Genomic DNA, 48,579 nt, shown 5'->3' on the forward strand with positions numbered 1-48,579 from the left:
TCCAGCTGGCGCTTCAGCTCGGCGAACTCGGGCGCGGTCGAGGAGCCGTACCGGTCCGTGGTGTACCAGAAGTCGAGCTTGACCGGCTTCTTGATGCCGGCGGAGCGCAGGATGGACCTGGCCTTGGCCGGGTCCGGCTTCCCGAAGCGGTCGAAGAACTTCGTGGTGTGGCCCGCGATGCCCTTGGGGACCATCGAGTACAGCGGCTCGGCGGTGCCCTGGTAGACCTTGTTGACCAGCTCGTCGCGGTTGACGAGCTGCGCGATGGCCTTGCGGACGGGCAGCCTCGAGACGGAGTCGTCCTTGGAGTTGAAGACCAGGTAGCGGATGTCGGCGCCGGTGGACTCGACGAGCTGGAGGCCCTGGTTCTCCGGCTTGTCGCTCTGGAGGTCGACGACCTCGGCAGCGGTCAGACCGCGGTAGGTGGCGTCGATGTCCTTCTTCTTCAGGGCCGCGACCATCGCCTCGGACTCCTTGAAGTACCGGATGGTCACGCCGCCGTTCTTGCGGTCGGCGAAGCCCTTGTAGCTCGGGTTGCGGGTCAGCTCGGCCTTGTCGTTCTCGGCGTACGAGTCGAGCACGTACGGGCCGGATCCGAGCAGCTTGCCGTCCTCGCGGAGCTTGTCCGCCGGGTACTCGGCCGGGTCGACGATCGACATGGCCGGGGTGGCGAGGATGAAGGGGAAGGTCGCGTCCGGCTTGTTGAGCCGGAAGACCACGGTGCGGGGGTCGACGACCTCGATCTTGTCGAGCGAGCCCAGCATGCCGTTGGGGCCGCCCTTGTGGTTGATCGTGCGGATCCGCTCGATCGAGTACTTCACGGCCTCGGCGTCCAGCTTGTGCCCGTTCGAGAAGGTGATCCCGTCATGGATCTGGCACTCGAAGACACGGCTGGAGGAACCTTGCTTGAACTGGCAGTCCGCGGCGTCCGGCTGCGGACTCGTACTGCCGGTCGGGAAACTCACGAGCGTCTGGAAGACATTCCGGAAAAGCTCCCAGGAATTGTCCCAGGCGGCTGCCGGATCGAGGGTCGTGGGAGAACTCGTCGTCCCTACGACGATTCTCTGTTCCGCTGCGGATTCACCGTCCGAAAACACACTGCATCCGGACAGGAGGGATATGGACGCAAGGGCTGCAGCGGCCTGCAGACTGGTCCGGTTGAACACGTGCACGCTCCTCGTTCAGCCTGGGATCGGCAGACGATACCGCAGCGCCCCGCCAGGTCAATGGTCCGCCCGGGCGGGGCACTCGAGGCATTCGTCGTATAACCGGGGCCAAACCGGTCAATAAATCAGGGAAGTGTCCGGATACCGGTCACCCGACACCGGCGTTCAGGAAAATCCCGCCGTCGACGACCAGGGTCTGCCCGGTGATCCAGTCCGACTGGGACGACGTGAGGAACGCGGCCGCGCCGCCGATGTCCGACGGCTCGCCGAGCCGGCCGAGCGGGTACGGGGCGGCCGCCTCGGCCTCCCGTCCCTCGTAGAGCGCGGCGGCGAACTTCGTCTTCACGACGGCCGGCGCGATCGCGTTGACCCGGACCATCGGCGCGAACTCGTGCGCCAGCTGGAGGGTCAGGTTGATCATGGCCGCCTTGCTCATTCCGTACGCGCCGATGAACGGCGACGCGGAGATGCCGGCGACCGAGGCGATGTTCACGATCGCCCCGCCGTGCTCCTTCTGCCACGCCCGGTAGGTCTGCTGGGCGAAGCCGAGCGCCGAGACCACGTTGGTCTCGAAGACCTTGCGGGCCACCCCCAGGTCGAGCTCGGCGATGGGGCCGAAGACCGGGTTGGTGCCGGCGTTGTTCACCAGGTAGTCGACCCGGCCGAAGGCCTCCATGGTGGCCTCGACCGCAGCGGCCTGGTGGGCCTCGTCGTGGGCCTTGCCGGGCACCGCGACGACCCGGTCGGCGCCGAGGCGCTCCACGGCCTCCTTGAGGGCCTCCTCGCCCCTTCCGGTGATGCACACCCGGTCGCCGCGGGCCACGAGGGCCTCGGCGACTCCGTAGCCGATGCCCCGGCTCGCGCCGGTGACGAGGGCGACCTTGCCCGAGAGCTCGGGCAGCTCCTTCGCGCTCATGTGTGTGAACTCCTCCGTGCCGCGAGTCAGTTGAGCGGGCCGCCGGCCACGTACAGGACCTGGCCGGAGACGAAGCCGGCGTCGTCGCCCGTGAAGAAGGCGATGGCGTTGGCGATGTCGTCCGGCTTGCCGACGCGCTGCACCGGGATCATGGTGGCGGCGGCGGCCTGGAACTCCTCGAAGCCCATGCCGACGCGCTCGGCGGTCTGCGCGGTCATCTCGGTGACGATGAAGCCCGGGGCGACGGCGTTGGCGGTGATGCCGAACTTGCCGAGCTCCTTGGCGAGGGTCTTCGTGAAGCCCTGCAGGCCGGCCTTGACGGCGGAGTAGTTGGCCTGGCCGCGGTTGCCGAGGGCGGAGGAGGAGGACAGCGAGACGATCCGGCCGAAGCCCGCGTCCACCATGTGCTTCTGACAGGCCTTGGCCATCAGGAACGCGCCCTTGAGGTGCACGTTCATCACGAGGTCCCAGTCGGCCTCGGACATCTTGAAGAGCAGGTTGTCGCGGAGCACACCCGCGTTGTTGACGAGGATCGTCGGGGCGCCGAGCTCGGCGGCGACCCGGGCGATCGCGGCCTCCACCTGGGCGCTGTCGGAGACGTCGCAGCCGACGGCGAGCGCGGTGCCGCCGGCGGCGGTGATCTTCTCGACGGTGTCCTTGCAGGCCGCCTCGTCGAGGTCGAGTACGGCGACGGCGCGGCCCTCGGCCGCGAGCCGGATCGCGGTGGCGGCTCCGATGCCCCGCGCCGCACCCGTGACGACGGCTACGCGCTGCTCGGTGGTGGACATGCTGGTTCTCCTCGCCCTTGGTTCGTCCCTGGATACGGTCCGTACCCCGCGCGCCGCCCGTTCTCCCGGACACCCGCCCTTCCGGAGATGAGCGACCGCTTAGTATCGACCGCAGACGAGACGCTAGAAGCCCTGGCACCCGGTGTCAACGGCCCACCGGGTGCACCGGGTCACTCAGCGCACGAGAAGCTCGAGCAGGCGTTCCACCTCGGCCCCGGGATCGGTCGTCAGACCGGTGTGCACGGGGCCGGGCTGCACCACCGTCGAGCGGGGCGCGATCAGCCAGCGGAAGCGCCGTCCCGCGTCGTCGCCCGCGGCCTGCCCCGCGGCCTCGCCGCCCGTGCAGACCCCCTCGACCGCGTGCAGCGCGGCCCGCACGCCGGCGACGTCCGCCCGGGGGTCCAGCGCGGCCAGCTTGGCCTCGTCGAGGTGGGTGCGGGCGGCCACGAAGGACCGGGCGCGGCAGTAGACGACCACGCCGGCGTTGAAGCACTCACCGCGCTCGACGCGGGGCACGACCCGCAGCAGCGCGTACTCGAAGACATCGCGGTCGGTCACGTGGTGCTGTCCTTCTCGGTGGCGTCCTGGGCGGCCTGCGGCCGGGGGGCGAGGCGTTCGGCGAGCCAGCCGGGCGGCTGCTGGGGGCGCCGGTCGGAGCGCGGTCCGAGGGTGATCCGCTCGTGGATGGTCGCGGCGCGCGGCACCAGGGCCTCCACGTAGGCGGCCCGCAGCTCGTCGGTGCTCGCGAAGCCGGGCTCGTCGACCAGCCACTCGTCGGGCACCTCGGCCGCGACCTCGGTGAGCAGTTCCCTGGTGACCAGCGGGGCGAGCTCCGCGGCCGCCGCGGCGACGTCCGGCGAGAACCGCGCGAGGGCGTGGTCGGAGGCGTCGTAGGGCTTGGCCGCGGAGGCCTGGGCGCCGGGCCAGTTGTGGTGCCAGATCATGGTGGCGCCGTGGTCGATGAGCCACAGGTCGCCGTGCCAGACCAGCATGTTCGGATTGCGCCAGGACCGGTCGACGTTGTTGATCACCGCGTCGAACCAGACGACCCGGCCGGCCTCCTTCGGGTCGACCTCGTAGGCGAGCGGGTCGAAGCCGAGCGAGCCCGGCAGGAAGTCCATGCCGAGGTTGAGGCCGCCGCTCGCCTTGAGCAGCTCCTGCACCTCCTGGTCGGGCTCGGAGAGCCCGATGACGGGGTCGAGCTGGATGGTGACGAGCTCCGGCACCCTCAGCCCGAGGCGACGGGCCAGCTGCCCGCAGATCACCTCGGCGACGAGGGTCTTGCGGCCCTGACCGGCGCCGGTGAACTTCATGACGTACGTGCCGTAATCGTCGGCCTCGACGATCCCGGGGAGCGAGCCACCCTCACGCAGGGGCGTGACATAGCGGGTCGCTACGACCTCTTCCAACACTTTCCCAGGCCACCCATCTCTTCAGCCTTACCATCCACGGACGACTTCTCCGGAGCGCAGAGGCAGGAGTCACGGGTCAACGGCGATGGGGATGGTCCGGGGACTTTCGGCCGGCGCGCCGGTCTCCCCGCTCCCCAAGCGGACCGTCGATGGTGCCGCGCCCCTTGCTGCCGGCTTCCGGCATGAAGTGAGCATAGTAACCGAGGGTGATCGCCGGCGAGGGATGTCCGGGCCGCCGCTGCCGGAGCGTGGGCACGGCGAAGCCGGGATCGCCGAGCCGCGTCATGTGCGCGGCGTCGTCCGTGTCTTCAAAGAACCCGGTGCTCCCCAGGCCCGGCGCCGAGGGCACCACCGGTGGACCCGGGACTGCCCTCGGGTACCTGTGTGCGGCGACCGGGGCTGAGGTAGGCATCAGGGAGAGTGGCGGTGAGGTCGGCCCGGAGGGGGTCTGGTGCACGCGAAAGCCAGGGGGCGGGGCGGGGCGCCCGGCGAACGGGCGGCCGGTGACGAGCGTACGGGTCAGGGCCAGGAGGCCAGGGCAGTCGGGCCCGCCGTGCCAGGACCGGGTGTCGTGTCCCCCAGCCGGGCCGGCGCGCTGCAGGCGGCCATCGGGAACGCGGCCGTCGCACGGGCGGTGCAGCGCGAGCGGCACACGCACGACGCGGACTGCGGCCACGGCCAGGCCCCGAGCCCCGGCCAGGACGCCGCGCCGCGTTCCCTCGTCCCCGACGTGCTCCGGCGGCCCGGGCGGCCGCTCGCCGAGCCGCTCCGGCGGGAGATGGAGAGCCGGCTCGGCGCGGACTTCTCCGACGTACGCGTCCACACGGGAGCGACGGCCCAACGGTCCGCGGCCGAGATCGGGGCGCGGGCCTACACCTCCGGAAGCAATGTGGTCATCGGCTCCGGCGGCGCCGACAAGCACACCCTGGCGCACGAGTTGACGCATGTGGTCCAGCAGCGCAGCGGACCCGTGTCCGGTACGGACAACGGGGCCGGGCTCGCACTCTCCGACCCGTCGGACGCCTTCGAGCGGGCGGCGGAGGCGAACGCGCGGCGGGTGATGGCCGGCCCGCCGGTCCAACGGGCCACGGAGCAGCGGGAGTCCACGGAGCCGGGGCGGCCCGGCCGGGCGGGCGACGGCGCACCCGTACAGCGCATGCTGGGCTTCGAGACCGAGGTCAGCCTGCCCGTACAGGACTCGGCAGGGCACAACTACCCGGGTGACACCGACCTGGCCCAGAGCACGAAGGAGGACTTCAAGGTCGTCTCCGACAAACGGCTCCTGGGGGCGGGCAGGAGGGGCACGTACTCGAACATCGAGTTCGTGACCGGGGCGGTCAAGGTGGTCGGCCCGCAGAGCGAGTCCGGCCGGGAGCGGCTGGTCCGGCTGGTCGACGAGATCAGGCGGGTCCGTGAGGGATTCTACGCCGCCACGGACCGGACACCGCTGGCGGGCATGCCTCTGGACCTGCAGATCCTTCCGGCGGGAGCGGACGCCCGGGTCGCGCCGGGCGTGGGCTACCCCGAGGAGGCGGGCTCGTCCGGCAACGGTGACGGACTGTTCGTGCACTACTCGGTCGGTGTCCCGCTGCGGGGCATGCCGCTGTTCTTCGACCACCTGCGGGAGGCCGCGCCCGACGTGCGGGGGGCGCCGAGCCGCCGGGCACGATTCCGGCTTTCGCAAGCGCGGGACTTCGCCGACGACATCGTGAAGCTGTACGAGGACAACAAGGCGCAGTACGCCTCGAAGAAGCGCAAGCGTGAGGTGGAGACGGACGAACTCGACGGCTACGCCCAGCTGTTCTTCATGCAGATCGCGGCGGTGGCCGACTACCTCGCGGAGGCCGAGGACTCCGGCCAGATCAAGAACCTGACCGCCGTCCTCTCCCGATCCCGGCTCTCGGACGTGCGCGCGCTGCTCGCCGAGGAGTTCCGCGACTTCCTGACGGGCACGGCCGAGGAGGTCGTCGACGTCCTGGCCCGCTATCAGGAGAAACCGGGGCAGGGTGACCACGAACTCGAGTTCCGGGAACAGGCGACCCGCGAGATCGACGGAAACCCGGTGTCGCTCATCGACTTCGCCCGGTCGGCGATCCACGGGGACACCCAGGTGGACCAGCAGAGCGTGTTCGGCGGCATGAACCAGATCGCCCCGCACAAGGAGGCGGGCTCGACGATGGTGCCGTTCGAGATCCGCACGATGGGTTCCAACAAGAAGACCTGGGACGAGTTGAAGACGGAGCTGGACAGTCTCGCCCGGTGGGCCGAGGAGGCGTATCGGCACGACCGGGGTCAGAGCAATCCGTCCAGCCGGGCCCGCGGCGGCGCCGGCGGCGGATCCGGCACCGGTTCCGGCACCGCCTGATCGACGGCCGGTCCTCCTCCGTCTTCCCCCGGCTCTGCCCGAACGGGCATGGCCGGGGGGCCGGGCCACTGGTAGGCAGGAGGGCGTCCCACCGCGTCTCCCGGGAGGCAGACCCCATGCGCAGCCCCGCTCACCGCAAGGCCTCGGCCGATGCCGCCAAGGACGGCCCCGCCCGGTCCCGGCAGCCCGGCCGGGCCGAGGAGCGGCCCGCTGCCGCGCCGCCGGTCACGAACCCTGCGGCAGGCACTCTTCCGGCGCTCCAGCGGGCCGTCGGCAACGCGGCGGTGACCCGCATGCTCGCCGCCGGCCGCGCCGCCGCGTCCCGGGGTGAGGCTCAGGACGAGGCCGCGCCGGTGCAGCGTTCCGCGGCGCACCAGGTGCTCCGGACACCGGGACGGCCGCTCGACGCGTCCGTGCGCACGGAGATGGAGGACCGGCTCGGAGCCGACTTCGGCGACGTACGGGTGCACACCGACCCGGTCGCCCAGCGCTCCGCCGACGAGCTGGGCGCCCGAGCGTACACCTCGGGGAACCATGTGGTGCTCACCGACGGCGGGAAGGACAAGCACACCCTCGCCCATGAGCTGACGCATGTGATCCAGCAACGGCAGGGACCGGTGGCGGGGACGGACACGGGCCACGGACTGCGGGTCAGCGACCCCGGCGACAGGTTCGAGCGGGCGGCCGAGGCGAACGCTCGGCGGGTGATGTCCGGACCGGCCGGCCGCCGCGCCACGGACGGGCACGATCACGGCTCCCCCACCGGAACCGGGCCGTCGGCCGGGTCAGGAGGCGTCGTACAGCGCAAGGGCCACGAGGAGCTGGGCAAGTCGCTGCCGGCCACGGCCGAGCCGACGAGTGGCGGAGGCCTGTTCGGGCGGGTCAAGGCGTCGCTGAACCGCTCCCAGCCGACCGCGAGCGGCCCGCTCGTGACCGAGGTGCGCAACGCCATCAAGGCGTACGACGAGGATCCCCACCGCGACGCGATGCACTGTCTGATGGCACTGACGCAGCTCCAGCACCTGATCGCCCCGGAGGTGGAGGACGCGAACGGCCCGAACGCGGAGTTCCTGACCGCGGCCCTGACCGCCGTCGAGAGCGAACTCCAGGTCGTGCGCGGCCAGATCAGCCGGGACGACAGCCTGCCGGACGCCGCCCGGGAGCCGTTCCGCGCGATGACGGACCAGGGCATGCTCTGGCAGCGCGAGGAGTGGGCCGACAGCGCGGCCGCGTTCAGCATGCGCGGGGCGAGCTACTTCCGCGAGCTGTCCGAGCTCAACCTGGCCGGCATGAACAAGGAGGTCGCCCCGAAGAAGGACGAGGCCTGGGTGACCGACGTACGGACCAAGCTAGGGACGGCGCTGCGGCAGAGCGTGCTCGCCCACTACACGGCCAGGGAGCGGGCCGAACAGATGCTCGCCCAGGGGCACATGAAGTCCAAGACCGAGCTGCTCCGGGCGAATCCCGACGCGCCGAACAACTCGGAGGCGTACGACAAGCACGTCCTGGCCAACGAGGGCTTCGTCTTCTTCTTCCTGGAGTACCCGGGCAGCCCGTTCCGCGAGACCCGGTTCGGCGGCTCGGAGCCGGCCCGCATCGAGATCCCGCTGGCCGGCTCCCCTCTGATGACCCAGGGCTGGCTGATGCTCAGCGACTTCGCCCAGCGCGAGTACCCGACGGTGCGGGCGCAGCCCTCCGATCCGGCGCGGACGCAGAGCCGGCTGGGCACCCGGGAGGACCAGTTCTCGCCGGAGTTCACACTGCCGGTCCGGAAGTTCGACGTGGGGGCGACGGCCGCCGCCGACAAGATGGACCACTCGCGGATGATGGACGAGATGGAGAACGAGTCGGACCCGGAGCGTCGCGGACAGATCCCGTTCGTGATGACGCAGGCACTGGCGGACGAGTTCAGCACCATGACGTACGGGGGCGGGGCGCACGCCCAGGTCCACGAGGAGCGGCTGCGGTCCAACACGCTGATGGGCGCGGACATCGTGCCCGGCCTCGTGGAGCGGGGGATCGTGGAGATCCTTCGGCTGGAGCCGGTCAATCCGGAGCTCGCCGCCCGGCTCAAGGCCATGTCCGGCGAGGAGCTGATGAGGTACCTGCTCAAGGACCTGCTGCGGCCGCAGGCGATGCTGCCGAACACGGTCGATCTCGGCTCGGCCAGGGTCGTGCTGCGCTCGGGGCAGCAGCTGCCGGTGCCGGTGTCCTGACAGGTCCGGCAGGTCCGACGGGTCTGGCAGGTCCGACGGGTCTGCCAGACCTGGCGGGTCCGGCGGGCCTGGCAGGCCTGACAGGTCCAGCGGGTCGGGCGGGTCGGGCGGGTCCGGCGGCGGGCATTGCGGGCGTCCAGTTGCGACCGGCCTCACAGGCCTGACGAGCCTGCCGGGTCGGGGCGGTGGAGGAAGGGTGTGATCCGGTCTTTCTGCCCCGCCCGTCGGACGCGAAACGGCGGACCGTAGTTCGCCGTTTTGCCCACTTTCACATGCGAAAACCTGTCCGGAATCCGGACATCTCCTCGTCACTCAGGGTCGTCACCTTCCGGACAGCGCGGCCCCGCGCGGTTTGCACCTCCACGGATCTCACCGAGGATGGTCCGTACCACCGGATCACCTGAGGTCGCTGAGCACTCCGCTCACGTTCAGGACCTCGTGGCACTTCTGCGCCTGCCGCCCGGTGGCGGGGGTGCCCGGCTTCGCGCAGGTCACCTGGATGGTCACGGTCTGGTTCTCGGCGATCCTGATGGGGGTGACCCAGTGGTAGTCCTGGTTGCGGAAGGTCTCCAGGGCGATCGTCGTGATCTTCCGCTCGCCGAAGGCGATGGTCATCACGCCCTCGTCTCCCTGGAAGTTGGCGACCACGATGTCCGTGATGTCGAACGCCTTGTCCTTCGGCACCGTGTAGGTGCCGGTCTCGGTCCGGCCGCCGGAGGTCTCCAGGTCGATCGTGGTCGAGCCCTGCTGCCCGCCGCCGGAGCTGCCGCCAGGTCCCGTGCCCTCGCCGGAGCCGTTCCCGCCCGTACCCTTCCCGGTGCCGCCGGGCCGCTTGCCGTCGCCGGTCCCCGTGGACGGCGTTGTGCTCGGCTCGGCACTGGGGGCCGGCCGCTTCTGGACGAGTTCGTCGGCGGCCTCCTTGGCGGTGCTGCGCACCGCCGGGCGCACCAGCGCGAACCAGGCGAGCAGCAGCGCGAGCAGCGCCGCCAGGACCACGAGCAGCCACCTCGGGAAGATCGGGATCTGGACGAACTCCGCGTCCAGCGGCGACCGGACCAGGGTCGGGTGCTCAGTCTCCTCGGCGTCCCGCTCCTCGGTCACGTCCACCGTGAAGGGCCACGTGACCGGCGTTCCGAACCAGACCGGCCGGCCCGTCCGGACGCGCAGCCCCACCTCGGCGGACTCCCCGGGCTCGAGCGCCTGGGCGGTGGGCCGGAAGTCGAACTTCAGCTCCTCGCCGGGCTGTCCCGCCGTGAAGCCCAGCCGTACAGGCGCGTTGCCCTCGTTGCGCACCGCGAGCCGGTAGCGCCCGCGGAGCCAGCCGCGGCGGCGTCGCGGGGCGACGGCGGTGCGCAGTTCCCGGAACTCCTCGACATGGACCACGGTCTCGGGGACCCGGACGGCGTCGGGGTGCTCGGTGGGCAGCACACGTACGGCGAGGGGCATGTCGCCGGCCCGTACCTGCGAGGAGCGCGGCGGCGCGAGCCGGATCGTCACCGTCTCGGAGGTGCCCGGATACAGGGAGACCCGCTCGGGTTCCACCGTCGTCCAGGCGGCGCAGTCGCCGACCACCTCCAGGCCGTACGCCTCGACGATGTCGCCGTCGTTGCGCACGGTCAGGCTGGTGATCGCGGTGCCGCCCGGCGTCACCGACACCCGCGGGATGTCGAGCGCGGGCGTGCCAGGGCTGGAAGAGGCTGCTGGGGACGTCACCCCCCGACGCTATCGACGGCGCCGCGGGCGCCGCGACGGTCAGGAGGGCAACGCACCGGGCAACGGTGCTGCCTCGTCGGGCAGTTGGCCGCGTGAGCCGATTCCGCGCGCCGGAACTCTCCTGCCCCGTTCCGCATCTCCCCATCCCCCACATGTCTTCACGAACAGGAAAAGCAGATGACGCAGGGTCAGCAGAACGACATCACCTCCTCGTCCGGTACCGTCCCGCCGCCCCGATCGGGGCGGCGGGTCTCGGTGGCGGTGTACGCCGCCGATCCGGTGCTGCACGTCGGGGTGGTCCATCAGCTGCGCCAGCGCCCCGAGATAGAACTCGTCGACGAGGGGCGCCCGGAGGGCGCGCAGGTCTCGCTGGTGGCCGTGGACAGTGTGGACGACGAGACCGTGGCGCTGCTGCGGCGGCTCCGGCAGGACTCGCGTACCTCCACCGGCCTGGTGGTCGGCACCTTCGAGTCCGGGGACGCCCTGCAGCGGGCCATCGAGTGCGGGGTCACGGCGGTGCTGCGGCGCGCCGAGGCGGACCAGGACCGGCTGTTACGGCTGGTGCTCGCGATGGCGAAGGGCGAGGGCGTGCTTCCGGGCGACCTTGTCGCCCGTCTGATGCACCATGTCGGCAGCCTGCAGCGCGCGGCGCTCGACCCGCACGCCTCGTCGCTCTCCACGCTCACCGCGCGCGAGGCGGACATGCTGCGGCTGGTGTCGGAGGGCCTGGACACCGCGGAGATCGCGCGGAAGACCTCGTACTCCGAACGGACCGTCAAGAACGTGCTGCACGAAGTGATCACGCGGCTGCAGCTGCGCAACCGCACCCACGCGGTCGGCTTCGCCCTGCGCCACGGCCTGATCTGAGCGACGCCCAGGCCGGCCGCAGGGGGCCGACTGCCCGAAAGCGCAGGGCGCGCTTCCCCCGGGTGCGGCCCCCTGGCCCTGCCCGGGCGGCCCGCGGACCGGCAGGGTGGCCGGGTTGCACGTGGAGTCGTGCGTGGAGTCGTACGTCGCGTCGTATGTGGCGTCGTACGTGCGGTTCACGTCAGTCGTACGCCGCGTCGTACGCGAACGGAAACGCACCGGACTGTGAGGTGGACCCTGATGAGCATGGGTGGCTCCGGTGGCCGGCGGTACCGCTGGGGAAAGGTCGCGGCACCGCTGCTGCTGTTGGTCCCTCTCCTCGCGGTGACGGCGGCCTCCGCCCCGGACGAGGCCCAGGCGGGCCCTCGGGCGACCGCGGCCGGTGAGGGCCGGATCGCCTTCGCCGGTACCCGGCACCGCAGCATCGGCCGGGTGGCGACGGACACCTCCAGCACGCCCCTGTTCGGGCCGGGCCCGGCCCATCAGGACGTGCAACCCGCCGCGCTCGGATCCCAGTTGGTGTTCGCGAGCCGCCGAGACGAGCGGACCCCGCAGATCTATCTGCGGACCGCCGACGGAGCGGTGCACCGGCTGACCAGCGGTCTCGACGCGGCGAACCCCCGGCTGACCCCGGACGGCCGCGCGGTCGTCTTCGACGCGGCCAGGACCGACGGCGGGCAGCGCGACATCTGGCGCATCGGCACGGACGGCGCCGGGCTCACCCGGCTGACCCGGACACCGGCGAACGAGGTGCACCCCACCGTCTCGCCGGAGGGCGGGCGCCTCGCGTACGTGAGCGACGCCGACCCGCTGGTCGGCCGGCAGGTGTACGTGCGCCCGCTGGGCGGCGGCGCCGCCAGGCTGGTCAGCGATCCCGCCGACGGCACCGCCTCCGAGCCGGTCTGGAACCCGGTGGACGACGCGGAGAACCGGGATGTCGTCGCGTACACGGCGACCGGCCCCGGCGGCCCCCGGCTGAAGTGGACCGACGGGGTCAATAAGGGGCAGCTCCTGTCGGGCGCGCAGGCGCGGTGGCGGACCCACGGGGCAGCCTGGTTGCCCGACGGGGACGGGGTGCTGTTCCTCAGCCCGGACCGCACCTGTGAGTGCAAGGGCGACTGGAACCACGTCTTCCAGGTGCCCGCGCACTCGGAGGCCACCCCGGAACTGGTGCTCAGCGAGGACCGTGAGGTCAGCGAGGTCACCTGGCTCGGACCGCGCGACGGCGGCGGCATGGTCGTCGAGCGCACCACGGCGGCCGGGCCGCACGTGGTCACCCTGCAGGACGCCCGGCCGGACGGCGCCGATCCGCGCGACCTCGGCCTGACGATCCTCAAGGAGGACCCGGCCGCCGACACCAACACCGATCCGGCCAAGGACCCGCTGTTCCAGCCGGCGGACGGCTCCGATCCGTGGACCGAGCGGCAGAACTACACCCCCGACGGCCGGCGGATCGTCGTGACCCGCTTCGAGGACGCCCCCGGGGGACGGATCGAGCGGATCTGGATGGTGGACGCGGACGGCGCGAACGCGGCGCCGCTGTCGCTCGCCGGGCGCGGCCCCGGGGACTGGGACACCGACCCGACGTTCTCGCCGGACGGGCGGCTCCTGGCCTTCACCCGCACCTCGCCCGCCGGGGCCGGCGGGGCCGCCAGGCCCACCCGCATCCTGATCGCGGACGTCGCCACGGGCGCGATCCGCGGCGAGCTCGTCCCGCCGACGGGTCAGCCGCAGGGCGGGGACGCCCAGCCGACCTGGTCCTCCGACGGCACCACCCTGGCCTTCACCCGCAACCTGGTGATCAACGGCAACGGCGGCAACAAGCACGTCTGGACCGTGCGCGTGGACCGTCTCGACCGGCAGCGCGACCTGAGCGCCGAGATCTGCCCGGGTGACTGCGCGGTCATCGACGACAGCCCGGCGTTCTCACCGGACGGCACCACCATCGCCCTCAACCGCAAGAGCGGCGGCGGCCGCCTCGACGAGCGCAACGGCATCGTCCTCACCTCCCTCACCGGCGACACCTGCCGGGTGCTGCTGCCCCGGGCCGCGCGTGACGTGCCGGGCGCCTGCAAGCGGGAACTGCCCGAGAACCCGGGCCCGTTCCAGCCCCGGGACGCCGCCTGGACGGCCGACGCCAAGAGCCTGGTCGTCAGCGTCAGGCCGAATCGGGCGCCCAACAGCCCCGAGAAGCTGAAGAGGGTGGACGTCGCCACCGGCGAACTCGTCTCGATCACGCTCGACCTGCCGGGCCGCCAGAAGGAACCCGCCGTCCAGCAGTCCGTCGACCTCGCGGTCGAGGCACCCGCGACGACGACGCCGGTTACCGCAGGCGAGACCGGGACCGTCCAGGTGAACGTCGTCAACCGCGGCCCGGCGGCCTCGCCCGGCACCCGGCTGACCGTCGCACCGCCCACGGGCCTGACCGTCACCGCCCTCACCGCGCCCGGCGCCACCTGCGATCCGGCCGCCCTGACCTGTGCCCTCGGCATCGTGCCACCGGGCACCACGGTGCCGGTCACCGTCACCCTCACCGGGCTCGACCCGGGCGACCAGCCGGTGGACTGGACCGTGACCGGCACCGTCCTCGACCCCAACCCGAGCGACAACACGGGCCGGACGCTGGTCCCGGTGCGCGAGGCGCCCGAACCGACGCCGACCCCGACCACCCCGGCGCCCTCCACACCCACGCCCCCGAAGCCGACCCCGCCCCCGCCGCCCGCCCCACTCGCGGGCCCCGGTGTGCGGGTCAGCGCCCAGCCCGAGCCGGGTTACGTCGGCGGCCGCGTCGTCGTCACGTACACCGTCCGCAACGGCCGGGACGCCCTCGCCACCGGACTGCGGCTGAGCGTCGGCCTGCCCTCGGGCATCCCGCACGACGGGCCGCCGCCCGGCTGCGACGCCTCCTGGTCCTGCGCGCTGCCGGACCTGGCTCCCGGCGCCCGCGCCGTCGTCCAGGTCGTCCTGCGGCCCGACCGCGCGCTCACCGGACGCGTCACCGGCCGACTCACCACGAGCGGCACGGACGCCGACCCGCGCGACAACACCGCCCAGCGGCGCGTCCGGATCCTCCAGCCGAGGATCGTCGCCGTGCCGCAGCTCGGCAAGCCCGGCTTCGTCACCTCGGTGCGGGGCAAGGACTTCCCGCCCGGCGTGCCCGTGAAGCTCACCTGGAAGCCCGGCATCACGGCCGCCGCGGCGCCGACCGTGCCGCGCCGGGACGGCACGTTCATCGGGCAGCTGCTCATCCTCACCAAGGACCAGACCGGCCCCCGGATCATCACCGCGAGCGGTCCGGGCTTCTCGCCGGTGACGACCGACTTCCTCGTGGTGAGCGGCACGGTGCAGCCGCCGGACACGGTGACGCGCCGATGATCCACGAGGTCGACGAGGGACTGCGGCGGCTGCTCGCCGAATCCGGGCTCGAGGCGTCGGGCGTCGAGGTCGTCTTCGACGCGCCGACGCGCGACTGGGCGGCGCGCCGCAGCGCGCCCACGGTCTGCGTGTTCCTGTACGACGTCCGCGAGGATCCCACGCGGCGCGGCAGCGGGGGCGGCGAGGTGTACGACGCGCAGGGCCAGGTCGTCGCGCGCCGCACCCCGCCGCGCTGGTTCGAACTCACCTATCTGGTGACCGCGTGGGCGGGCCGCCCCCAGGACGAGCACCGGCTGCTCTCCGAGGTGCTGTCCTGCCTCGTGGCCCACGACTCCGTGCCGCCGCGGCTGCTGGGCGGGACCCTCGCCGAACTCGGCCTGCTGGTCCCGCTCGACGTCGGAGGCACCGGCGCGGACGCCCCGGCGGCCTCCGAGGTGTGGTCGGCGCTCGGCGGCGAACTGCGGCCGTCGATCGGGCTGCGGGTCCTCACCCCGCTCGCCGGCGTCGCCCGGAACACCGCCCCGCCGGTCACCGAGGGCCTCGTCATGCGCTCCGGTCCCGGGCTGCGGCCGGCGTGGTCCGGGCCCGGGACGCGGCCGGGGGCGAGGGACGACGAGCCGGGCCACGACGCCGGCGGAAGCGACGGCGTCGGCGGAAGCGACGGCGGCACCGGCTCCAGCGACGAACAGCACCGGCTGCGGTACACCGAGCTGGCGGAGCCCGCGCCGGGCGAGGGCTTCGGCGCTCCCCGCGAGCGGCGCCCGGCACCGGCCCGCCGCCGCCGAGGAGGACGACAGCCTTGACCGGCACCGCCCCGGCCGCGCCCGCGGCCCGGAAGCCCGAGCCGCCGACGGCACCCGATCCCGGACCCGTACCCGACCCCGTGCCCGTACGCGACGAGCCACCGGCACCCGCCACGGACGAGCCGGCCCGCTATCTGTGGACCCGGCTGCAGCTCGTCGAGGAGCGGGTGCGGTGGGCGGTCGCGGCGCGGCAGGCCGTCGACCCCGACCCGGACGACCCTTACCGCGGCCAGTACCTGACGCCCGAGGCGGTCGCCCGGGTGCTCGACCCTCCGTACGATCCCGGGCTGCCCGCCCTGGCACCGGCCGACCCGCCGCCCGGCTCGCCGCTCGCGGTGCTGGCCGGCCGGTTCGGGCTCGCTCCGCTGGACCTGGACCTGCTCCTGGTCGCCTTGGCGCCGGACCTGGACGCCCGCTTCGAGCGCCTCTACGGCTATCTCAACGACGACCTGACGCGCCGTCGGCCCACCGTCGGACTCGCGCTGGAACTCGTCGGCCGCGCCGGGATCCCCTCGGCGCGGTTCCGGCTGTCCCCCGGCGCGCCGCTGGTCTCCGGCGGCCTCGTCGAGCTCACCGAGCCCGAACGTCCGCCGCTGTCGCGGGTGCTCGCCGTCCCGGACCGGGTCACCGCGCATCTGCTCGGCGACGACGCTCCCGACCCGCGCCTCGCCGAGCTGCTCGGCGGGCGCGCCGAGGACCCGGCCGCCGACCCGGCCGAGCGGGACCGCGCGGTCGCCGCGCTGCGTACCGGCACGGGCCATGTGCATCTACGGGCCCGCGGCGGCGACGCCGCCGGCCTCGCCTCCGCCGCGCTGCGGGCCGCCGGCCTGCCCGCGCTGTGCCTGGACGCGGCGGCGTTCGGTCTCGACGAACGGGCCGTGCCCGCGCTCGCCCGGGCCGTCGCCCGGGAGGCCCGGCTGACGGGCGGGGGCGTGGTGCTCGGCCCGTTGGAGGCGCTGCCCGACCAGCCGGGCGTGCGGGACCGGCTGCTGCGCACGGTGTGCGCGACCCTGCGGGGCCTGCCCTTGCTCACGTACGGCACGAGCGGCTGGGAACCGGCCTGGGCCGCCGACACCCCCGTCACCCTCCCGGTGGCGACGCCCGCGCCCGACCGCCACGCGGAGCGCTGGCGGCACGCGCTGGAGCAGGCGCTGACCGAACTCACGGGGCCGACCGAGCCGACCGGGCCGAGCAGGCCGACCGGGCCGACCGGGCTGAGCGGGCAGACCGGGCCGAGCAGGCCGACCGGGCCGACCGGACTGAGCGGGCAGACCGGGCCGAGCAGGCCGAGCGGGACGGCCCTGTCCGCCGGAGCCGGGACCGCCGAGTCGACCCGGGTCGGCGACGGCGCGCCGGCGTCCCCGGGCAGCGTCCCGGACGGGAGCCCGGCCGAGGCCCCCGACGTCGAGGCGCTCGCGCTGTCCGTGGCCGCCCACCGCCTGGACGCCGGGCAGTTGCGGCGCGCCGCCGGGACCGCCGTCCGCGCGGCCGCGCTCGACGGCCGGCCGGTCTCCCCCGACGACCTGCGCACGGCCGTCCGCGGTCAGAGCGGTGCCGGTCTCGCCCGGCTCGCCCGCCGGGTGGAACCCGCGGTGGGCTGGGACGACCTCGTGCTGCCGCCGCCCACCCACCGGCAGCTGCGGGAGCTGGCCGTGCGCGCCCGCCACCGCGACCAGGTGCTCGGGCAGTGGGGGATGCGGCCGGGCGGTGGCCGCGGGCGCGGTGTGATCGCCCTGTTCGCGGGTTCCTCCGGCACCGGCAAGACCATGTCCGCCGAGGTCGTCGCGGCCGATCTGGGCATGGACCTGTACGTGGTGGATCTGTCCACGGTCGTCGACAAGTACGTCGGCGAGACGGAGAAGAACCTGGAACGGATCTTCACCGAGGCCTCGGCCGTCAACGCGGTGCTGCTGTTCGACGAGGCGGACGCGATCTTCGGCAAGCGCTCGGAGGTGAAGGACGCCCACGACCGGCACGCCAATGTCGAGTCGGCGTATCTGCTGCAGCGGATGGAGTCCTTCGACGGCATCGCCGTCCTGACCACCAATCTGCGGGCCAACCTGGACGAGGCGTTCACCCGCCGCCTGGACGTGATCGCCGACTTCCCGGTGCCCGACGCCGCCCAGCGGCTTGCCCTGTGGGAACGCTGTCTGGGGGACCGGCTGCCCCGCGCGGACGACCTCGACCTGGACTTCTGCGCGGAGCGCTTCGAGCTGGCCGGCGGCAACATCCGCGCCTGCGCGGTCACCGCGGCCTACGCGGCGGCCGCGGCGGGCGGCTCGCTGACCATGGCCCAGTTGGTGACGGCCGTCGCCGAGGAGTACCGCAAGCTCGGCCGGCTGGTCCTGGCAGGCGAGTTCGGCCCGTACCTGGCCGAGGTCACGCGGCGCTGAGCCCGGGCCGAGTCCCGTGAGGGGCGCACGCGAGGGGCCATGCGAGCGGGTCCCGGGAGGGCAGCCCTGCTGCCCCCGCGCAGGTCCGTGCGCACCTTTCGCCCGCGCGGACTCGCCGGAAAGGCTGGGACCGCCACAAGTGACACGAGTGACAGAGCGAAGGAGCGAGCATGCCGACGTACCTCACCCCGGGCGTGTACGTGGAGGAGGTGCAGTCCGGTGCTCGCCCGATCGAAGGGGTCGGCACCGCGGTCGCCGCGTTCGTGGGCTTCGCACGCAGCGGGCCGTTCCACGAGCCGACCCTGGTCACCAACTGGGACCAGTACACCCAGACCTTCGGCGGCTTCGCGGAAGGCACCTATCTGCCCCACGCCGTCTACGGCTACTTCGCCAACGGCGGCGGCGCCGCGTACATCGTGCGCGTCGGCCAGGGCGCCGAGGGCGGTGCCGGAGCGGCGTCCGCCGCCGGCGGCCCCCAGGAGATCCCGGCCGGCCGGCCGGTCGAGCTCGGCGGCTTCCTGGTCTCCGCCAGGCCCGGCGTCAGCGGCGTGTCCGTGGAGATCGCGGACGTGGAGGGCGACAACCCGCCCGAGGACCGCTTCAAGGTCCTGGTGCGCCTGGGCGACCAGGTCGCCGAGGCCTACGAGGTCTCCACCCGCAAGAGCGTCAAGGGCTACTTCGTCACCCAGACCCGCGGCTCGAAGCTGATCGCGGTCGCCGAGCGCCGCGACGGCACGCAGACCCGGCCCGAGAGCCAGACGGTCGCGCTGCCGGACGCCACCGCCCCGGCCGCGCCCGCCGCCCCGTCCGGCGCATCGGGCCTGGCGCGCCTCGACCCGGCGGAGTACGTCGGCGACGCGGGCGCCCGCACCGGCTTCGCCGGTCTGGAGACGATCGACGAGATCACCATGGTCGCGGTGCCGGACCTGATGAGCGCCTACGAGCGCGGTGCGATCGACGAGGAGGGCGTGCGAACCGTCCAGCTCGCGGTCATCTCGCACTGCGAGCAGATGGGCGACCGGGTCGCCGTCCTGGACACCCCGCCCGGCCTCAACGCGCAGGCGGTGCGCCGCTGGCGCCAGGACGAGGCGGGCTACGACTCCCGCTTCGCCACCCTCTACTACCCGTGGGTGCGGGTCTTCGACCCGGCCGCGGGGCGCAACACGACGGTCCCGCCGAGCGGTCACGTCGCCGGCGTCTGGGCGCGCAGCGACGCCGAGCGCGGTGTGCACAAGGCCCCCGCGAACGAGGTGATCCGCGGCGCGGTGGACCTGGAGCTGCGGCTCAGCAAGGGCGAGCAGGACCTGCTGAACCCGATCGGCGTGAACTGCGTGCGGGCCTTCCCGGGCCGCGGCATCCGGATCTGGGGCGCCCGCACCCTCTCCTCCGACCCGGCCTGGCGCTACCTCAACGTGCGCCGCCTCTTCAACTACCTGGAGGAGTCCATCCTCCTGGGCACCCAGTGGGTGGTCTTCGAACCGAACGACGACCGGCTGTGGTCCAGCATCCGGCGCAACGTGACCGCCTTCCTCACCGAGGAGTGGCGCCGCGGCGCGCTGTTCGGGCGCACGGCGGCGGAGGCGTTCTACGTCAAGTGCGACCGCGACAACAACCCGCAGGAGTCGATCGACCAGGGCCGGGTCGTCTGTGAGATCGGCGTCTCGCCGGTCAAGCCGGCCGAGTTCGTGGTATTCCGGCTGGCCCAGTTCTCGGACAGCACCAGTCTCATCGACGAGTGACCCGCGGGTCCGCAAGGGAAGGTTGACAGACACACATGGCAACGGGCGATGCTCTTTCCACCCACGTCTTCGGCGTGCAGCTCGGGGGCTACCTGGTCGAGTCGATCCAGGAGATCAGCGGCTTCACCGTCGAGGAGGACGTCGTCGAGGTCAAGCAGGTGACCTCCGAGGGCAAGCAGATCATCCGCAAGCAGCCGGGCGCCCGGCAGGCGGGCGAGATCACGATCACCCGAGGGCTCGACCAGAGCAGCGAGTTCACCAAGTGGATCAAGGAGACCCTGAACAACGGGGCCGTGAACGCCGCTCGGCAGAACCTCACGATCGAGATCAAGGACACCGAGGGCAACACGGTCCGCCGCATCCAGCTGATGCAGGGCTGGGCCTCCAAGTGGGAGGGTCCGTCCCTGAAGGCCGGCGAGTCGTCCGCGGCCACCGAGACCGTGACGATCGTGTTCGAGGAGATCGTCGTCGAATGAGGCGTCGTACGGTCACGGCGGGCAACCTGGAGGAGTTCCTCCAGGCCACCGCACCCACCCAGGCCGCGGCCGGGGCCGGCGAACAGCCGGCGCCCGCCGCGGTCCCGGCCGCGGCCCCGGCGGCGGCTCCGGCAGCGGCTCCGCGCGCGGCGGACCACGGGCTGCGCACCGAGTTCGAGTTCGAGCTGCCGCGCGGGTACGTGGACGAGGCGGGCACCGTGCACCGGCACGGGTCCATGCGGCTGGCCACCGCCCGGGACGAGCTGCGCCCGCAGATCGACCTGCGGGTCAAGGAGAACCCCGCCTATCTGAGCGTGGTCCTGCTCAGCCAGGTGATCACCCGGCTAGGCACGATCACCGACGTGCACGCGGGGGTCGTGGAGCGGATGTACGCGACGGACGTGGCCTTCCTCCAGGACTTCTACCGGCGTGTCAACAGCGAGGGCCACACCCGCGCCGCGGTGACGTGTCCGCACTGCGAGGGCGGCTTCGAGGTCGACCTCTCCGGTGGGCGCCTGGGGGAATCGTGACGTACGCCCTCCCCCGGCTGCGGGAGGAGATCGCGTACATCGCCTACCACTTCCACTGGCAGCGGGACGAGATCCTCGACCTGCCGCACCGCGAGCGGCAGGAGTGGGTCACCGAGATCGCCCGCATCAACACCCGTGTGAACGAAGGCGGTTGAGGACATGGCATGGCGGGACTGGCTGCGTCGGCGGCCCGTCGCGGAACCGGAGACCGCCCCCGCCCCGGGGGCCGCGGCCTCCGGTTCCGCGACGGACGCCGCCCCGCACTCCGGCGTGCCCGGAGACTGGGACGGCGGCTGGCGCATGACGTCACCGCCGTCCCTCACCGTCTCCCGCGCCCCCCTGGGCGTGAGCGACGGACTCGCCTTCCGCGGCGGCCTGGCCGCGTGGCAGGACCCGTCCTTCGACACCGGCCTCGCCCACGCCGTACTGCCCACCGCGCCGTCCGGCCTGCTGCGCGGCGTGGCCCGCCCCGCCGCCCCCGGCCCCCGCGCCACCGCTCCCGGCGGCCCTCTCCTGCTGCGCGCGATCCGCCCGCAAAGGGTGGCGGAGGGGGACGGACTCGGTGCGGCCGAACCGGCTTCGCCTGAAAGGGCGTTGAGCAGGCGTAGCGGTACGGGCCCGGCCGCGGTCACAGGTACGGGCAGGGGCACGGGTACGGGTACGGGTTCCCGCTCGCGTACGGCGGGGGCGCCCGTGGCGACGCCCGGCGCGGGGCGTTCGGGGCGGGGCGGAGGCGCCGCTCCGGTGGGCCCGGTCGGGCCGGTCGTGGCGCGGGCAGCCTCGCGGGAGGGCGTGAACCCGGGCAACGCCCGGGACAGCTCGGCCTCGCCCGACCAAGCGGCGAAGAAGGCGCGTTCGGAATCAGAGGTCCGGGCAGCGGGCGAGGGCGGCTCGGGGGCCGCCAGACGTGCGCCCGGATCGGCACCGGCGCCCCGCGAAGGGCGTGCGTCCGGTCCTGCCGTCCAGCGTTCCGAGGCGTCCGGTCCGGCCGTCCAGCGTTCCGAGGCGTCCGGTCCGGCCGTCCAGCGTTCCGAGGCGTCCGGTCCGGCCCCGGACCTCACCATGCCGGTCGGCCAGGACCCCGCGGTCACGTCGCCGACTGCGGGAGGCGGTTCACCAAGCCACGGTCCCGCCGTCCGGCACGCCCGGACGGCTGCGGCGACCGGCCCGGGCGAGCCGAGCCGGGGACTCGTGTCCCCGCAGCCCCCGACGGTGCTCGGCGCCGTGCAGCGAGCGGAGTTCCCTTCGGCGGACGCGGCTCGTCCCGGCCCCGTGCAGGCCCCGCTGCCCGCCTTCCCGCTGGTCCGCCGGATCGCGGTGGTGCCGGGGGTGCCCGGGATACCGGCCGACGGTCCTGCTCAGGCGGGCGCATGGGCCGTCTCGGCCCCCACCCCGCGCGTACAGCGGGCCACGGCCCCGAGCGCCGCGCCTGAGGCGCGCGCCGTGGTCCGCCCGCGCGGCGTGGGGCGAACGCTGACCGTCGCCCGTGTCGCAGCCGTACCCAGGCGCCGGGTCACCGTCGTCCCGCAGACGGCCACGGCCTCGGCTCCGCCGCCCGTACAGCGGGCGCGGTCCACCGAGGACCACGCGCCGCTGGGCGCGCCCGCGGCCCCCGAACCGGCGTCCGTCTCCCGGCCGCTGACCGAGCCCGGACGACCCGGTACCGCCCCGGCGCCGACGGTGCCGGCCATGCCGGTCCTTCAGCGCAAGGCCGAGGCGCCCACCGACGGCCCGACCGCTCCCTCGGCCGGGCCCGCGACGGTCCCGACGGGCACGACGCCCGGCCCGGCACCGAAGCAGCCCGTGCTCCGGCGCAAGGCCGACGAGAACGCCGACAACCCGAGCATGCCCGAGCGGCCCGTGCTCCAGCGCACGACGGACGAGCCCGTCGAGGCTCCAGCCGCATCGCTGACCGAGCCGTCGGTCGCCTCGGCGCCGGCCATGCCGACACTCCAGCGCAGCACGGCCGAACCCACCGACACCCCGGCCACACCTCTGACCCGGCCCCCGGCCGGCACGACACCGGCCATGCCCGCCCTCCCCCGCAAGGCCGAGGCCCCGACCGGCGGCCAGGCCACGGCCGACAGGCCCGTGCTCCGGCGCACGGCCGACGGGCCACCCGTCGGACTCGGCGCACCCATGGCGCAACTGCCGCCCACCAGCCGGACGACGCGTCCCGCGCCCGCCCGGCCCGCTGAGCCCCTGGCACCGGTGCCCACGCTGCGGCGCCGCACGGACGGGCCCCCGGACAGCCCGGTCACGGCAGGCGGACCGACCGCCACGACCCCGGCCGCGCCCGGGCCGCGCCCGGCTCGGGCACGTACCGGGCTCGGGGCTCCGCTGGCCGCACTGCCCGCGAGCGCGGCGGCCGCGATGCCGTCCGTGGACGTACAGCGGGCGGCGGCGCCGGCCACGGCCCGGCCGAGCAGCGGGAGCGCCCAGAGCACGGGCAACGCCTCCCGTCCCACGAGTGCCAGGGGCGCGGATGCCCGTGGCGGCGAGGGGCGGCCGATGCCCTTGGTCGTCGCGCGACGTGTGGACCATCCCGACGGGATCGCGCGGCACCAGGCGCCGGGCTCGTCCCGTACCGGAGCCCACAGCCTTCGGCTGCTCGCGGACCGGACGCTGACGACGGGGCTGAGCGCGGACGCGCCCGGGCTTCCGACGACGCCGGCGCCGACGCGGTCCGTCCCCGCCCGTCCGGTGGTTCCGGCCCGCTGGGCCTCCGCGTCCGCCGATTCCCCCACCGCCCCGTCGACCGCGTCCGGTTCACCCGCCGTGCAGCGCGTGGCGGTCGCTCCGGCGGCCGCTCCCGGCTTCCACCCGACGCGTCCGGCGCCCGATGCGCGCCGGACGACCGCCCCGCTGCCCGTGACCGGGCCGCAGGCGCAGGGGGTGGCTCCGTTCGTCGTCCAGCCCGCCCCGGCCGGGCCGGGTCCGGCGGTGCCGGCGCTGCCCGGCGTGGCGCGGCCGGTGCCGACCGTGACCTCCGCACCTGCCGCGCATCCCGTACCCACCGGACGCACCGCGCCTGCCGCACCCGGGGTGCGGCCACGTTCCGCCGCGACGCCCTCCCCCGTCGCGACGGTCCAGCGGGCCGCCAAGCCGCCCGCTACGGCGTCCGCCGGGCCTGCGCCGAAGAGCGGCAGCACTCCGCAGGCCGCGGCCGACACCGACCTCGACGACCTGGCGCGCAAGCTGATCGACCCCGTCGCCCGGCTGCTGCGCGCCGAGCTGCGGCGCGGCCGGGAGCGCGCGGGCCGGCCCTTCGACGGACGCCGCTGAGCACACGCACGACGCACGAGAAACGGACCACGGACGATGACCGACAACATCTTCGCGACCAGCGTGTTCTTCCGGCTGGCGATCGGCGGCAACGACCTGGGCGCCTTCAACACCTGCTCCGGCATGGGCGCCGAGGTCGAGATGGAGAGCTACGCCGAGGGCGGGAACAACGGCTTCACCTGGCAGCTGCCGGGGCGGGTGACCTGGTCGAACATCACGCTCACCCGGCCGGTCACCGCCGACACGGCGAAGATCGGGCGCTGGCTGGACGAGACCCTGCGGAAGGTCGAGCCGAAGGACGGCGAGATCGTGGCCCTGCGGCCGGATCTCAGCCGGATCATCAGCTGGCAGGTGTTCGGGATCGTCCCGGTGCGGTGGCAGGGGCCGTCGTTCGACCCGGCCAGCTCGGAGGCCGCGGTGGAGACGCTGGAGATCGCCCACCAGGGCCTGCTCCCGTCCTGACCCCACCTCGGCCTTCCCTCGCCCCGCCCCGCCTCGACGTAGCAGCAGTACCCGTTCCCGTCCCTCCGGAAAGGAGTCCCGGCATGGCCCCATCGGCTCGCGCCAGCCGCGCACGGGCGCAGCTCACCCTCAAGGAGCCGCCGGCCTCCGTCGGGGCCAGGCCCGGCGGGACGATCGCGCGGCTCGACCTGCAGTTCAACCCCTCGACGCTGCAGCTCGGCAAGACCACCGAGTGGCGGCGGTCGCCGTCCCGGATGGCCGGGCAGTCGGCGCTGCCCGAGTTCGTGGGCAGCGGACCGCGGACGCTCAGCCTGGAGGTCTTCCTCGACGCCACCGCCACCCACGACAACTCGGTGGAGCAGGCGGTGGAGAAGCTGATGAAGGCCTGCGTGCCCACCCCGGCCAGTCTCGGCCGCAAGAAGCCCGCGAGTCCGTGGGTGAGGTTCGAGTGGGGCAACGCGCGGACGACGTCGTTCGACGGGGTGCTGTCGAACCTCTCGGTGTCGTACACGCTCTTCGACGTGGACGGGAAGCCGCTGCGGGCGACGTGTTCGCTGTCCATCGAGGAGGCGAGCGTCGATCCGCCGGGACAGAACCCGACGTCGGGCTCGCGCACCGCGCGCAGCACGCACACGGTGGTGGCGGGCGACAGTCTGGCGATGCTCGCCTGGCGCGAGTACGGGGACGCGACGGCCTGGCGGGCCATCGCGGAGGCGAACGGGATCGACGATCCGATGGCCCTCGTCCCGGGCACCGAACTCGTGGTGCCGGGGCTTCGGGACGCGGATGCCGAGGAGGAACGATGAGCACGTCCGACACCGGGGGACGGTCGTTCGCGGCCGATCCGATCGTGGAGGCGCCCGGCGAACTGCCGCCGGTCTGGGCCGCGCAGCTGGTGAGCTGTGTGGTCGACGAGAACGTGGGGCTGCCGGACACGGCGGTGTTGACCTTCCGCGACCCTGACCACGAGTTCCTGAAGACCACCGGGATCACCATCGGCACGCCGCTGAAGGTGTCGGTGGTGACGGTCAAGGGCCAGGCGCGGGAGCGGCTGTTCAACGGCGAGGTCACCGCCCTGGAGATCGACCGTGACCGCACGGGCTCCTTCACGGTGGTACGGGCGTACTCCAAGGCGCACCGGCTGCAGCGCGGCCGGAAGGTGGTGGCGTACCGGAACATGACGGCGTCCGCCATCGTCCGCAAGGTGGCGACGGGTGCGGGCCTCGCGGTCGGGAAGGTGGAGGCCGCGCCGGTGACGTACAAGCAGCTGTCCCAGGCGAACGTCTCCGACTGGGAGTTCCTGCAGTACCTGGCGGGCGAGAGCGGCGCGCAGGTGCGGGTGGACGACAAGGGCCTGCTGCAGTTCACGAAGCCGGTGAAGGCCTCGGGCGCCCCGGCGCCTTCGACCTCGGCCACCCGCAGTCCGATGGTGCTGGAGTACGGGCGGAACCTGTTGGCGCTGCGGGCCTCGCTGTCGGCGGCCGACGGTGCCGCGAAGGTGCGGGTGCGCGGCTGGGACACCACGACCAAGCGTCCGCTCATGGCCGAGAAGCCGGCCGTGGTGAGCGACACGGTGGTGCCGGGGATGCGCCCGCAGGCCGCCGCCATGTTCGGTGCGCCGGTCGTGACCGTCGCGGACACCCCGTACCGTACGCAGGCGGAGACGGCGGCGGTGGCCGACGCGACCGCCGCGCAGATCAGCGCCGGTTTCGGTGAGCTGGAGGCGCTGGCCGAGGGCAATCCGATGCTGCGGGCGGGCAGGCCGGTGGCCCTCGGCAACGTGGGGCAGGCGTTCTCCGGCCGGTACACGGCGACGGCCGTGCAGCACGTCCTGGAGCCGCACGGCGGCTACCGCACCACGGTGTGGGTCAGCGCCAGCCCGGACCGCTCCCTGACCGGTCTGGTCACCGGCGCCAACGCGCCGGGCCGGGGGCCGCGCATGCCCGGTCTGGCGATCGGGATCGTGACGGACGTGCGCGAGCCGAACGGCTCGCAGCGCGGCGCGGTGCGGCTCACGTTCCCCTGGCTGGACGACACGTACGTCACCGACTGGGTGCGTACGGTCCAGTGGGGCGGCAAGGGCGGTGGCGGGGTGGTGAGCCCCGAGGTGAACGACGAGGTACTGGTCGGCTTCGAACAGGGCCTGCTGGACAGTCCGTACGTGATCGGCGGGCTCTACAACGGGGTGGACCAGCCCTCGCCGCACGACGTGCCGCTGATCGACAAGACCAGCGGCAAGGTCAACCGGCGCTCGGTGGTGTCGCGTTCGGGGCACCGGGTGGAGCTGCTCGACGCGCCCGCGCCCGGCCCCTCGGGGCTGCGGCTCGTGACCGGGGACGAACGGCTCGAAGTGCGCATGGACGACCGGAAGGACCGGATCGAGGTCACCGTGTTCGCCGGGAAGAACCGTCCGCTGAGTTCCGTCGTCCTCGACCGGCAGGGCATCACGCTCGACGCCGGGCAGGGCACCGTGAAGGTGACGGGACGTCAGGTGGACATCGACGCCACGGCCGGGGTGAACGTCGACGGGCGGACGGTGAAGGTGGCCGGTACCGCGGACGTCACCGTCGACGGCGGTCTGCTCGCGGTGCTGAAGGCCCGCCTCATCCGGATCAACTGAGGCCCCTCCCATGCCCGTCGCCCGCCCCGTACCCCTCGTGTCCCCTCGCACCCACTTCCAGGAGTCCGTGATGCCAGCCGCAGCCCGTCTCGGCGATCCCACCAACCACGGCGGCCGGGTCGGCACCCCGCCGCCGGCCGCCGCCAGAAGCGTGGCGACCGTGCTGATCGGCGGGCAGCCCGCCGCCGTCACCGGCAGTCTGCACGTCTGCGTGGTCCCGCCGCACGCGGCGCTCGGGCCGGGCAACGTGATCATGCCCAACCCGGCCGCTGCCGCCTCGGGACCGGTCCTCATCGGCGGGCTGCCCGCCGCACGCGCCCGGGACCAGACGACCTGCGGCGCGATGATCCTCACCGGTGCCATGAACGTCCTGATCGGGGGCGTGTGATGAGCGAGCGGTTCATCGGCCGCGGCTGGGCGTTCCCGCTGCGAGTCGGACCGACCGGCGGGATCGCCATGGTCGAGCGGGAGCGGGAGCTGGAGGAGGCGATCCGGCTCATTCTCGGCACCGCCCCCGGAGAGCGCCCGATGCGACCCGAGTTCGGCTGCGGCATCCACGAGTACGTCTTCGCGCCGGGCGACGGCGACACCGCCGGGCGGGTCGCGCAGCAGGTGCGCGAGGCTCTGGAGCGGTGGGAGCCCCGGATCGCGGTCGACGAGGTCGCCGTGGCCTTCGACTCCGTGGACGCCGGCACCCTCTACATCGACGTGCACTACACCGTGCGGACCACCAACGACCGGCGCAACCTGGTCTTCCCCTTCTACACGATCCCCTCCGAGGAGGGGGCCGAGGAAATGGTCGCGGACTGATGGCCCTGCCCTCCCCCAACCTGGACGACCGACGGTTCCAGCAGCTCGTCGACGAGGCGAAGCGCTATGTGCAGCAACGCGCGCCGGAGTGGACCGACCACAACGTCTCCGATCCGGGCGTCACGCTGATCGAGACCTTCGCCTATCTGGTGGACCAGCTGCTGTACCGGCTGAACCGGGTCCCGGACAAGAACTACCTCGCCTTCCTCGACCTGTTGGGCATCCAGCTGTTCCCGCCGTCGGCGGCCGTCGCCGAGGTCGACTTCTGGCTGTCGGCGCCGCAGCCCGACACGGTGACGCTGCCCGCGGGCACCGAGGTGACGACGCCGGCCGGCGACACCGAGGAGGCCGTGGTCTTCGCGACCACCGAGGAACTGCACATCGTTCCGAGCGAGTTGACCCGACTGCTCACCGCTCCCCGCACGGGCGAGCAGGCGGACCGGACGGCGGAGCTCGACGAGCGGCGGGACATCCCGTGCTTCCAGGCGACGCCGGAGCCCGGCGACGCGCTGCTGTTCGGACTGCCGACCGCCGTGCCGCGCTGTGTGGTCGTGGTGCGCCTGGACAGCCGGGTGCAGGGCGTCGGCGTCGACCCGCGCCAGCCTCCGCTGGTGTGGGAGGCGTGGGACGGCGGGCGCTGGCAGCGCTGCGAGACCGGCGACGACACCACCGGCGGTCTCAACCGGCCCGGCGAGGTGATCGTCCATGTGCCCGCCGGGCACCGCGCGTCGCTGATCGGCGGGACCCGCGCGGGCTGGCTGCGCTGCCGGGTGACCGAGGCGGAGCCGGGCCAGCCCTTCTACTCGGAGTCCCCCACGGTGCGCGAGGCCGAGGTCTTCACCATCGGCGGCACGATGACCGTCGAGCACGCCGAGACGGTGACGGACGTGCCGCTCGGCACCTCGGAGGGCGTGGCCGGGCAGCGGTTCCGGCTCGGCCGGCCGCCGGTGCTGCTCGACGGCGAACCGCCGGTGGTGGAGGTGTCCTCGGCGGACGGATGGCAGCGCTGGGAGGTGGTGGAACACTTCGGGCGCTCCGGACCCGAGGACCGGCACGTCCGGGTGGACGCCACCACCGGGGAGTTCGGCTTCCCGCCGGTGCTGCGCGAGCCGGACGGCACGCTGGGCGCGCGCGGCGCCGTGCCGCCCAAGGGCGCCCGGATCCGGGTCGCCCGCTACCGCACCGGCGGCGGCCCGGCGGGCAACGTGGCGCGCGGCGCGATCTCCGTGCTGCGCAGCTCCGTGCCGTACGTCGCCCGCGTGGACAACCGGGAGGCGGCGCGGGGCGGTGTCGCCGGGGAGACGCTCGACAACGCGAAGCTGCGGGCGCCGGAGGCACTGCGCATGCAGGAGCGCGCGGTGACCGCCGAGGACCACGAGATCATCGCCCGCCAGGCGGCGCCGTCGGTGCGCCGGGTGCGCTGTCTGCCGTCCGCCGGCGAAGGCGGCGGGGACGGTGCGGTGCGGGTCCTCGTGGTGCCGGACGCCGTCGCCGACGAGGGCGACCGGCTCCGCTTCGAGCAGCTGATCCCCTCCGAGCAGGTGCTCACCGCGATCACCCACGCCCTGGACGAGCGGCGTCTCATCGGCACCCGGCTGGTCGTGGAACCGCCCGTCTACCAGGGTGTCACCGTGGTGGCCAGGCTCTCGGCCCCGGCCGCGGAGGCCGACCGGGTCCGGGACGCGGCGCTCGCCGCGCTGTTCCGCCACCTCAACCCCCTGCACGGCGGACCGGAGGGCACGGGGTGGCCGTTCGGGCGGCCGGTGCAGTACGGGGAGCTGTTCGGCGTGCTCCAACGGGCCGTGGGGGACGTCCTGGTGGAGGACATCCGGATGTTCGCCGCCGACCCGGTCAGCGGGCGGCGCGGCGCCCCGGTCGACCGGATCGAGCTGGGTCCGGGCGCGCTGGTCTTCTCGTACCAGCACCAGGTCGTCGTCACCGCCGAGGACCCGGAGGTAGGGGCATGAGCCGGGCCGCCGTCCCCGGGCTGCCCAGCAGGTACCCGATCGGCGAGCAACTGCCCGCGCTGTACGCCGAGGACGACTTCGCCCAGCGGCTCACGGCGGGGCTCGACACGGTCCTGGCACCGGTGTTCACGACGCTCGACAACCTGGCGGGCTACTTCGACCCCCGGCTCGCCCCGCCCGACTTCCTGTCCTGGCTGGCCGCCTGGGTGGGCGGCGCCGACGACCCGCGCCGGCCGCTGGAACTCCGCCGCGAGGCGGTGTCCCGCGCGGTCGAACTCCACCGCCTGCGCGGCACCCGCCGCGGCCTGGTCGAGGCGCTGCGCCTGGTCCTCGGCGTCTCGGCGGACGTCAGCGGCGACGGCGGCGCGGTCTGGTCCGCCACGGCGGGCGGGGCGACACCGCCGCCCGCCGCGGAATCGGTGCTCATCCGCGTCTGGCCCGGCCGCACCACCGAGGTCGACCCCGACCGCGTCCACGCCCTGGTCCGCACCCTGTGCCCGGTCCACACGGTCTGCCGCGTGGAGGTCCTGCCGGGCCCTCCCACCGACGTCGAGAAGAGTGATCACCGTGCGTGAATGTCCCGCGTGCGGGGCCTCCAACGCCCCGACGGACGACTTCTGCCACAACTGCGGCGCATACCTGGCCTGGTCGAACGAGAGCCGCGCGCGCCGGCGCGCGCGGCCGGACGCCGAATCCGGGGACGAAGGGTGGGCGGACACCCCCGAGGGGGCGGCGGCAGCGCCGCCGAGCGATGCGCCGGAGCACCCGGATTCCGGGGACTCCGAGGCGGCGCGGCAGAGGGATGGTGCGCCGCGGGCTGCGGGCACGGGCGCCGCGGAAACCGACGGCGCGGGGGCTTCGGTGCGCCGGGCAACCGAGCCCGCGGCGCCGGGCGCCGGGGAGACCGAGGCAGCGCGGCAGACGCCGGTCCGTCAGCGTTCGGCCGCGGAATCCGGGGCCGCTGGGCAGGCGACCGGGATGCCGGGGCCCGGGACGACCGCACAGCCGGGCGGCGAACCTGCGCCCGGTGGTTCTGAGACAGCCGTGTTCCCGGTAGGCGACGGGGCGCCACCCGCGCCGGACACGGCGCCGCACGGGTCCGGCGGACCCTCGGCGCCGGCCCGCCCGTCGACCGATCCCTCGCAGACCGCCGACCGGCCCGCTCCGACCGCCGCCGGCCAGCGGAGGACGGCGGAACGGCCGCCCACCGGCTCGCCGGGAACCCCGGGGCCCCGGTCCGGCGAACGCACCGGCGGCGCGGTGGAGGCACCAGCGGCAGCGGCGTCCGCCGGTGCGCCGGAGCGCACCGGTCCCCCGGCGCCGCCCGGCGCGGCCGAGCCCGTACGGAACGAGCCCGCGCCCGCGCCCGCGTCCGGCGCGGAGGATCCGCACTCGTCGGGCGGCGCACGGGCGGGCGCAGCTCCGGCCTCGGCTCCGGGCGCAGCTCCGGCCTCGGCTCCCGGGGCAGCTCCGGCGCGCGACGAGGCGCGCGCCGGTCGGCCGTCCGCCGATGCGCGCCCGGCGGCGCCGGAGGACCCTCTGGTGTCCGAGGCGGCCGCCACGGCGCGCGGCTGGTTGCGGCGCGCCATGGAGCCTGTCACCGGACGTCCTCCCGAGCTTCCGGCCGTTCCGGCGGTACCAGGCGTTCCGGCGACCCCGCCGGTACCGGAGGCATCACCGGAGCCCTCGTCGTCGCGCGCCGCACAGCGGTCCGACGAGGCGCCCACCGCCACGTCAGCGCAGGACCCCCCGGGGCGGGAGACTCCCCCGGGCCCGCCCCGGCTCACCGCCCCCGCCCCCGGGCCCGTCCGCCCCTCCCCCGCCCCCGCATCCGCATCCGCCGCCGCGCCGCCCCCGCGGCGGCCCTCGGCGGCGCCTGCTCCGGAGGGCTCCCCCGGGCCCGTCCAGCCCGCGAAGGCAGTCGCCTCGCGGCCGGTCGTGCGGCAGGTGCCGGTGGCGGAGGACATGGCGGGGGCGCCATGTCCGGCGTGCGGGACACCGAACGCGCCCGGGCGGAACTTCTGTCGGCGGTGCGCGGCGCCGCTGACGCCAGCGACGACCGTGGCGTCGCTGCCCTGGTGGCGGACGGTCTGGCCGTTCCGGCGTCGCGCGCGGGGCGGTTCGGGGCGGCTCGCGCGGTTCCTGACGGTGCTGTTCGTGGTTCTGGCGCTCTGCGCGGCGGGGTTTCTGCTCCTGCCGGCCGGGCGGCATCTGATCGAGAACACCCGGGACAAGCTGGGCAAGGCCAAGCCGGTGACCGCGACCGGGGTACGGGCGAGCGCCGAGATACCGGGGCACGCGGCGACCGCCAGTACGGACGGGCTCAGCAACCGTTACTGGGGCGCGCCCGGTTCCGGCGCCTCGGTCACGTACGGCTTCGCCAAGCCGTTCCGGCTGGTCGACGTGATCGTGACCAACGGTGCCTCGTCGGAGCCGGAGGCGTACGCGCTGCAAGGGCGGGCGCTGCGAATCGAGATGGAGGTGACGACGAAGGACGGCACGGTCGTCCGCAGGACGCTCAACCTCAGCGACAAGGCCGGACCGCAGACGTTCCCGACCGGCATCAGCGACGCCACCGCGATCCGGCTGACGCTCGGCTCGCCCGCCGGACTGACCGGGAGGCGGCATCTGGCCCTGGCGGAGGTGGAGTTCTTCCAGCGCGGCTGAAGCACCGGGCCCCCGGCGCGTACGTGATCCTCAACCCGTCCGGCAGGGTCGTGGCGTGGTCGACTCCTTGTTCCGGGACCTGACGACGTCGGGTCTGTGGACTGCGTGGACGTCGTGTCGTGGGGTGGGCCGGGTGTTCTGCGGTGGTGGCCTGCCGGGGCCCGGGCGGGGGGCGGTGCATCGGCCGGGCAGCTGGCTGTCGGGCGGATGTGCAGGAAGCGACGGCGCACACGGGCGGGGGGAGGGGTTCGACCGGCCGCGTCCCGGAAACGGCAACAAAGATTGCCCGGCTCGCCGGCCGGCCGCACTCTTGCGGCGGAGGTGATCGCCATGACCGGCGCCAACAACGCAACCCACGACCGCACTTCGTACGACGTCATCGTGATAGGCGGCGGGGCGGGTGGGCTCAATGCCGCACTCGTGCTCGCCCGGGCCCGTCGCACCGTAGCCGTCGTCGACTCCGGGGAGCCCCGCAACGCCCCCTCGGCCCACATGCACAGCTTCCTCTCCCGCGACGGCGTCCCCCCGCTCACCGTGCTGGAGGCCGGCCGCGCCGAGATCGCGCGGTACGGCGCGGTCCGGATCGAGGGCCGGGTGGACCAGGTGGAGGCCGCGGAGAGCGGCGGATACCTGGTCCGCCTGGAGGGCGGGGCGAGCCTCGGCGCCCGGCACGTCGTGCTCGCCACGGGCCTGCGCGACGAACTGCCCGAGATCCCGGGCGTGCGCGCGATGTGGGGCGAGGACGTGCACTTCTGCCCGTACTGCCACGGCTACGAGGTCCGCGACCGGCCGATCGTCGTGCTCGGCGTGCACCCCGCCTCGCCCGGCCAGGCACTGCTGCTGCGCCAGTGGTCGCCGCACGTCGTGTACGTCCCGCACAGCCGGCCGCTGACCGACGAGGAGCGCGAACGCATGGACGCGCGCGGAGTCGAGGTGGTCGAGGGGCCGGTGTCGACGCTCCTGAGCAAGGACGGGCGCCTGCACGCGGTGGAACTCGCCGACGGCGCGACGATCGACTGCGCCGGGGTGTTCCTCTTCCCCCGCATGACTCCGAACGACGGGGCCTTCGACGGTCTCGGCTGCGCGAAGGACGAGCAGGGCTGGCTGGTCACCGACCGGGCCGGCCGCACCAGCCGCCCCGGCCTGTGGGCCGTCGGCAACGTGGTGGACTCCCGGGCCCAGGCCGTCACGGCGGCCGGCATGGGAGCCGCGGCCGCCTTCGCCCTCAACCACGACCTGGTCGACGAGGAGATCGAACGCGACCTCGCCGCGCACCGCGCCGCCGCAGGCCGCTCCCCCGAAGCGCCCGTCCCCGCGTCCTGAGCGACGGGCGACGGCCGCGGCGTCGCCTCCCCCGCGCGCCCGCCCCAGCGCCCGCCCCGGCTACGAGCCGGTGGCGGGCGTTCGGCGTGTCGGGCGGGCGCGGACGTGCATCCGCTCGCCCTGGCGGCCGAACACGCTCAGCACCTCGACCGGGCCCTCCCCCGTGCTCCCGAACCAGTGCGGCAGCCGGGTCTCGAACTCGGCCACCTCGCCGGGGTCGAGCACCAGGTCGTGGTCGGCCAGGACGAGCCGCAGACGCCCGGACAGCACGTACAGCCACTCGTAGCCCTCGTGCGTGCACATCTCCGGGGTGTCGCGGCTCGCCGGCAGCACCATCTTGTAGCTCTGCAGCGGTCCCGGCTGGCGCGTCAGCGGCAGCACCGTGTTGCCGTTCACGGCGTGCGGCTTGAGCCGGACGCGCGGATCTCCCACCTCCGGGGCGCCGACCAGTTCGTCGAGCGGGACCTGATGGGCCTGGGCGATGGGCAGCAGCAGTTCGAGACTGGGGCGGCGCTGTCCCGCTTCGAGTCTGGACAGCGTGCTCTTGGAGATTCCGGTGGCCTCCGACAGCGCGGCGAGCGTGACGCCACGAGCGGTGCGGACCCGCTTGAGCCGGGGACCGACAGCGGACAGGGCCTGGGTGATGGCCGGTGACTGCTCCATCCCGCCATTAGATCGCGCCCGTTCCCGAAATCGCAATCATAGGTGCTGATTTCGGGACATGGCCGAAAGTGCGCCCCGCTCCCGGCGCGGTCGCGTGCCGGGAGCGGGGCGGGCTGGGGCCGGGGGTGTCGGGCGGGCGCGGTCAGGCGGGGCGGTGGTACGTGGTGACGGGGGGCGGCGCCGCGCCGGGGACGGAGGACCGCAGGGACGGACGACCACAGGGACGGAGGACCACAGGGACGGAGGACCACAGGGACGGAGGACCACAGGGACGGAGGACCACAGGGACGGGGCGGACGGGTCAGAGGCCCAGGGACCGGCCGATCAGTTCCTTCATCACCTCCGTCGTCCCGCCGTAGATCGTCTGCACCCGGCTGTTGGCCCACTCCCGCGAGATGGCGCTCTCCTTGAGATAGCCGTAGCCACCGTGGATCTGGAGGCAGCGGTTCGCGATGTCCACCTGCAGCTCCGTGGTCCACCACTTCACCTTGGCCGCGTCCGTCACCGACAGGCGGCCGGCGTTGAGTTCGGCTATGCAGTGGTCCAGGAAGACCTGGGCGATCGTCAGTTCCGTGTCCATCGTCGCCAGTTGGAAGCGGTTGTGCTGGAAGCTGCCGATGGTCCGGCCGAAGGCCTCGCGCGTCTTGGCGTACTCCAGGGTGTCCGCCAGCATCCGCTCGGCCGCGCCGACCGCCACGGTGGCGATGCTCAGCCGCTCCCGGGGCAGCCCCGCCATCATGTAGGCGAGACCGGCGTTCTCCTTGCCGACGAGGTTGTCGGCCGGCACCCGGCAGGCGTCGAAGAACAGCTCGCAGGTGTCGCTGGCGTGCCAGCCCAGCTTCTCCATGCGCCGTCCCCGGGTGAACCCGGGCGTGCCGCGCTCCACCACGAGGAGGCTGATGCCCTGGGCGCCGCGCTCGGGTGCGGTCTTGGCGGCGACCACGACCACGTCGGCGTTCTCGCCGTTGGTGATGAAGGTCTTCTGCCCGTTGAGGACGTAGGAGTCGCCGTCGCGTACGGCGGTGGTGCGGATGTCGGCGACGTTGGAGCCGGCGTCGGGCTCGCTCATCGCGATGGCCGCGATCAGCTCGCCCGAGCAGAGCCCGGGCAGCCAGCGCTTGCGCTGCTCCTCGGTGGTGCGGTCGGCGAGATAGGTGGCGATGACGTCGTTGTGGGCCACGAAGCCGGGGGCCGTGGCGCGCGCCCACATGATCTCCTGCGAGAACACCGCCGGATAGCGGTAGTCGGGCTCGCCGCCCCCGCCGTACGCCGGGTCCACGCCGATGCCGAGGAGACCGGCCCGGCCCGCCTTGCGCCACACCTCGCGGTCGACGATGCCGTCCCGCTCCCACCGCGCGTGGTGCGGCAGCACCTCGCGGTGGAGGAACTCCCGGCAGGTGGCCCGGAACTGCTCGTGCTCCGCCTCGTACCTGCTGCGTGCCATGTGCTCACCCCTTCCCGGGGTCGATGTCGTCGACGATGCCGGCGAGGGTGTCCTTGGGGCGCTGGACGGCCGCGAAGTGGCCGCCGTCGATCTCCACCCGGCGGGCCGGTACCGAGCTGTGCGCTGCCCACTGCCAGACCTTCTCCGGCGGGGCGTGCACGTCCTCGCGGGCGCCGATCAGCGTGAGCGGGAAGTCCACCCGCAGCCCGGCCGCCTCGGTGGCGAACTCGGCCCGCACGGCGTCGTCCTCACGGAGCATCCGCAGCAGGATGCGGCTCATGGTCGGATCGGCGAGCACGGCCGGAGGGGTGCCGCCGTCGGCGGCGGTCCGGGCCAGCAGCTCCTCGTCGGGTACGGAGTCGAGCAGCGGGCCGGGCCGCTGGAGCCGGGGCGGGACCGCCCCGGACAGCACGGCCCGCTCCGGCGCCACGCCGACCTGCCGGGTCACCTCCGCGGCCACCGCCAGGCTCGTGGTCGAGCCGAAGCTGTGCCCGAAGGTGGCCCAGCGCAGGCCGGGGGTCCGTTCCCGCTCGGTCAGCAGATCGGCCACGACCTGCTCGGCCATGCACCGGACGAGCGCGTGGAAGCCGGCGGCCTTGCGTTCCTGGCGGCGGGTGCCGCGGCCGGGCGCGTCCACGCCCCGGACCAGCAGATGCGGCTCGCCGAGCGCCTGCCAGCCGCGGTAGACGAGGGAGGTCGCCCCGGCGTGCGGGAAGCAGTAGAGCCGCACGGGCGGCCTGGATGGGGGCTGCACGGTCACTCCTTGGTGCTCCGGGCCAGCTTCTCGGCCAGCATCAGGGTGGTCAGGTTGGTGGGGGCGCTCGGGATGGCGGGGAAGAGCGAGGCGTCGGCGATCCGCAGGTTCTCGGTGCCGTGCACCCGCCCGTCCTGGTCGGCGACCGCCCACGGGTCGGTCTCCGGCCCCATCCGGCACGAACCGGCCGCGTGCCAGCCGGGGTTCATGATGTGGCGGACGCCGCTGCGCACGACGCCGTCGTTGGCGATCATCCGGTCGCTCCAGAACTGCGTCCTGGTCAGCCGGCTCGACAGGCCCGGGGACCGCAGGAAGCCCCAGGCCCGGCGCACGCCGTGGCAGAGCCGCTCCACGTCCTCGGGGTCGGTGCCGATGCCCAGCTCGATGACGGGCGCCGCGTACGGGTCGGCGCTGTCGAGGAAGACCCGGCCCCGGGAGCGCGGGCGCAGCAGCATCACCGAGATGCCGACGACGAGCGGCCAGCCGAGCCGGTCGACGAAGCCGGGGATGGTGTGGCTCTCCACGTTGTTGAGCAGGCCCACCTGGATGTCCACGTCCTCGTCGAAGCCGCTGCTCATGCGGGCCGCGACCTGCCGCCAGGGCAGGCCGGGCGTGCAGACGCCGTCGGCCGGCTTGGACCAGATGACGACCGAGGGGTGGTCCACCAGGTCGCGGCCGACGCCCGGCAGGTCGGCGACGGGGGTGATGCCGAGGGCCCCGAGCAGCCCGGCCGCGCCGACTCCGGAGCGCTGGAGGATGACGGGGGTGCCGACGGCCCCGGCGCTGAGCACGACGTGCCGCGCGCGGACGGTGGTGAGCGCGCCGTCGAGTTCGGCCTCGACGCCGACGGCCCGGTTGCCCTCGAACAGCACCCGGGTGACCCGGACGCCGCTGCGCAGGTGGAAGTCGGGCAGGTCGCGGGCGCCGGCAAGGAAGGCGGTGGAGGCGTCGATGCGTTCGCCGTCCACCGCGTTGCCGGGTATCGGGCCGACGCCGGCCTCGTCACCGGCGTTGAGGTCGGGCAGGTCGGTGACGCCCTGCCGGTTGCACTCCTCCCAGAAGGCGGCGTCCAGCGCGTGCACCTGGTCGCGCGGGGTGCGGTGGATCGGCAGCGGTCCGCTGTCGCCGTGCAGCCGGCCCGGGAAGTCGGCGTCGTTCTCGATCTCCTTGTAGAAGGGCAGCACGCGCTCCCAGGACCAGTCCGGGTTCCCGGCGGCCTCCCAGGCGGCGAAGTCGCGGGGCAGCCCGCGCAGGGCGATGGCGCCGTTCACGGCGGAGCCGCCGCCGACGACCTTGCCGAGCTGGTAGGGGAAGCGTTCCCACAGGGCCCGCGCGGGCACCCGGCCGCCCGTGGCCGCCGTGGGCTCCGCCGCTGCGGTGCGGCCCTCGACGAGGTCTTCCAGGCGCCCGCTGGTGCGCAGGTTGGCGCGGTAGTCCCAGTTGTGGCCGGCCAGCACGAGCCGTCCGGCGTCGGCCAGCGGGTGGGAGCGGTCGCGGGGACTGGGCTGGTCCTCGCCGGCCTCCAGGAGCAGGACCGGTCCGGAGCCGCGGGCGGCGAGCCGGGCGGCGGTCACGGCGCCGGCCGAGCCCGCTCCGACGATCACGTACTCCCATTCGCGGACGGTCGCGACGGGATCGGGTGTGGTGGTCACGCTGCGGACTCCTCGACGGTGACGATCAGTTCGGCGAACGAGGCGATGGAGGCGTTCATGAACAGCCCCTCGACCATCTCCTGCTCCGTGTCGGCCTCGAGGCCGAACTCGGTGCGCAGCAGCGCGAGCAGGCCGACCGCGTGCAGGGAGTCGCCGCCGATGTCGAAGAAGCCCTCCTCCACGCCGAAGTCGCCGTGGCCGAGCTGCTGGGACCAGAGCGTGAACAGGCGCTCCTCGACCCGGCTGCGGGGCGCGACCCTCTCGGAGGCGGTGTCGGAGTCGTCGTTCCACGGCGTGGGCAGCGCCTTGTGGTCGATCTTTCCGTTCGCGGTGAGAGGCAGGGCGTCCAGGGTCAGGAAGCGGCTGGGCACCATGTAGCCGGGCAGCACGGCGCCGAGTGCCTCGCGCAGTTCGGCCGGGTCCGGTTCGGCCCCGGGCTCGGGCACCACGTAGGCGGCGATCTGGCGCTGGCCGGTACGGGCGTGGGCGGGCGCGGTGACGAGTGCGCTGCTCACCCCGGGCCGGCGGAGCAGGGCGGCCTCGATCTCGCCCAGCTCGACGCGGTAGCCGTTGATCTTCACCTGGAAGTCCTCGCGGCCGAGGATCTCGATGTCACCGCCGGGCAGGTAGCGGCCGAGGTCGCCGGTGCGGTAGATCCGCTCGCCCGTGACCGGGTGGACGAGGAAGCGTTCGGCGGTGCGCTCGGGATCGCCGAGGTAGCCCTGGGCCACGCCGGTGCCGCCGATGTGGATCTCACCGGTGACGCCGACCGGGGAGGGTTCCAGCCACTGGTTCAACACGTGCATGGTCTGGTTGGCGAGCGGCTTGCCGTACGGGATGCTCGCCCAGTCGGGCCGCACGTCGTCGATCGGGTGGTGGATCGACCAGATGGAGCCCTCGGTGGCGCCGCCGAGGCTGATCACCCGCATCGCGGGGATCTTCTCCCGGATGCGTTCCGGCAGGTCGACGGGGATCCAGTCGCCGCTGAGCAGGGCGAGCCGCAGCCGGCAGCCGCGCGGCACTCCCCCGTCGCCGAGCGAGTCGATCCACATGCGCATGGGGGCGGGCACGCTGTTCCAGATGGTGACGCCGTAGCGGCCGATGAGCTGCGACCAGTGGGCGATGTCGTTGCCGCGCGCCGGGTCGGGCACGACGACGGTGCCGCCGGCGCCCAGGACGCCGAAGAGGTCGTAGACCGACAGGTCGAAGCCGGTCGGGGCGAGTGCCATGGTCCGGTCGTCCTCGCCCACGGAGAAGCGCCGGTTGATGTCCTGCACGGTGTTGGCGGCGCTGCGGTGGGTGATCATCACGCCCTTGGGCTCGCCGGTGGAGCCCGAGGTGAAGATGACGTAGGCGAGGTCGTCGTGGCCCTGTCGGGACTTCGGCCGCTCGGCGGAGCAGGTGAGGGTGGCCTCGTCCTCGGCGGTCACCACCGTGACGCCGGCCGGCCAGGTCAGGCGGTCGCGCAGTTCCGGCTCGGTGACCACGGCCCGCACGGAACATCGGGCCAGCAGCTTCAGGCGGCGCTCCTCGGGCAGTTCGGGGTCGATGGCCACGTAGGCGGCGCCGGAGTGCAGCACGCCGAGCAGCGCGGAGTACTGGGCGGCGCCCGGCCGCATGGACACGGCGACGATCTCGTTCGGCTCGGCTCCTGGCCCTTCGAGCAGCCGGTGCGCGATGCGGTGGGCATCCTCGGTGAGGCGGCGGTACGTGGTCTCCGTGCCGGGCGTGACGACCGCGACCGCGTCGGGACGGCGCGCGGCGGCCTCGGCGACCAGCTCGTGCAGCAGGGCCGGCCCGATGTCCTCGGCCGTGTCGTTGGCGCGCTCCCGCTCCTCGGCCTGCGCGGCGGGCAGCGGCACGATCCCCCGGGTGGCGTCCCAGACGGCGGCGTCGTCGACGAGGCGGTCGAGCAGCGTCAGGTACGCGTCGAACATGGCCTCCAGGGTGCCCTCGGGGAACAGGCCCTCGACGGCGTTCCAGTTCACGGAGAGCCGGCCGTCGCGTTCGAGGATCTGGTTCTCCAGCCACACCTGCGGGGTCCGGCTGTGGTCGTGGACCAGTTCGCCGAAGGCTTCCAGGCGGCCCCCGTCGGAGGCGCCGAGCGTGCTGGAGAAGACCACGGGCATGGCGGCCCGGCCGTCGTCCTTGCGGCGGGCCAGGTCGCGCAGCACCCGGATGCCGCCGTAGGTGGAGTGCGCGAGGTCCTCCAGAGAGCGCCGCTGCAGCTCCTGGGCGCGCTGCGCGAAGGTGTCCTCGGCCCGGCCGCCGACGGCGAGCAGGCTCGGCGCCAGGAAGTCGCCCATGATCTCGTCGAGTTGCGGGTGCAGCCCGAGCCGGTGGAACTGGGTCACGGTCAGGGTGAACTCCTGGCGCCGCGACCAGGTCCGCACCACCTCCGCGTAGGCCGCGAGCAACAGGCCGGAGGGGGTGAGTCCGTGCCGGCCGGCGGCCTCGCGCAGCGCCGTCCAGCGCTCGGGCGCGAGCAGCGCCCGGTGCCGTACGAACCGGGGGGTGCCGAGCTGCTCGGGCGCGGCGGCCAGCGGCAGTTCGGGCGCGGGCGGCAGGGTGCCGAGGCGGTCCGACCAGTACGCGGCGGCCTCCTGGCCCAGGGTGGCGTCGCGCAGTTCCTCCTGCGCGAGGACGTAGTCGCGGAACGACAGCTCCGGCGGCTCCGGGTTCAGGCCGGGCTCGTCGTAGTGGCGGCGCCATTCGCCGAGGAAGCGGTACAGGCCGCGCATGTCGAGGAAGAGCAGGTCGACGGCGAGGTGCAGCCGGACCCGGTCGCCGTCGAGCAGGGTGAGGCGGACGTCGAACAGCGGCGCCCGGTCCACGGGCAGCACCTGCTCGGTCATCTCCGCGCGGATCCGGTCCACGGCCGTGACCAGGTCCTCGGCGCTCCCTCCCCGCAGATCGGTGACGCCGATGACGTACGGCGGCAGCTCGTCGGCGGGGAGGACCCGCTGGGTCTGGTCGGGGCCGGCCACCGTGCGGAGCGCGTCGTGGCGTGCGACGACCTTCCGCAGGGCCTCGGTCAGCCGGTCCGGGTCGAGGGCGGGACAGTCGAACTCCAGGTAGTACTGGCTGGAGATGCCGCCGAGTTCCAGGCCCTTGTGCCGGCCGATCAGATAGGCCTGCTGGATGTCGGTGAGGGGGAAGGGTTCGTGACGGCGCTCCGGCTGCGGCTTGAGCTCGGGCAGCCGGGTGTCGTCCAGGCGGGGGTGGCCGGCCCCGCCGCGCAGCTCCGCGAAAAGATCCTCCATCGAGGTCCGCCCCTTTTCATCAGTCGCCCTGACGGGCTTTCGAATTCCTATACGAAAAGGGAGGTTAGGAGGGGCGGCAAACGGCCTCAATACGGTCGGACCGTAGGGACGACCGTAGGGTTTGGCCCGCACTCGACGGCCGCTGGACCGGCGCTGGACTCCCCCGCCGTACCGGGGGCTGGGCCATTGACCGGCGCCGGGAGCACGGCGACATCATCGGGGCATGGGAATTCAGAACTCCCCGGCCACGCCCGGGAAACGCATACTGGTCGGCGCCACCGGATCGATTGCGGTGACCCGGCTTCCGTCCTATATCGAGGCGATGCGCCGGCAGATCGCGGGCAGCACGTTCACGGTTCTGCTCACGCACACCGCCACGTCGTTCCTTTCGCCCGAGAGTTTGGCACTCTTCGCCGAGCGGGTGGTGTACGGGGATTCCCCGGCGGACTGGCCGACGGACAAGCCGTCCCGGCTCGCCGGTGACCACGACATCCTCGCCGTCCTGCCCGCCACCGCCCACACCCTCGCGGCCGCCGCGGGCGGTGCCGCGCCGAACCGGCTGATGACGGTGGCGCTCTCGGTGGACTACCCGGTCGTGTACTTCCCGGTGATGGGCGCCAAGATGTGGCACAAGCCGGCCGTCCAGCGGAACATCGCGCGGATCCGCGAGGACGGCGGCCTGGTCAACGAGCCCGAGTGGCACGACGGCTTCGACCCCACCACGGGCACCACGAGCCACCACCCCGCACTGCCCGCGCCGGAGACGGTCGCCACGGTGATCGACGACCTGCTCGCCAAGCAGCGCTGACCGCAGGCACACGCGTGAGGCCCCGCCGGTTCCGGCGGGGCCTCACGCGTGTGCGGGAAGGTCGGTCAGGAGGCGATGGCGGTCGCCTCGATCTCGATGAGGAAGTCGGGTTCGGCGAGGGTGGCCACCCCGACCAGGGTGGTGGGCCGGATGACGTCGGCGCCCAGCTTGGCCGCCGCGCGCTCGGCGCCGGCCGTGATCGCCTCCCACTTGTCGAGCGACCAGTCCACGACGTACATGGTCAGGCGGAGGACGTCGTCGAAGGTGGCGCCGGCGGCCTCGAGGCCGGTGGCGATGTTGAGGTAGATCTGCTCGGTCTGGGCCGCGAGGTCTCCCATGCCGACCGGCTCGCCGTCGGCGGTGCGCGGGGTCTGGCCGCTCAGGAACACGACGCGGCTGCCGGTGCCTACGGCCAGCTGGCGCCAGCCGTAGGGCTTGGGAAGGCCGGGCGGGTCGATCGCCTCGACTGCCATGGGACTGTCCTTTCTCGAGGGGTCTCCGGTACTGCGGAGGGAGGAAGCGGGCGGGGCCCGGGCGGGCGGGTCAGCTGTTCTCGCGGCAGGTCGCGTAGTACTTGCGGAGCAGGCTGACCAGCTCGGGGTCGAAGCGGGAGGCGAAGAGGAGCTCGGCCGGCGGGGTGAACTCCGGGTCGAGCTCGTTCGCCCAGGCGAGGGTGGCCGGCCGCAGGTCCATCTCGATCCACTGGTGCCACTCGACCGGGATCGTCCAGTCCTGCTCGTAACCGATGCCCATCTGGTGGTCGATGAGGACGTCGACGATCTCCTCGCGGGTGCCCGTCCGATAGGGCTGGCGCACCGGCGCGAAGCGGTCGAGCTCGGTCCGGTGCTGCTCGCCCAGGATCCGGGCGGCGAAGTCCTGGGCCAGGAGCGGGGAGAGGTGCAGACCGTCGCGGTAGGTGCCGGTCATGATCCACAGGCCGTGCATGCCGCCGTGGCCGAGCAGCGGGAAGCCGTCCATGGACACGGGGCGGTTGCCGACCTGGACCTTGGCGACGTCGCTGTTCCAGAGGTTGCGGCGGACCTGGCGGTGGGCGCACTGGAGGAGGAAGACCAGGTCGCGCATCTCGGCGGTGTCGCGCGGCTCCACGGAGATGACGTTGGTGGCGCCCACGTAGACGTGGCCGTCGCCGCGGGGCACGACGTGCAGACCGCAGGCGAAGGAGCGGTTCGGGGTCCGGATGACGCTGTCGGGGTTGGTGCCGTCGGCGGTCCGGATCAGCGAGGAGACGCCGTAGCCGCTGACCAGGCGGGGGATGCGGGGGCCGACGGGCAGGCTGTCGAGCAGCTCCTGGCTGCGGGCGCCGGCGGCGAGCGTCACGTGGTCGGCGCTGATCGTCCGTCCGGAGGTGGTGACGACGCCGGTCACCCGCTCACCCTGGTGGACGACGCGGGTCGCGAACTCGGGGACGAGGGTGGCGCCGGCCCGGACGGCCGCCTGCTCCAGACGCTCCAGCAGGGCGGCGGCGTTGACGGCGTGCTCGCCGGGTATGTGGAAGGCCTTGAGCGGGCGGGAGATCGGCTCGGCGTCCACCCAGTCGAGGTCGGCCGGCTCGACGTTCTCGAAGGGCTCGTCGTAGCGGGTGAGTTCGGCCTGGATGGCGTTGTAGTTGGCGTCGTCGATCTCGGCGGTGCCGATGGTGTTGAGGATGACGGTGGTGCCGTCGGCGGTCTTCACGGGGGCGCCCTCGGTGTCCGCCTCCAGCTCCGCGATCCACTGCGGCCACAACTTGCCCGCCTCGATGCCGAGTTCGAGCTTGGCGCGGCCGTGCTCGGTGGCGAGCAGCGAGGTGGTGACCTCGCCGAAGCTGCCGAGCATGGCTCCGGCGGCGGCCGATCCGGCCCACGGCCGGTGTGGCTGGCCGAGCACCGCGACGCGCTGTCCCCGCTGCGCCAGGACCCAGGCGAGCGAGAGTCCGAGGACTCCGTTTCCGGCGATGACGACGTCGTAGCCGGTGGCGTTCGCGTTCCCGTTGACGCTCATGACATTCCCCTCTTCCGGGGCGGTCGAGTCCGCCCGGTCGTGAATCGAATTCGTCTGGACAGGTGCTGGGTCAGCGGCGCAGGAACTCGTACATCGTGAAATCCATGTCGACGATTCCGCGCTCATTGGTGTGGGCCGCGACCACCGGGGAGGCGGGGAAGTCCGCCGCGGGCAGTTCCACGGATTCGCTGCGGTGCCGGTGGCCCTCGAACCCGGCGTCGGCGGCGGCCCGCAGCATCTTGTCCCGGTTGCCCATGGCCTCGCTGGTGCCCAGGTAGACCCGTCCGTTCGGGGCCAGGTGGGACCGCACGTCACGGAAGAAGCGGCGCACCATCTCGTAGCCGGGGTCGAAGACCGCGCGCTCGATCTGGCCGGCGTAGGGGCGGCTCTCGGGCGCCTCGATGAACGGGGTGTTCCAGAAGACGAGGTCGAAGGGCTCGGCGGGCTCCAGGGCGTCGAAGAGGTCGCTCGCCAGGGCCGTCACCCGGTCGGCCACGCCGTGCCGGGCGGCGTTGCGGCGGGTGTTCTCCGCCGCGGCCGGGTTGATGTCCAGGGCGACCACGTGCTCGGCACCGCGCTGTGCGGCGACCACCGCGGAGATCCCCGCACCGCAGCCCATCTCCAGGAAGCGGATGCCCTTCTCGTACGGCACCCAGGAGGCGAAGAGTCCCGGGCCGGGGTCCGTGTAGGGCGGGAATACCTCGGGGAGGAGCTCCCATTCCTGGTCGAGAAGCGTGAACGTCGTCTGCGTGGGACGGTCCGGGCTCTGGATCTGCGACACCACCCAGTTCCCGAGTTCGTAACCGAGTTCGTTGTCCATGGAATCCTCCTTGAAGGAGCGCGCGGAGGAATTCCGGGGGAGAATTCCTCCGCGGCTCCGGTCTTCGGACGGGGACGGGGAGCGCGGACCGTGGAGCGGAGGGGCGAGGTCAGTTCTCGCCGGTCTGCGGGTTCCGCGCCCGGTTGCGGGCCATCGTCCGGTCGATGAGGACGACCGGGACGGTGAGTACGGCCAGGCCTGCGCCCAGCCAGGGGATGGACGTCAGTCCGGCTCCGGCCCCGAGGGCGACGCCCGCGAGGACGGGGACCAGGCTGATGCCGAGCTGGAACATGGAGACGGCGGTGGCCCCGGCGAGCGTGGGTGCCTCGGCCGCCACGGTGAACACCCGCCCGTAGATGGCCGGGTTGAGCACGAAGCCGGCGACGCCGAGGAGCAGGACCAGGACGATGACGGCGATCGGGTGGTCGGCGAGCAGGGCGAGCAGCACCGAGGTGACGAGGATGCCGCCGGCCCCGATGAGGAAGGCGTGGTGCGGGCGCCCGTCGGCGATCCGGCCGCCGATGGACAGGCCGACGAAGGCTCCGATGCCGAACAGGACGAGGATCGGGGGCACCCAGACCGAGTCCACCCCGGTGATGTCCGTGAGGAAGGCCGCCAGGTAGTTGTACGAGATCATGTACGCGGCGGTGCTGAGCAGCGTCGCGGCGTACACGACCCACAGCTGAGGCTGACGCATGGTGCGCAGTTCGCGGCGCACGCTCGGCTCCTGGGCCGCCCGGGTGGCGGGGACGGCGACGGCCGTCGAGACCGCGCCGAGGACGGTGAGGGCGACCACCGCCCAGAATCCGCCCTGCCAGCCGGTGAAGTGGCTGAGGAAGGCGCCGGCCGGGCCGCCGCCGACCATGGCGATGGAGAGTCCGCTGACGACGACGCCGGAGGCGCGGGCGGTGCGGTCGGGGGTGACGAGTCCGATCGCGGTGACCGCGGCGACCGCCCAGAACCCGGCGTAGGCCAGACCGCACAGGAAGCGGGTGACGATCAGGACGGTGAAGTCGTCGGTGACCAGGCCGATCGCCACGCAGACCGCGAACAGGACCTGCGAGACCACCAGGGTGGTCCGGCGCGGCCAGCGCAGCGTGAGGACCGCCAGCGGCGGTCCGCCGATGACCACGCCGATGGCGAAGGCGGAGATCAGCGCGCCGGCCGAGGAGAGCGAGATGTGCAGGTCGTCGGCGATGTCCGGGAGGACTCCGGCGAGCAGGAACTCGGCGCTTCCCATCGCGAACAGGCTGAACGCGAGGAGGTAGACCGCGAACGGCAGCCGGTCGCTCGCCTTGGGGGAGGCGGCCTCGTGGGCCTCGGTCTGGACGCTCATCGGCTGCCGCCGGGGCGGCGCGGGGTGGTCGAAGGCATGGTCGAACTCCTTGTCCGGATGGTTCACGGGGGTACGGATCAGGGCGGGTGCGCGCCGGTCCGCCGGGCGTTCGGAGTACGCCGCCGCCGGTCCCTCGCGGCGGCCGTCCGCGGAGGACGGACGCCTCGGCGATCCGCTCGATCACGGTGATCACTTCTGGTCCCCATGCTGGAACCGAGCGTGGCGGAAGGACAACATTTGTTGCCGATACCGGGACGTGCGGGCGGGGTCGGGCGGGGCCGCCTCCGGGTCCCGGTCACTGCGGCGGCCGGGTCAGTCATCACCGGGGACGGCCTCGCCCCAGCCCCACTTCTTGATGGTGGTGCGGCTCGACGGACCGGCGTCGGGCTGGGAGTTGGCCATGGCGCGGCGCGAGCCGAACTCGATGTAGCCGATGAACGCCGAGCGGAACTCCGCGTCCTGGGGGAGGCCGACGACGTCCATGGCCTCCAGCATCAGCTCCACCCAGCGCGCCCGCTGCTCCGGCTTGATGCCGCGACCGCGGTGCCGGGAGACCATGTGGGGGTAGCCGCCGTGGTGCTCGGTGTAGCGCTCGGGGCCGCCGAGCACCTCGCCGAGGAAGGTCGCGACGTGCTGCGGGTGGTCGTCGTCCATGTACCGGAAGAGCGGCGCGAGGACGTCGTCCTTGCGGACGCGCCGGTAGAACTCCTCCGTGAGCCGTTCCAGCGCCTCGGCGCCGCCGGCCCATTCGTAGAGGGTGGGGGTCCGTTCCGTCACTGTGTCACCTCTTCTGTGGGTGCTCGGTGTCCTGGGTGCGGCGCTCAGGCCGCGTACAGGTCGAAGGTGGGGATGGGCGGGCCGCCCTGGGCGAGCGTGTCGAGCCGGGGATCGACCGAGAGCATCGCCTGGTGCAGGCGCTGGAGCTGCGGGGCGGGCTCCAGGCCGAGGTCCTCGATCAGCCGCCGGCGCAGCCTGCGGTAGAGGTCGAGGGCCGCGGTCTGCCGCCCGGAGCGGTAGAACGCCACCATGGCCTGGGCGTACAGACGCTCGTGCGCGGGATGGCGCTCCGTCAGCTCGACGAGTTCGGCGAGGAGTTCGGCGTGCAGCCCGAGGCGGAGCTCGGCGTCGACGCGGCGTTCGGTGGCGAGCAGCCGGCTCTCCTCCAGGGCGGCCGCGTGGATCCGCAGCGCCGAGCCGGCCCGTACGTCCACGAGCACCGGTCCGCGCCAGAGCGCGAGGGCCTCGCGCAGCAGCCGGGAGGCGCCAGCGCTGTCACCCTCCGCGAAGGCCGCGTGGCCGGCCCGGGCGGCCCGCTGGAACGCGAAGGCGTCGATGTCCTCCTCGGCGACCCGGAGCAGATAGCCCCCGTGGCCGGTGGCGAGCAGCCGCCGGGCGCGGGCCGGTCCGTCGGGACCGCCGAGCGCGTCGGCGAGGCCGCGCCGCAGCCGCAGGACGTAGGTCTGGAAGGTGGTGTGCGCGCTGCGCGGCGGCGCCGTCCCCCACAGCTCCTCCTGGAGGGTGGCCACGGGTACGAGCTGTCCCGGGTGGAGGGCGAGGAGCGCCAGGATCTGGCGCGTCTTCGCCGCCGTCGGGACGACCGGTGCCCCGTCCGCCTCGGCGTGCAGCGGGCCCAGAATCCGTATCTTCACGCGTCCTCCGTCTCTCTTCCGCGCCCCGTCCGCTTTCCGGATCCTCCGGGGCGGCCGCTCTGGGAAGGAACGTAGAAGTGCGGGGGTGAGGGCCTCAATACGGTGCGACCGTAGGGCTGACCGAAGAATCTGCGACCGGGGTCTTCCTACGGTCACGCGGACATGCGGAGACGGGCCCCCGCGGGGACCCCCCCGGCCCGCCGGGCAGGGTAAGGAAATTGGTGAAAACGGGGCGGGCGTTCAGGCCCTGACAAGGGTGGGGGGGCGGGTGCGGGGGAACTAACGCGGGGTTGGGG

38 protein-coding genes (1 of these 38 running past the window's edge) are annotated in these 48,579 nt (G+C 73.5%); 21 read left to right on the forward strand and 17 right to left on the reverse strand.

Going from position 1 to position 48,579, the window contains the following annotated elements; genetic code table 11:
* The 5 genes from ACIRQF_RS12720 to ACIRQF_RS12740 form a co-directional block, all read right to left on the reverse strand.
* On the reverse strand, positions 1-1,166 hold the 5' portion of the coding sequence (locus ACIRQF_RS12720; RefSeq protein WP_404091548.1) for an ABC transporter substrate-binding protein. It extends 415 nt beyond the left edge of the window; 1,166 of the gene's 1,581 nt are visible here — the first part of the coding sequence; the start codon lies at positions 1,164-1,166; the stop codon falls past the left edge of the window.
* A 148-nt stretch (positions 1,167-1,314) separates the two neighbouring features.
* On the reverse strand, positions 1,315-2,082 hold the full coding sequence (locus ACIRQF_RS12725; protein ID WP_376631824.1) for an SDR family oxidoreductase: 768 nt from the start codon (positions 2,080-2,082) through the stop codon (positions 1,315-1,317).
* Between the two features lie 26 nt (positions 2,083-2,108).
* On the reverse strand, positions 2,109-2,870 hold the full coding sequence (gene fabG / locus ACIRQF_RS12730) for a 3-oxoacyl-ACP reductase FabG (RefSeq protein ID WP_376631826.1): 762 nt from the start codon (positions 2,868-2,870) through the stop codon (positions 2,109-2,111).
* A gap of 174 nt (positions 2,871-3,044) precedes the next feature.
* Positions 3,045-3,428 (reverse strand): DUF3037 domain-containing protein, encoded by a 384-nt coding sequence (locus tag ACIRQF_RS12735; protein ID WP_376631828.1) that lies wholly within the window; start codon positions 3,426-3,428, stop codon positions 3,045-3,047.
* Positions 3,425-4,282, reverse strand: coding sequence for a HipA family kinase (locus ACIRQF_RS12740; protein WP_404091552.1), 858 nt, complete (start codon positions 4,280-4,282; stop codon positions 3,425-3,427). The genes ACIRQF_RS12735 and ACIRQF_RS12740 overlap by 4 nt, the downstream gene beginning before the upstream one ends.
* A 571-nt stretch (positions 4,283-4,853) precedes the next feature.
* Between ACIRQF_RS12740 and ACIRQF_RS12745 the strand changes: the two genes are divergently transcribed.
* The gene (locus ACIRQF_RS12745; RefSeq protein ID WP_404091555.1) at positions 4,854-6,647 is read left to right on the forward strand and encodes a DUF4157 domain-containing protein; all 1,794 of its coding nucleotides are present in this window, start codon (positions 4,854-4,856) and stop codon (positions 6,645-6,647) included.
* A gap of 116 nt (positions 6,648-6,763) precedes the next feature.
* Positions 6,764-8,863 carry a DUF4157 domain-containing protein gene (locus ACIRQF_RS12750; RefSeq protein ID WP_404091557.1) on the forward strand — a complete coding sequence of 700 codons (2,100 nt, stop codon included), beginning with the start codon at positions 6,764-6,766 and terminating at the stop codon, positions 8,861-8,863.
* Between the two features lie 396 nt (positions 8,864-9,259).
* Here ACIRQF_RS12750 and ACIRQF_RS12755 read toward each other — a convergent pair whose 3' ends face one another.
* The gene (locus ACIRQF_RS12755) at positions 9,260-10,576 is read right to left on the reverse strand and encodes a hydrolytic protein (RefSeq protein ID WP_404091560.1); all 1,317 of its coding nucleotides are present in this window, start codon (positions 10,574-10,576) and stop codon (positions 9,260-9,262) included.
* A 177-nt stretch (positions 10,577-10,753) separates the two neighbouring features.
* On the opposite strand from ACIRQF_RS12755, the gene ACIRQF_RS12760 reads away from it, so the two are divergent.
* The 18 genes from ACIRQF_RS12760 to ACIRQF_RS12845 all read left to right on the forward strand — a co-directional run bounded on the left by ACIRQF_RS12760 (position 10,754) and on the right by ACIRQF_RS12845 (position 33,893).
* Positions 10,754-11,443 (forward strand): response regulator transcription factor, encoded by a 690-nt coding sequence (locus tag ACIRQF_RS12760; RefSeq protein WP_389752790.1) that lies wholly within the window; start codon positions 10,754-10,756, stop codon positions 11,441-11,443.
* 246 nt (positions 11,444-11,689) lie between these two features.
* Positions 11,690-14,818, forward strand: a complete 3,129-nt coding sequence (locus ACIRQF_RS12765) for a hypothetical protein (RefSeq protein ID WP_404091802.1) — start codon at positions 11,690-11,692, stop codon at positions 14,816-14,818.
* On the forward strand, positions 14,815-15,621 hold the full coding sequence (locus ACIRQF_RS12770) for a DUF4255 domain-containing protein (RefSeq protein ID WP_376631842.1): 807 nt from the start codon (positions 14,815-14,817) through the stop codon (positions 15,619-15,621). Before ACIRQF_RS12765 ends, ACIRQF_RS12770 begins: the two co-directional genes overlap by 4 nt.
* 80 nt (positions 15,622-15,701) lie before the next feature.
* Positions 15,702-18,014, forward strand: coding sequence for an AAA family ATPase (locus ACIRQF_RS12775; protein ID WP_404091805.1), 2,313 nt, complete (start codon positions 15,702-15,704; stop codon positions 18,012-18,014).
* A gap of 170 nt (positions 18,015-18,184) precedes the next feature.
* Positions 18,185-19,753 carry a phage tail sheath family protein gene (locus tag ACIRQF_RS12780; RefSeq protein WP_404091564.1) on the forward strand — a complete coding sequence of 523 codons (1,569 nt, stop codon included), beginning with the start codon at positions 18,185-18,187 and terminating at the stop codon, positions 19,751-19,753.
* Between the two features lie 35 nt (positions 19,754-19,788).
* A complete protein-coding gene (locus tag ACIRQF_RS12785; RefSeq protein ID WP_351181244.1) occupies positions 19,789-20,229 on the forward strand; it encodes a phage tail protein in 441 nt (146 codons plus the stop codon).
* Positions 20,226-20,759: a hypothetical protein gene (locus ACIRQF_RS12790; RefSeq protein ID WP_404091568.1), complete on the forward strand. Its 534-nt coding sequence runs from the start codon at positions 20,226-20,228 to the stop codon at positions 20,757-20,759. The genes ACIRQF_RS12785 and ACIRQF_RS12790 overlap by 4 nt, the downstream gene beginning before the upstream one ends.
* Entirely contained in the window at positions 20,756-20,914 is a 159-nt protein-coding gene (locus tag ACIRQF_RS12795) for a DUF6760 family protein (protein WP_351181238.1), read from the forward strand. The genes ACIRQF_RS12790 and ACIRQF_RS12795 overlap by 4 nt, the downstream gene beginning before the upstream one ends.
* 4 nt (positions 20,915-20,918) lie before the next feature.
* Positions 20,919-24,044: a hypothetical protein gene (locus ACIRQF_RS12800; protein WP_404091571.1), complete on the forward strand. Its 3,126-nt coding sequence runs from the start codon at positions 20,919-20,921 to the stop codon at positions 24,042-24,044.
* A 36-nt stretch (positions 24,045-24,080) separates the two neighbouring features.
* Positions 24,081-24,506, forward strand: a complete 426-nt coding sequence (locus ACIRQF_RS12805; RefSeq protein WP_351181232.1) for a phage tail protein — start codon at positions 24,081-24,083, stop codon at positions 24,504-24,506.
* A gap of 83 nt (positions 24,507-24,589) precedes the next feature.
* Positions 24,590-25,312, forward strand: a complete 723-nt coding sequence (locus ACIRQF_RS12810) for a LysM peptidoglycan-binding domain-containing protein (protein ID WP_376631852.1) — start codon at positions 24,590-24,592, stop codon at positions 25,310-25,312.
* Positions 25,309-27,126: a VgrG-related protein gene (locus tag ACIRQF_RS12815; protein ID WP_404091575.1), complete on the forward strand. Its 1,818-nt coding sequence runs from the start codon at positions 25,309-25,311 to the stop codon at positions 27,124-27,126. Before ACIRQF_RS12810 ends, ACIRQF_RS12815 begins: the two co-directional genes overlap by 4 nt.
* Positions 27,127-27,196: 70 nt before the next feature.
* A complete protein-coding gene (locus ACIRQF_RS12820; protein ID WP_362647826.1) occupies positions 27,197-27,514 on the forward strand; it encodes a PAAR domain-containing protein in 318 nt (105 codons plus the stop codon).
* Positions 27,514-27,936 carry a GPW/gp25 family protein gene (locus ACIRQF_RS12825; RefSeq protein WP_376631858.1) on the forward strand — a complete coding sequence of 141 codons (423 nt, stop codon included), beginning with the start codon at positions 27,514-27,516 and terminating at the stop codon, positions 27,934-27,936. The genes ACIRQF_RS12820 and ACIRQF_RS12825 overlap by 1 nt, the downstream gene beginning before the upstream one ends.
* On the forward strand, positions 27,936-29,903 hold the full coding sequence (locus tag ACIRQF_RS12830) for a putative baseplate assembly protein (RefSeq protein WP_404091579.1): 1,968 nt from the start codon (positions 27,936-27,938) through the stop codon (positions 29,901-29,903). The genes ACIRQF_RS12825 and ACIRQF_RS12830 overlap by 1 nt, the downstream gene beginning before the upstream one ends.
* A complete protein-coding gene (locus ACIRQF_RS12835; RefSeq protein WP_404091582.1) occupies positions 29,900-30,478 on the forward strand; it encodes a phage tail protein in 579 nt (192 codons plus the stop codon). The genes ACIRQF_RS12830 and ACIRQF_RS12835 overlap by 4 nt, the downstream gene beginning before the upstream one ends.
* Positions 30,479-31,964: 1,486 nt before the next feature.
* Complete coding sequence (locus ACIRQF_RS12840; RefSeq protein ID WP_404091585.1) at positions 31,965-32,570, forward strand: NADase-type glycan-binding domain-containing protein; 606 nt, start codon at positions 31,965-31,967, stop codon at positions 32,568-32,570.
* 330 nt (positions 32,571-32,900) lie between these two features.
* A complete protein-coding gene (locus ACIRQF_RS12845; protein WP_404091588.1) occupies positions 32,901-33,893 on the forward strand; it encodes an NAD(P)/FAD-dependent oxidoreductase in 993 nt (330 codons plus the stop codon).
* Positions 33,894-33,953: 60 nt separating this feature from the next.
* Here ACIRQF_RS12845 and ACIRQF_RS12850 read toward each other — a convergent pair whose 3' ends face one another.
* The 5 genes from ACIRQF_RS12850 to ACIRQF_RS12870 all read right to left on the reverse strand — a co-directional run bounded on the left by ACIRQF_RS12850 (position 33,954) and on the right by ACIRQF_RS12870 (position 41,669).
* Positions 33,954-34,556 carry a helix-turn-helix domain-containing protein gene (locus ACIRQF_RS12850; protein ID WP_376631879.1) on the reverse strand — a complete coding sequence of 201 codons (603 nt, stop codon included), beginning with the start codon at positions 34,554-34,556 and terminating at the stop codon, positions 33,954-33,956.
* A gap of 301 nt (positions 34,557-34,857) precedes the next feature.
* Positions 34,858-36,000 carry an acyl-CoA dehydrogenase family protein gene (locus ACIRQF_RS12855; RefSeq protein WP_376631881.1) on the reverse strand — a complete coding sequence of 381 codons (1,143 nt, stop codon included), beginning with the start codon at positions 35,998-36,000 and terminating at the stop codon, positions 34,858-34,860.
* A 4-nt stretch (positions 36,001-36,004) separates the two neighbouring features.
* On the reverse strand, positions 36,005-36,754 hold the full coding sequence (locus ACIRQF_RS12860) for a thioesterase II family protein (protein ID WP_382482362.1): 750 nt from the start codon (positions 36,752-36,754) through the stop codon (positions 36,005-36,007).
* A 2-nt stretch (positions 36,755-36,756) separates the two neighbouring features.
* The gene (locus tag ACIRQF_RS12865) at positions 36,757-38,406 is read right to left on the reverse strand and encodes a GMC family oxidoreductase (protein ID WP_404091592.1); all 1,650 of its coding nucleotides are present in this window, start codon (positions 38,404-38,406) and stop codon (positions 36,757-36,759) included.
* Positions 38,403-41,669, reverse strand: coding sequence for an amino acid adenylation domain-containing protein (locus tag ACIRQF_RS12870; protein ID WP_404091595.1), 3,267 nt, complete (start codon positions 41,667-41,669; stop codon positions 38,403-38,405). Before ACIRQF_RS12870 ends, ACIRQF_RS12865 begins: the two co-directional genes overlap by 4 nt.
* A gap of 223 nt (positions 41,670-41,892) precedes the next feature.
* Here ACIRQF_RS12870 and ACIRQF_RS12875 point away from each other — a divergent pair, with 223 nt between their 5' ends.
* Positions 41,893-42,477, forward strand: coding sequence for a flavoprotein (locus tag ACIRQF_RS12875; RefSeq protein WP_382482368.1), 585 nt, complete (start codon positions 41,893-41,895; stop codon positions 42,475-42,477).
* Between the two features lie 65 nt (positions 42,478-42,542).
* On the opposite strand, the gene ACIRQF_RS12880 is transcribed toward ACIRQF_RS12875, so the two are convergent.
* The 6 genes from ACIRQF_RS12880 to ACIRQF_RS12905 all read right to left on the reverse strand — a co-directional run bounded on the left by ACIRQF_RS12880 (position 42,543) and on the right by ACIRQF_RS12905 (position 48,283).
* A complete protein-coding gene (locus ACIRQF_RS12880; protein WP_376631891.1) occupies positions 42,543-42,950 on the reverse strand; it encodes a RidA family protein in 408 nt (135 codons plus the stop codon).
* A 70-nt stretch (positions 42,951-43,020) separates the two neighbouring features.
* A complete protein-coding gene (locus tag ACIRQF_RS12885; RefSeq protein WP_404091600.1) occupies positions 43,021-44,478 on the reverse strand; it encodes an NAD(P)/FAD-dependent oxidoreductase in 1,458 nt (485 codons plus the stop codon).
* A gap of 70 nt (positions 44,479-44,548) precedes the next feature.
* On the reverse strand, positions 44,549-45,298 hold the full coding sequence (locus ACIRQF_RS12890; RefSeq protein WP_404091603.1) for a methyltransferase: 750 nt from the start codon (positions 45,296-45,298) through the stop codon (positions 44,549-44,551).
* Between the two features lie 109 nt (positions 45,299-45,407).
* Positions 45,408-46,700, reverse strand: coding sequence for a Cmx/CmrA family chloramphenicol efflux MFS transporter (locus tag ACIRQF_RS12895; protein WP_376631896.1), 1,293 nt, complete (start codon positions 46,698-46,700; stop codon positions 45,408-45,410).
* A 246-nt stretch (positions 46,701-46,946) separates the two neighbouring features.
* The gene (locus ACIRQF_RS12900) at positions 46,947-47,411 is read right to left on the reverse strand and encodes a group II truncated hemoglobin (RefSeq protein WP_389752760.1); all 465 of its coding nucleotides are present in this window, start codon (positions 47,409-47,411) and stop codon (positions 46,947-46,949) included.
* A gap of 44 nt (positions 47,412-47,455) precedes the next feature.
* Positions 47,456-48,283 (reverse strand): BTAD domain-containing putative transcriptional regulator, encoded by an 828-nt coding sequence (locus ACIRQF_RS12905; protein WP_404091606.1) that lies wholly within the window; start codon positions 48,281-48,283, stop codon positions 47,456-47,458.
* Positions 48,284-48,579: the final 296 nt, after the last annotated feature.

It is taken from the genome of Streptomyces sp. NPDC101191 (assembly GCF_044767915.1).
In the GTDB taxonomy this organism is placed as follows: domain Bacteria; phylum Actinomycetota; class Actinomycetes; order Streptomycetales; family Streptomycetaceae; genus Streptomyces.

What these genes read in the sequence shown, in the direction of transcription:
- ACIRQF_RS12725 (WP_376631824.1), bottom strand. Translation starts at nt 2,082, where the DNA reads ATGAGCGCGAAGGAGCTGCCCGAGCTCTCGGGCAAGGTCGCCCTCGTC.
- fabG (WP_376631826.1), bottom strand. Translation starts at nt 2,870, where the DNA reads ATGTCCACCACCGAGCAGCGCGTAGCCGTCGTCACGGGTGCGGCGCGG.
- ACIRQF_RS12750 (WP_404091557.1), top strand. Translation starts at nt 6,764, where the DNA reads ATGCGCAGCCCCGCTCACCGCAAGGCCTCGGCCGATGCCGCCAAGGAC.
- ACIRQF_RS12760 (WP_389752790.1), top strand. Translation starts at nt 10,754, where the DNA reads ATGACGCAGGGTCAGCAGAACGACATCACCTCCTCGTCCGGTACCGTC.
- ACIRQF_RS12765 (WP_404091802.1), top strand. Translation starts at nt 11,690, where the DNA reads ATGGGTGGCTCCGGTGGCCGGCGGTACCGCTGGGGAAAGGTCGCGGCA.
- ACIRQF_RS12770 (WP_376631842.1), top strand. Translation starts at nt 14,815, where the DNA reads ATGATCCACGAGGTCGACGAGGGACTGCGGCGGCTGCTCGCCGAATCC.
- ACIRQF_RS12780 (WP_404091564.1), top strand. Translation starts at nt 18,185, where the DNA reads ATGCCGACGTACCTCACCCCGGGCGTGTACGTGGAGGAGGTGCAGTCC.
- ACIRQF_RS12785 (WP_351181244.1), top strand. Translation starts at nt 19,789, where the DNA reads ATGGCAACGGGCGATGCTCTTTCCACCCACGTCTTCGGCGTGCAGCTC.
- ACIRQF_RS12790 (WP_404091568.1), top strand. Translation starts at nt 20,226, where the DNA reads ATGAGGCGTCGTACGGTCACGGCGGGCAACCTGGAGGAGTTCCTCCAG.
- ACIRQF_RS12800 (WP_404091571.1), top strand. Translation starts at nt 20,919, where the DNA reads ATGGCATGGCGGGACTGGCTGCGTCGGCGGCCCGTCGCGGAACCGGAG.
- ACIRQF_RS12805 (WP_351181232.1), top strand. Translation starts at nt 24,081, where the DNA reads ATGACCGACAACATCTTCGCGACCAGCGTGTTCTTCCGGCTGGCGATC.
- ACIRQF_RS12810 (WP_376631852.1), top strand. Translation starts at nt 24,590, where the DNA reads ATGGCCCCATCGGCTCGCGCCAGCCGCGCACGGGCGCAGCTCACCCTC.
- ACIRQF_RS12815 (WP_404091575.1), top strand. Translation starts at nt 25,309, where the DNA reads ATGAGCACGTCCGACACCGGGGGACGGTCGTTCGCGGCCGATCCGATC.
- ACIRQF_RS12820 (WP_362647826.1), top strand. Translation starts at nt 27,197, where the DNA reads ATGCCAGCCGCAGCCCGTCTCGGCGATCCCACCAACCACGGCGGCCGG.
- ACIRQF_RS12825 (WP_376631858.1), top strand. Translation starts at nt 27,514, where the DNA reads ATGAGCGAGCGGTTCATCGGCCGCGGCTGGGCGTTCCCGCTGCGAGTC.
- ACIRQF_RS12830 (WP_404091579.1), top strand. Translation starts at nt 27,936, where the DNA reads ATGGCCCTGCCCTCCCCCAACCTGGACGACCGACGGTTCCAGCAGCTC.
- ACIRQF_RS12835 (WP_404091582.1), top strand. Translation starts at nt 29,900, where the DNA reads ATGAGCCGGGCCGCCGTCCCCGGGCTGCCCAGCAGGTACCCGATCGGC.
- ACIRQF_RS12845 (WP_404091588.1), top strand. Translation starts at nt 32,901, where the DNA reads ATGACCGGCGCCAACAACGCAACCCACGACCGCACTTCGTACGACGTC.
- ACIRQF_RS12850 (WP_376631879.1), bottom strand. Translation starts at nt 34,556, where the DNA reads ATGGAGCAGTCACCGGCCATCACCCAGGCCCTGTCCGCTGTCGGTCCC.
- ACIRQF_RS12855 (WP_376631881.1), bottom strand. Translation starts at nt 36,000, where the DNA reads ATGGCACGCAGCAGGTACGAGGCGGAGCACGAGCAGTTCCGGGCCACC.
- ACIRQF_RS12870 (WP_404091595.1), bottom strand. Translation starts at nt 41,669, where the DNA reads ATGGAGGATCTTTTCGCGGAGCTGCGCGGCGGGGCCGGCCACCCCCGC.
- ACIRQF_RS12875 (WP_382482368.1), top strand. Translation starts at nt 41,893, where the DNA reads ATGGGAATTCAGAACTCCCCGGCCACGCCCGGGAAACGCATACTGGTC.
- ACIRQF_RS12880 (WP_376631891.1), bottom strand. Translation starts at nt 42,950, where the DNA reads ATGGCAGTCGAGGCGATCGACCCGCCCGGCCTTCCCAAGCCCTACGGC.
- ACIRQF_RS12885 (WP_404091600.1), bottom strand. Translation starts at nt 44,478, where the DNA reads ATGAGCGTCAACGGGAACGCGAACGCCACCGGCTACGACGTCGTCATC.
- ACIRQF_RS12890 (WP_404091603.1), bottom strand. Translation starts at nt 45,298, where the DNA reads ATGGACAACGAACTCGGTTACGAACTCGGGAACTGGGTGGTGTCGCAG.